Below are 57,671 nucleotides of genomic sequence, written 5' to 3'. Positions count from 1 at the left end.
ATGGGTTCTGACTCTTATTGATAACTTGGTGATTGAAAATGATTTAAAATGCTTGACTGTGTTTGTTCTGTCTGTAGTATTACGTGCAATGTATTTAAAAGTTATTAAAAACTAATTAACAGCTGGAGTTGAACGGAAGATGCCAAGCAAACTAGACGAATATAAACACGTAAATTATAGCTGGGATGACTCTGTTGCAGATGAGTTAACCCCAATTGATAGTTTGGTTTACCGCTCGAATATTTTAGGCGCTGACCAACGCATTACTAATACAGGTGGTGGTAACACTTCTGCAAAATTAATTGAAACCGATCCACTAACCGGTGAAGAAGTCGAAGTGCTGTGGGTTAAAGGCTCAGGCGGAGACTTACGAACAGCTAAAAAAGAAAATTTTTCATCATTATATCAAGGTAAATTAAACGCACTTGATGCTACATACCAAGCGCGTGATGATAAAGGTTATAAACAAGCTGGTGAAGATGCAATGATTGGCATGTACAAGCATTGTAATTTCTGTTTGAACCCACGAGCTTCTTCAATTGACACGCCATTACACTCAATGATTAATGAAAAGCATGTTGACCATTTACACCCAAATGCAGTCATCGCAGTTGCTTCTTGTAAAGATCAGAAAGAGCTTACAGAAGTTATTTGGGGCGGAAAAATGGCTTACGTCCCTTGGATGCGTCCAGGTTGGGAAGCAGCTAAGGTATGTGAAGAAGCATATGCAGAGAAACCTGATAGTGTAGGTATCTTGTTAGGCCAGCACGGCCATACTAACTGGGACAGTGAAAGTAAGAGCTGTTATGAAACATCGTTATGGGTAATAGAAACTGCTGCTCGTTATATTGAAGAGCATGATAAAGGTGAGATGACTTTCGGTGGAGCGAAATACAATAGCTTATCTGAAGAGGACAGAAACGATTTATTAGCTAAGTTTTTGCCTGTTGCACGTGGTCTTTTATCAAATAAAGTGAAGTTTATCTCGACAGTGCAAACTGATGAAACAGCCCTTCGCTTTGTAAATAGTGTTGATGCACCTCGATTAGCAAAACTTGGTACTTCTTGTCCAGATCACTTCTTACGTACAAAAATTCAACCTCTTTATGTTGATTTCAATCCTCAAGAAGATGGTTTTGACACCTTAGTTGAAAAATTAAATGAAGGTATAGAGCAGTACCGTGTAGATTACGCTGAGTATTACAATAATTGTAAACGAGATGACTCTCCTGCAATGCGTGATCCAAGCCCGACAGTTATTTTAATACCGGGTGTAGGTATTATTGGCTGGGGTAAAAACAAGAGTGAGTCTCGGGTTACTACTGAATTTTACAATTGTGCCATTGAGGTTATGCGTGGTGCTGAAGCGATCAGTGAGTACACAGCACTGCCTCAACAAGAAGCATTTGATATTGAGTACTGGGCTTTAGAAGAAGCTAAGTTACAACGTATGCCAAAAGAAGCACCACTAGCACGTGATGTAGTAGTTGTAATTGGCGCTGGTGATGGCATTGGTAAAGAAACAGCATTTAGAGTAGCTAGAGAAGGTGCCCATGTTGTATGCGCTGACTTACGTGAAGAAGCTGCTCAAAAAACAGCTGATGAATTGACAGCTATTTATGGCCAAGGCATTGGTGTAGCCGGTACGGGTATTTCAAGCTGTGGTCCAGCTATTGCTCAAGGTGTTGATATTACTGACCGCGAAAGCGTTAAGAAAATGTTCAAAGAAGTCACGTTGGCTTATGGTGGCATTGATAAAGTAATAGTAACTGCAGGCGTGTTCTTAGCACCTGGCCAACCAGGTATGACGAATGATCAACAATTTGATGTTAGCTTTGCCGTTAATGTTAAAGGTGGTTATATAGTAGGTACTGAGGCCAATGAAATCTGGAAAGCACAAGGCCTTAAAGGCTCTCTTGTTCTTACTACAAGTGTAAATGCTGCGGTATCGAAGAAAGGCTCATTAGCCTATGACACCTCAAAAGCCGCGGCAAATCACTTAGTTCGTGAATTAGCTGTTGAACTATCTCCACTTGTTAATGTGAATGGTTTAGCGCCTGCAACAGTTGTTAAAGGTAGTACTATGTTCCCGCGTGACCGTGTAATAGCATCTTTAACTAAATATAAAGTTGAATTTACAGAGTCGGATTCTGATGATGAACTTCGCGATAAACTCGCTAATTTCTATGCTCAGAGAACGCTCACTAAACAACCTATCACGCCAGAAGATCAAGCAGAAGCTGCTTACTTAATGGTGTCAGGACAGTTGAGCAAAACAACTGGTCAGATTATTAGTGTTGATGGTGGTCTGCACGAAGCCTTCTTACGCTAGAACTGCACTTTTTAGAGCGCTTTTTTAAAAGCGCTCAATTATAGACTGATAAAATACACAAAATAAGAATTAGGAATAAGTTATGACACAACGTATTGATAAATCACTAATATCTGATGGAAACGCTAAGCTATTAAGCGACTTAAATGAAGATTACCAAGCATTAGGTAATAAACTTGCGCGTAATGATATTAATATCGAAGATATTACAGAGAAAGCTCAGGCTTTCCAAATCGCAGTGCCATCTTGGGGTACTGGTACCGGTGGTACTCGTTTTGCACGTTTTCCTGGTGAAGGCGAGCCTCGTAATATCTGGGAAAAATTAGAAGATAGCGCGGTTATTAATGATTTATCTCAGTGTACAGAGCGTGTTTCACCTCACTTCCCTTGGGATAAAGTAGATGATTTTACTGAGTTAAAACAATTCTCAGATGAGTTAAACCTAAGCTGGGATTCGATCAACTCAAATACATTCCAAGATCAACCAGGCCAAGAGCATAGCTTTAAATACGGTTCTTTAAGTAATACAAGTGCTGAATCACGCGACCTTGCAATTGCACACAACCTTGATTGTATTGAATGGGGCAAAGCGCTGGGTTCTAAAACATTAACAGTTTGGGTTGGCGATGGCTCTAACCATCCAGGTCAACAACATTTTCAAAGTGCTTTTGAGCGTTATTTAGAAAGCATGAAAACAATTTATGCTGGTCTTCCAAGTGATTGGGAACTACATATTGAGCACAAAATGTTCGAACCTGCATTTTACTCAACCATAATTCAGGACTGGGGCAGTAATATCCTTGCGGCTATGGAGCTTGGTCCTCAAGCTAAGTCATTAGTTGATTTAGGGCACCACGCACCAAACGTGAATATTGAAATGATTGTATCTCGCCTAATTCAATTTAAAAAATTGGGTGGTTTTCATTTTAATGATAGTAAATATGGTGATGATGATCTTGATAGTGGCAGCTTACACCCTTATCAGCAGTTCTTAATTTTTAATGAGTTAGTTGATGCGCAATATCGAAATCAAGAAGGCTTTAACCCTAACTACATGTTAGATCAATCACATAACGTAACCGATCCAATTGAAAGCTTAATGAACTCTGCTGCAAGTGTTCAGCGCTCTTTTGTATCAGCTTTGTTAGTTGATCGTGAAAAGTTATCGCAATACCAGCAAGATAATGATGCATTGATGGCTAGTAACACACTGAAAAATGCATTTAATACAGATGTTAGCCCTATCTTAGCGATGGCTCGTTTACGTAAAGGTGGTGCAATTGACCCAATAGCGACTTATCGTAAAGCGAACTATCGTTCATCAGTTGCATCTAAACGTCCATCAAGCGGCGGAAATGGTTCTGGCATTGTCTAAGAACTCGCCTCAATAAAAAATATAAACATGCAGAGGTATTTAATCGTCTCTGCATGTTTATTGGTTAACACACACTTACACACATAAGAATAAAGAACGTCGATTCATTTGTCATAATAAGAACAAAAATTGGCGCAATGGAGGCAGTATGTCGACAGCAGAAGAATTTGAAACACAACCCGTTTCCCCTAATAAATTACAATCAGCCAATACGTTTGCGGGCAGTTATGCTGGTGAGCACGTAGCAGGAACTGAATTTGTAATAGGTGCATTATTTGTATCATGGGGGGTAGGGGCCAGTGATATATTATTAGGTTTACTACTGGGTAACCTATTAGCCGTTTTAACTTGGGGTTTGATCACCGCGCCAATAGCCACCGATACGCGATTAACTCTCTACGCCTACCTTGAAAAAATAGCAGGGCCGGGCACTATAAAACTCTACAGTGTGATAAATGGCATATTATTTTGTGTGCTTGCTGGTGCAATGATTACAGTTTCAGCATCAGCTGTTCGTGTTCTTTTTGATATTCCACCGCAAGTAGATTGGTATCCGACAGATTTGAGGTTTGTGCTAGTAGCACTTGGCGTAGGTGCTGTAGTTGTTTTTATGGCCGTAAAAGGTTTTGAAAAATTAGCTGCGTTTGCTGAAATCTGTGCTCCTTGGATGATTCTAATGTTTATTGTAGGCGCCTTAGTACTTTTGCCAACAATTGTATCAGCTACCAACGGTGTTAATTCAATTAGTAGCTTTACCGACTTTTTAAATATTGCTAGTCAATCAATTTGGGTTGATACAGATAGTGGAATAGGCTTTTGGCATGTAGCTGCTTTTGCTTGGGTTGCTAACTTAGCAATGCACGGTGGGATGGGAGATATGACGCTATTACGTTTTGCCCGTTATTCTCGCTATGGTTATTTCTCGGCATTGGGTATGTTTATCGGTCACTATTTAGCGTGGATTTGTGCCGGTATTATGGGTGCAGGCGCAGCTATTTTACTTAATACAACTATTGTTGCGTTAGACCCTGGTTCAGTTGCGTTTCAAGCACTGGGAACTTGCGGGATTATTGCTGTTATCATTGCCGGTTGGACAACCTCAAACCCTACCATTTATCGTGCAGGCCTTGCGTTTAGTTCAGTTAATCATAAATGGGGCCGCACAAAAGTGACCGTTGTTGTGGGTATTGTTACCACTATTATTGCGTGTTTCCCGTTTGTATTTTCTCAATTGTTAGGCTTTGTTGGGATCATGGGTTTAATGATGGCTCCTGTAGGTGCGGTTATTGTAGCTGAGCACTGGCTTTTCCCACGTATTGGTTTCACTCGTTATTGGTCAAAATACAAGGGTAATACTACAAATTACGCTGCTATTATCACGTGGTTAAGTTCTCTAGCGGTGAGTTACTTACTTGAAACATCTGGTACCTTACACCTTTTCTTCATCTTAATTCCTATTTGGATTTTCGCGACGTTATTGTATTGCGGATTAGCTTATGCAATGGGAGCAAAGAAAACATATTCAGAGCAAGCTATTGCAGAAAAAGCAGAAGCTCAACGTAAAGCGATTGAATCTGACTATTTGAAGGATTTTGAAAGTAATAAAGGGTCACAACAAAAGGAATCTTTACCCTTTATTATTCGTACAGCGTCAGTAGTGTCTTACTTATCGTTAATTGTGTGTGCGAGCTTAGGCTTGGTTTCTTATCTCACACAAGATATTGAGCTTGTGAGAACGTGGCTACTATTGCCTACGCTTGTTTACTTTGTAACTGCGACTTATGCATATTTACAAAAAGCAAAAATAGGTGAATCGCTAGAATCGACAGACCATATAGAACAAGATTTGGCTGCTGTTAAATAAAGCCACCAATTTTGATTTCGTAAGGATAACTAAGCTACTCAGGTAATAACACTATGTTCTGAGTAGCTTTTTTACGGCTAAAGATAAATTATATAGTTAATAAATAGGAGTTTTAATGACTGATTTACGTGACCTAATACCTGTAGGTGTTGTTAATGCAAACCAAATGAAGGTCTTATTCGACTATGCTAGAGAGAATAGCTTTGCATACCCTGCAGTTAACGTTGTTAGCACTAACTCAATAAATGCAGCACTTGAATCAGCAAAAGAATGTAGTTCTCCTATTATTATCCAACTTTCTTACAGTGGTTCAGCATTTTTCATAGGTAAAGGGGCGGGTATATCTGGGCATGAAGCATCAATTGCAGGGGCCACTGCTGCTGCTCATTACGTACATGCTGCGGCAAAGGTTTATGGCGTTCCAGTTATTTTACATACCGACCATGCTGCTAAAAAGCTACTTCCGTGGATTGATGGCCTATTAGACGAAGGCGAGTCTTATTATAACGCCACTGGAAAGCCGTTGTTTAGTTCACACATGCTTGATTTATCAGAAGAGAGCCTAGAAGAGAACACCGCAACGTGTAAAGAATACTTAGCACGAATGATTAAGCTCGATATGGGTATTGAAATAGAGCTTGGTTGCACTGGTGGTGAAGAAGATGGCGTTGATAACTCTGGTATTGATAGCTCGCTACTATATACACAACCTGAAGATGTAGCTTATGCATACGAGCAGTTAAGCGAAGTTAGTGATGCCTTCACGATTGCTGCGTCGTTTGGGAATGTGCACGGGGTATATAAGCCAGGAAATGTAAAATTAACACCTCTTATTCTTAAAAATTCACAGGCATATGTTCAAGATAAGTATGAACTTGAACATAATAGCTTAAACTTTGTTTTTCATGGTGGCTCAGGGTCTACAGCAGCAGAAATCAAAGAAGCCATCAGTTACGGCGTCATAAAAATGAATATTGATACCGATACTCAATGGGCATGCTGGCAAGGTGTACATAAGTATTACCAAAACAACAGCGATAATTTACAAACTCAGATTGGCTCTCCAAATGATCCTGATTCACCAAATAAAAAATACTATGACCCTCGAGTATGGCTGCGCCAAATAGAGCTATCTATGGCCAAAAGGCTTTGTTTAACTTTTAAAGAACTCAACTGTATCAATAGATACTGAGCGCAAAAAAGAGCTTGAGTATCCTCGGTATATTCAAGCTTTTCCACACACTGAACTTCATCCCACTTAACACAATATAGAGCTTGATTATGGATAATATAAAAAGTAATTTCAAAGTCTTATTTTATACTTTGTTTTTGTCGTTTGTTATAAGCCCTGCCTACGCAGATGAATCCCCCCCTAATATTGTGCTGATCCTATCAGACGATCATGCTTGGTATGATTATGGATTTATGGGACACCCTGTTGTCAAAACGCCTACACTCGATAAATTAGCCCGGGATGGTCTGACATTTAAGGCTGGATATGTACCGACTGCATTATGCAGACCTTCTTTGGCTACAATAGCCACCGGATATTACGCGTCAACCATTGGTATCACAGGTAACACACCTGCCTTCGATGTGTATGGTAAAAAAGGATCCGCTGAGCATAATACACAACGTGAAAAGCTAATTTCTAAAATTGACAATGTTGATACATTACCTCAGCTTCTAAAACCAAAAGGGTATGTCTCTTTTCAATCCGGTAAATGGTGGGAAGGAAGTTATAAGCGAGGCGGTTTTGATGAGGGGATGACTCGTGGTTTTCCTAAAAAAGGCGGTCGTCATGGTGATGATGGGCTTAAAATTGGCCGTGAAGGTATGGAGCCTGTGACCTCATTCATAGATAGAGCGGTTAAAGACAAAAAACCTTTCTTGGTATGGTATGCACCCTACATGCCGCACTCACCTCATAATCCTGTTGATAGGATTTATAAAAAATACAAGTCGTTAGACTTGCCCGAGTCAGTAAAAAAATACTATGCAATGATAGAGTGGTTTGATGAAACAAATGCAACACTACTCAATCACCTGGAAGAAAAAGGGGTTAAAAATAATACTATTATTGTTTACGTCTCAGATAATGGCTGGATATCAAATCCTGATAGATTAAACAGCTTTTTACCACGCTCAAAACAAAGCCCCAGTGAGGCAGGAGTTCGAACACCTATTATCTTTTCATGGCCCGATAAGCTTAAGCCGCAATTACGATATGACTTAATAAGTAGCATTGATATCGTTCCTACATTACTTGGGGCGGTAGGCGTACCTATTCCAAAAGATATGCCTGGTTTGAATCTGATGGATAATATGCTCTCGGAAACCCCTATTGATCGCGAAGCTATTTTTGGAGAGGGTTTTGCACATGATATTGCTGATTTAGATGACCCTGAAGGTTCACTGATGTACAGGTGGGTTATTGATGGCGATTGGAAGTTAATATTAAGCTACGATGGAAAAACTGATAAATATCGTAAACGTCATACCACATTAACGAGTCCGCAGTTGTTTCATCTTGCGACTGATGAGCATGAGCAACATAACTTAATTACGCAATATCCTGAGGTGGCTGCTAAGCTGGCGAAAAAAATCGAGCAATGGTATCCATTAAAAAAACGTAAAGTAATTCAATAGATTCCTCAAAATTTGTGACATCAAATATGGTTAAATCTACTGTAAGTTTTTAGTCACAAAGCACTTGCCATCAATAAAAGCCTCCAATGAGGCTTTTATTGATGTCGGTAGTATCTATTTAATCGCAATGCCTTATCCGATTTGAATCGATGTTTCAGGAAATTTAAGTGGCTGTAATTTAGGCTTAGTAAAACAATATGCAAAAGTAAGTGGTCCCACTCTTCCTATCAACATAAGTAAAATAATAACCACTTGGCTTGGTGTACTTAAACTACCCGTGAAGTCGCGAGATAAACCGACTGTACTGAGCGCTGAAATTGTTTCAAAAGTGATGTCTAAAAGCGAAGCTTGCTCTATTTTACTGATCACCATGATGCTTAAAAAAGCAGTGAACAAGTATAGTACTAACACGCTAAGTGCTTTTATAACAAGCCTATCACTTAGCTGTCTGTTGAATACGGTGACTTGTGGTTTGTGGCGTAAGTAACTATACATGGCCAGCAGTAAAATAATAAATGTGCCTATTTTTATACCGCTAGCTGTACTTACTGAGCCACCGCCTATTATCATTAACAGTAACGTAAGTAATGTGGAATCGGCGGTGAGATCGCTAATAGCTAAGGTGTTGAATCCTGCTGTACGTGGTGTCACAGCCTGAAACCATGCTGCCAATACTTGGTCATCAAAAGGTAAATAGGCAAGCGTAGCAGGGTTTGAATATTCAAATAAAAAAATAAGTAAAAATGCACAGCTATTTATAATTGCCGTTGCTATGAGTACCAGCCGTGTGTTGGTGGATAATTTAGACCAACGACGCTGTTGATAAATATCGATTAAAACAGTAAACCCTAGCCCTCCTACGATAAATAAACCGCTAATGATAAAATTTGTTGCTGCATCGCCCTTAAAGGTCTCTAGGCTATTACTATGAAGTGCAAAGCCTGCATTATTAAATGCAGAAATAGTATAAAAAAGGCTTTGGTACGCAGCCTGCGTTAAACTGTATTTATCTATCCAATTGATGAATAGCAGTAAAAAAGCAATAGATTCAATGATTAAAGAATATAAGACCACACTCTTTGCTATGTGTATCACGCCATTTAAATCGCTGGTATCAAATGCTTGGCTTGCAAGTAAGCGCTGCTTTAATCCCAAGTTTTTTCCCATAGTTAAGAAAGAAATAACAGCGAGGGTCATAAAACCAATTCCGCCAATTTGAATAAGTACCATAACCACACTTTGGCCAAATGTAGTCAGCACCGTTCCTGTATCAACCACTACCAAGCCTGTTACTGTAACCGCTGAAGAGGCAGTAAAAAATGCCTGCATAAAACTAAGTGACTGAACACTTGCAACGGGTAACAACAATAAACCAGTGCCCAACACAATGAGTACAATAAACCCACATGTTAAGATTAAAGGAGGATTAATTTGTTTTTTTAAAGCCATTTAAACGGTGATTAAATTGCTTAGGGAGTACATTAGCTTGCCAGTTAATCATAGCGCTTTGAACCGTTTAGTGAGCTTTGTTAGATAATGTTTAGAGCCCAATAGCACAAGGCTCTCGCCATGACGTAGTTCAGTATCCAAATTAAGTTCGGTATTAAAACTGTCGTCCCGGCTCAATGTGAGTGGTTTTATATCTGAATTGCGTTCTTTTAAAAGCCAGCCGATTGTGCGGCCCGATAAATGTAAATCGATGGCTTTGCGTTAATGAGTGAGCAAAACTTTGATTTAGTTCTGCTAGATTTAGGACTACTCGATATGGATGGCCAAGCTTGGTTAATTGAGGCACGTCAATGGTGTCAAATTCCAATATTAGTTCTTTCTGCTCCTGATGGTGAAGTTGAAAAAGTAACCGCTCTGGATAATGGGGCTAATGACTATATTACAAAGCCTTTTAGTGCAAATGAGCTGTTAGCTAGAAAGCGAGTACTATTAAGGGCTAATACGCAACCAAGTATGGTATTGCAATGCGGACAAATAACCATCGATCCTCATAAGCATATAGTGATGCGTAACAACGACGAAGTAAAACTGACTAACAAAGAATATAAAATTTTACTCTTGTTGTTTCAAAACAAGGATAAAGTTTTAACACATAACGCTATTTTGAGTGATGTTTGGGGTGAGCAATATATTGAGCGCCCTGAATATGTTCGTGTCCACATAGCACAGCTTAGGCAAAAGCTAGAGGTTAACCCTGCTAACCCGGTACATATTCTAACTGAACCTGCAGTAGGGTATAGATTAGTAGAGTGAAAATTTTTAAATATAAAGCGTATGAAATAACACTGTGGTTGGATAAAAGCTAAGTTATTAGTCGCATTTAAGAAACAGTCTTTTTTATTATTGCCAATATACAGGCAATATTAAGTGGCGTATATTTATCCAATACACAATAACTATATGTTCTATTGGAAGTAAAATGATTATTTCAGCCTCTACAGATTACCGCAAAGCTGCTAAAGCTAAACTACCTCCTTTTCTATTTCATTATATTGATGGAGGCTCATACAAAGAACATACTCTAAATAGAAATGTACAAGATTTATCTGATGTAGCCTTAAGGCAGCGTGTTTTAAAAGATATGTCTGACTTAGATTTAAGTGCAGAGCTATTTGGGGAGAAGTTAAACCTACCTTTAATTTTGGCGCCTGTAGGCTTAACCGGCATGTATGCACGGCGTGGGGAAGTACAAGCTGCTAAGGCTGCTGAAAACAAAGGTATCCCTTTTACAATGTCTACAGTGTCAGTGTGTCCAATAGAAGAAGTTACTCCTAACATTGACCGCGCAATGTGGTTTCAGTTGTATGTGTTGAAAGACCGAGGCTTTATGAAAAATGCGCTAGAAAGAGCAAAGGCTTCTGGCGTGAAAACCCTTGTATTCACAGTAGATATGCCTGTACCAGGTGCGCGATACCGAGATATGCATTCTGGCATGAGTGGCCCATTCGCAGCGTCGAAACGAATATTACAAGCTATGACACATCCTCGCTGGGCTATGGATGTGGGTTTAATGGGTAAACCTCACGATCTTGGAAATATTTCTGCATATCGTAACGAAAAAACGTCTTTAGTCGATTATATTGGTTGGCTTGGTAACAACTTTGACCCATCGATTAGCTGGAAAGATCTTGAATGGATAAGAGATTTTTGGGATGGTCCAATGATCATTAAGGGTATTTTAGATGAAGAAGACGCGAGAGATGCCGTCCGATTCGGTGCTGATGGTATTGTAGTCTCTAATCATGGTGGTAGGCAATTAGATGGAGTTATGTCGTCAGTAAGAGCATTACCTAAGATTGCTGATGCGGTCAAAGGAGATATTAAAATTCTCGTAGACTCAGGTATCAGAAATGGACTTGATGTAGTCAGAATGCTGGCTTTAGGCGCTGATTCAGCAATGCTAGGCCGCTCTTATATATACGCCTTAGCAACGAATGGCCAAAAAGGCGTTGAGCATTTGCTAGACCTGTATGAAAAAGAGATGAGAGTAGCGATGACTTTGACTGGCGCAAAGTCAATAAATGATTTGGGTCCGCAATCTTTGGTTTCATATTAATAGTTGTTCTGAACTACAGGAAAACCTATTTATTAGGAGTCCTAGCAGTTATGTGGAAACAAAACGCTTTAATGACACCATATTTTTATTAAATATGGTGTATTAGACCAAGCATAGATAAGACATATTATTTTTTGTAACTGAAGCTTATTAAATCAATAAATGTTCGCCTATGTGAAAACCCTACAATGAATACATTATTCACTATATCAAATTGCTTTTTACAATATATGCTTTCTTAAAGTCTTTTATTGGAAAGCGAAAAACTCCAGCTAATACATTTTTATATCTATATTTTACTGTAAACACCACTTTTCACATCGACCCCATTTTGGGAATTATTTTTCTTGTTAAATATTTGTTAATTCTGTAATATTCAAAAACAGTCCAGTATAGTCAATATCATTAACTATTGATCATATTTAGTCAGATAATATAAGGTATAAAATGAAAAAAATAAAACTATTGGGGTTCCTTAGTATTGCTCTATCGCTGTCAGCGACATCAGGTTTAGCCCAAGCAGTGCAAAATAGTTGCACCAAAAAGCCATTTAATCCTGCCAGCGGAAATTATTCACAACTTGTTGAGGCGCTGCAAAGAGCTACTAATACCGGTGTTCCAGTTACAATCACTGGTGATTTTACTATATCTAAGCCTATTACTATCGTTGTTAGAAAAGATTTAACGGTAAATGCATCAGGAGCTAGCTTCACTTCGGCAGCAGGGCTTGATGGCGACATGTTTAGTATTGATGCGGTGAAAAGCGCTTCTGATCAATGTCGTTATTCTAATAAGCGAAACGCAAACGTGAGTTGGGAGGGTGGTTATTTTGAATTTTCAAAATCTGATAACTCAGCCGTTGTGCCAATTCAAAGCCTTGTACCATCTTCTAGGCAAGGAGTTCAGAAAACAGGTGATGCATTATCTATAAGAGGTGCATGGACAAATGGGCCGCAGCGAATAGATAACGCACTTGTTGATGGTGTGCTCATGCGCGGAACGTTAGGCTCTGATAAGGTTTTTTCGGACGCGGGCGGTGACAGTGGTGTATTTATGAGCTCCGTAAAACGTGGTGAAGTTAGAAACAGTGAGTTCTATGGTATTCGCGATGCGGGTATTTATGTTTCTGCTAATGGTCAAAATGCGAATATGCGAAGTGAGTACCACTTAATAAATAATGTTATTAAGCGTGCATATGACGGTATATCCTCTAAGCGTGGTGCTGATGGTATAGTGATGCGCGGTAACGAGATTGTAGACACTGCAGTTGGGCTTAGCATTAAGCAAAACTTGCCAGGGCGTGTAGCGTCAAATATCACAATTGAAAATAACGAAATTAATCGCTCTGTAAGAGGGATATTATTAGAAAATACGCGTAATTCAAAAGTAAATGGTAACGCCATTATTAACTTAGGCGGCAAAGTTGCTGGTTCAGAAAGTGCGTTAGGCGGTGGCGGTAAATATAGAGGTGTAACTTTTGAGAACCTTGGTGGTACTTTAAATCAAATGAGAAATAATAATTTCAGTGCTGATGGCTCAACTTCGCAAAGACGTAATAAAACAGTGATTGCATTGTCTAAGCAAGGTAATGCACCTATTAGTATCACCGGAAATACTTATAATAGTTATATTGATATTCGTTCTGTAAACGAATAATGGTGACTTGTTGGTGTTAATAATGACATTACGTAAAGTTACACTTTTGATCGGTGTAACTTTATTTGTATTACTCTGCGTGCAGCAAATACTGCTATTAGAAGATGATACTCCAGATGCTTTGAAAAGGCTGAGTGATGATGACTCAAAAAGCACCTTTCCAAAAAAAGAGGAATTGGTAGAAAAAGACTTTACTATTTCCTCGCCTCTTTCACATAAACAAAATCCCAGAATTAACAGACATACTAAAGATATATATAGCTGGATAGAAAGGTTAGGTCAGCCCATGTCAAATGACGATATTATTTCATCGTCAGAAGCTATGCTAAACCAAGTTGCTCAACTAGCATCATCTGATTCAGTTATTTATTATCAATTGCTTAGTACCTTTGCCGATTTAGCGCATGGTGAGCAACGTATCTATCTGCGAAGAATTTTAGCCCTTGGATCAACATCACAAATAAAAGCGGCAATAAATGAGCTGTTGTATCATCATGACCTCGAAAATCGTATCGATGCGATAAAACTAATATTTTCGCTAAAGGATAAGTCTACACAGGTACAAATTATAGATACTATTTTTAATTTATACCTATCAGAGTATGAATATGCGGTATTACTTAATTTTCTAGCTGATGAAGATCAGTATGAATTAGCCAATTTATATCAGACTCCTATTCATTTGATATACCAGTACTCGTCGGATAAAAATGTTAAAGCATTAGCTTTAGATGTGCTCTTGTCAAATACCACTTATAGAGGTGTTTCGATTTATAAATTGTTAGAGGAAGCCGACGAGGATAATAAAGAAGATATTCTCAAACTATTACGAAATTTAGTAATATCTAAACGGTCAAAATTAGGGAATGTCTCAGCCTTAGTAAGGTTACTCGTTTATATGGAGGAGGATCCAACTGAAACTGTCGAAAACAAAATGATTATCTCGGATATTCTTACTTCATTAGTAGCTGAATAAGTGTCTTATTCCAATGAACTGAGATATCTCAATAGTTTACTACGTACAAGGAAAAGTGCTTCACAATTACTTCAGCTTGCTGAGGATTACTTAGATGCTTGGTGCAACATCTAAGTAATCAACACTCTCGCCTTACGTTTGAATAAGCTCATTAATCTACAAAATTATTACTATTTCATTATTGACTTATTTAACTCTCTAAGTATGCAAAAAATAAGCTGCCTTACTTAGAAAGTGTTTGTATAACAAGAATATATTTAAGCAGCACACTTTTATAAAGCCTCAATATTCCAAGTACCACCTGTTACTTTAAATTTTAAGTATTTTTTATCAGCTTCTATAAATGTTACCCCTTCAATCTTTTTTGGTTTAGACCAAAATGAGGTGTCTTTAAGCCACGCTTTATCGCCATTAAAACTGACGCTTTCTATATTAAAAAACTCTCTAGGAATGCCGACTATTGCGTTGGTATTTTGTGGGGACTTAAGAGATATGTTGATCGAATTATCATTACGATTTATTTCATAATCGATATCGCCTCTGACTGAAGGTACCCTTTGTTTAATATTCTTTAAATGGACCATATTTGGTAGTACGTTGAATGACTCCCATGCAACAGAAGTGGGTTCAATACCTGCTATATACTGGCTTAAGACTGTACTGGGGGCATTCCATGCGTGGTTTTCTGTGCCGCCTCTTGGTAGGTATTCAGCAAGTGTTGAAAGGGCAGGGTTGTTCACTTGTTTGGCATAGCGCTGTTTCATTCTTGCTAGAGCGTCCTCATAGCGGCCAGCTTTAGCCATAGCGTTATACACCATCCATTCAAAGTGAGGGCTTGCGAATTGATTAGGGATCAAAACATTATCTACAATTTGCTGATACTGAGATGGCTTAGCTAAGTTAAACAAGATTGCAATTGCATTAGCGCGATCATCTTTAAACTTGTTGGGATCACTGCTGTAAAAACCATCTTGCCAATAAAGTTTTTGATAAGCATTTTTTATGGATTCTATGCGAGTATCGTAATAATCAAGATGCTGCTTATTGTTAAGTGCAATAGCCATCTTTTTCGCCGCGACTAATGCGCTGTAATATAAAGCACTTTGGATCGCGCCATAATCTATCGTTTCTTGTGGACCCCAATCAGTCCATTTCCATGCACCACTTCTGAATGTGGGCAGTCCATTATCTTTAATTTCCCATAGGGTCAGGTAGCGGTGAACATAAGGGTAAGCATAGTCGAGTGTTTCTTTATCACCGGTATTGTAATAGTAGTGCCAAATTGCTTGATCAATAAATTGAAGGCTTTGTGCGGGTAGCTCACGAAAACGTCCAGGTCCTAAACCTGCAAAGATACCTGACTCGCTATCACTAAAAGCCATTGTTACTTTTATTGCTTTTTTTAGCAGGTCGCGTCCGGGTTTATCCATTGAATAGAACAGGTAGCTCGCTTGGTCAGCAACATCACCAATCCATAACCCTCGCTCGCGGTCTGGGGTATCCATGAAGTTATCTCGTGCGCATATATATAGCGTGTTTTCAGCCATTTGCCATATACGTGTTAGCCATGTATCGTCCGATTCAAAGTGACCGGGGGTACTACCAACACCCGTCCAACGGTATTTTAAGCCGTGTACAATGGCACCTTTGGGTATGGTGTATTCAATAAAGCGGCCATTCGTCCATGAGAATGACTCAAACTGCTGACGACCTTGTTTTGTGGTATAAAACGTTTCGATGGTACTAAGTCGCATATTTGATTTCACATGGACTTGTTGGCCAGCCTCAGTTTCAATATCAAAAAAAGGCGTAAAGTTTTTATTAAAATCTAAATGGCACTTTATTTTTTTGCCGTCGCTAACGAATGGAAAGTCGGACTCATTAAAGTTTGTACAATTTGATAACCCATTGTTTTTTAAGATAGGGATTTCACTTGGATACAACTTATAAAAAGGAGCAGCCGGTGGGCTACGCATACTTTTAGCAGACTGCCAAGATGAGTCATCATAATTGGGCAAATACCACGCATGTTCCCCCCAGTCACCTAAATCCTTGTTGGCATCATAGTTAATATTCCAAGCTGCCACTCTGTAAGGGGAATCTTTAAAGGTTGGTTGGTAGGCTTTATGATCTTTAGCTTTCCACGTGTCGTCTGAAGTAATAACGGTGTCGCCAATATGTGCTTGAAAAATAAAACCGGCCTTTGAGGCTGAAATATGAGTGCCTTTTTTGCCGTTATCTCCGTAGTACCAAGCTAAGGCCGCAATGGTATTATTCCCTTTTTTTAAGTATTTTTTAATATCGACAGTGTCGTAGTACTTATTTGATGCTATTGCAAAGTCATCAACTCTAGGGGCGCTTTTGACCGGTGAAGGCCCCCCAGTGTAGCTGCCCTCAAAAACAACCATCTCACCATTGATCCAAAGCCAGTATTTAGTATCGGCGCTGATATACGCGGTGGCTGATTGGTTAATTTCATCAAGGGTGATTTCTTTGCGCAAGGCGATCCACGTATTTGGGTTACCAGCTCGTTGCTTAGTCCAGATCCACTCTGCTTCCCAATCTATAGCAAATAAATTAAAGGAGCTCGCAGCTATTATTAATGCAATAATTTTAGTGAGGTGTGTTATTTTCATTTTTTTACTCATAATGTTGTCAAGTTATAAGCTTGGTTGAATTATTCGAACAGGGCCTATTAACCCTGAACTCTGTAACGTTCTATTTTTTTCTTTTGCAAAAAAGTTATAACCTGTGAAAGTCACACGCTCACTCTTTGGTGGTGGTTCATTGGCATTAAGCCAAGGAACCGTTTTCCCCGTCATTTTATAACCACTGGTATCTGGGAGGGCTTCGTCTCCAATTAATCGATTAACCCAAGTATTGGTGACTTTTATTTCTAATAGGTTACGACCCGCTTTGAGCGCATTACTGATATCTAATGCGAATGGTGGCTTCCATAAGGTAGCTAAATTCTTACCATTGAGCGTGACTTCTGCGACTTGCTGTACCTCACCTAAATCAAGATAAATAGGGGCTTGTTTTTTGACTTGCTGCTCAGAGATAGAGAACGTTCTAGAGTATTGAGCGGTGCCAGAATAATGCTTAATGCCTTCTTCTGGGCGTGTGCTCCAGTCTTGTAATTTATCAAATGTAACTAATCCTGGGCCTGCCAATTCTTGATCAAACTTAATGTTCCACGGGCCAGCCAGCTCTTTTATTTTCGTTCCTTTTTCAGCGTTTAGGTATACATCCATCACCAGTTGAGAGTAGGCACCGGTATATTGTGGTGCTTTATTATCTCGACGGATCAAAATAAAACGGCTGGCGTAAGGCTCAAGTGCTAAATCAATGATGATTCGATTACCGTCTCTGCGGTAATTTTGGATTGGTTCAATAGTGCCATCCGTATTGTTCCAAATCTCCGGTGAGCCGTTGCCATCACGTATTTCGATGCTGATTTGTTGAAACTCTGGCTTTTCACTGTGAAAAAAGTATAAGTCATTACCGTCAATGCGGCGTTTTGCAAAAACTTTTACGGGCTCGTCGTTTATTAAAAGATCAGGTTGTAATTTAAGTTCCTTAATTGTCTCAGCAAGACTTAAGTTGCTTACAAGGCCTTTTTTATAAGCCTTAATGGTGCTTGCAGTATTTGGCCAAAGTTCATCAGTAATTTGCTGAAATTTGTCTCTATTTGGCCACTCGCTGAACCCGATCACATCTTTCGGTTTGTTACCAATAACGGTTGCACCAGCAGCTACTAACGACTGTATCCGTTTTAACGTTTTTAAGTGGAGATAATCAGTTTTGGTTAAGTATAATGCTTTATATCGAGTACCTTCAGGTAAGACAAGCCAGCCATCTTTTACACTTATACGGTTAAGCAATACATCGGTATTAGTGAAGTCGTGACCAAAACCTGCTGGTATTTCAACACCACTATTTCCTCGTACTGGTGCTACATCGCCTAAATGTACTAAAAAATCAGCGTCCGGCACACCTTGTTGTAATAGGTACGATCCGCGGGCTAAATATTTAAACCAATGCGTCCCCCCGTTATTCCACCATGTTTGAGTGCGATCAATATGAGACCCAATTGAGTCCATTGTCATACCCGGCTTAATATGATTGTTTGGCTGATGTGCAAAGCGGTGGAACATGGTCTCGTTAATGCCTCGAGCCCACATATGATCACCATGATGTTTGTAATAGAATGGGTGGCCTTTCCAGTTAACGGTTGTAGAGGTAAATGACTCCGCGGAGATGATTTTTTTACCGTAGATATGACCTGATGAAATAGCAGCACTGGTTCGCCCATGATAAACCTTGTCTGTACCTGGGAATGATTTCACCCAAAACTCGCCCATTAAACGGTCTGCTTTACCGCCTGAGGCTAATTCATCAAAAGGGCCCCAGCCATAAGGTTCAATGTATGACTCTAAGCCATATTGGTGTGATAAACGAGTAAACTCACCAAAGTAGTTTTCAACCATTAAATCTGATTGATGCTGGCGGAGCTCTTGTAAAATAGCTCCTGTATGTTCTGGTGATTCAATTACGCGGCCAGTTAGTAAAGGTAACCACTTAATTAAGTCGTAACCGAACTTTTCTTGAAAGGTTTTTTCTATCCCTGTGGTCCAGTTTTGTCCACCCACTTCATAGCTATCAATTTCAGTTGTTTTTAGTGAGTTAATGCCTTTTGCTTGCATTTTTTTTACTAATTTTCCTACAAAAGCATCAAAGTGAAACCGTAAGGCTTTTGCATCAAACTTATCAACCTCTAACCCTTCACCTTCAACTGTCGCGGGTACATTATAAGCGCCGGTACTGGTGTAACCAAAACGCAAGACGCGCCATTTACCTTTAGGGAGTTTGATGCCTTTTTTGGGTAACTCGCCACGATTCAACACTAAAACATCTTTTGCTTTAGTAATCGCAGATTGATTAATTTTAGGTGCTAAACTTACTTGGCCTCGTTCCATCGAATTCATTGAAAACCAATCATCAATTCTTGGTACCGACCACAAGTCAAAACGCTTAAGAGTGATTGGTTTGTCAAACACTAAACGGAAAAATTTGGCTTTGTAACCATCAGTTTGTTCACTAACAAGCTGCGGACTAAAGGCCCAAAGTCTTGCTCCGGGTCGAGGCCGCCTTAGCTTTTTAACGACGGTAGTGAAGTTAATACCATCAGCTGATATTTGTAATGCAGCATCACCATGACGGTTAGGGGTTTCAATATGTAAACTACGCAATGTGGTTGGCTTATCAACTTCTACTTGTACCCAGTAGTTATTAGCTTTATTTCCTTTAAAAGTTAATGTGCTATCCCAGTCATTGTCGGTGAGCAGGTCAGCATTTAATGTAGGATCTGAAACAGTCACTTTCGCATTAGCAAACGCGTTACTTTGGTTATATTTATTTGCAGGTAACGCAATAACCGCAACATCACGATAAAATTGCTCATAGAATCCTGGTTGAGGGGGTAAAAATAGTTGATTATCTCGGCTTATTTTCACAGCTTTCTCTGACCAAGTTATCCTTTTCATCGATATTTCAGGTGTAACCCAGGGACCACCACTTGAAGTCCAACCATCGGCGTTATGAATGCCAAACTCAATGTTATTTTTATCGGCCTGTGCGGCTGCATGGACAAGATGGTCATAAAATTCTTCAGTGCCAAATCGAATTGGACCATCTGATGAATAGGGCCTATTACGGCGATGTACATGAAAAAATATAGCCCCTCCAATGCCCGCTTCTTTCATGGCTTTAAAGTCTTGAGTAAACCCCGGTTTACTCAAGTTACCGTTCATTGCATGCATCCACGTTTTAGGTAAATAATTTTGTTGGGGATCATTAAACGAGTCAGGGGATAATTGTTCTGCTAAGGCATTTAGAGAAAATACAGCTATAGCTAATGGCAGAATAGTATGAGTCTTGAATTTCATATTGTTCTCTTTAAAAATTTACGGTACTAATTTAGCGTTTGGCTTAACCCACTTTAGAACGCTCTATTAGTTAGCTTTAGGTGCAACGTCCTGATAGCTAATATCTTCCCCTTCGGCTTGACGAACTTCGTCAAGATACATAATCATGTCTTGGTTACGGTTGACGTATTTACCCCAAAGATACCAACCAAATGAAGGGTAAACTCCCATGTCATCGTTATAGCCAATTTTAATATGTGTACGGTTAACCATTTGCTTACCATCCACCCAAATAGAAATTGCACCGTTATTTTCAAAGGGGTCTGTTTTTACCTTGATAACAAAATCGACCCAGCGGTCTTGGTATTCGGCTAGCTTAGCTGGAACATCAAAGGTTTCATTATCTTCACCATGACTACTTGTACTGGTCTTTTTACTGTCCCATGAATAGCCAATATTAAAGCCATTCTCCACTAAGTTTATTGAAAGTGGTGGGATACGATTTGGTTCTTTATTTTTGTCTCTAGCTCCATGAATTTGAAAAAATAGAGCACCTTGGCCATCCTCTAGTTGTGTTTGTTCGCTAGGAAAATAAGCACTAAAGCCGTACCAAACAGTCGCTAATGTCGTGCTGGCTTTATGCCCATGAAACATCGCTTTACGGTCTGTATTATCGAGCACTTGAGGGTCACCATTGTATTTTTGAGGTTCATCATGCTGCCAATGTAACTTTGCTGAAAAACTGCCGAAACGTGCAATTGAACTTTCTACCGAAAAGGAATGCGGTCCTTGAAATTGAGTGAACAAAAAATTTTTCGGTAGTGCTCGATTGAGTCCCGGCTGGTGTGTACTTATACTAAGGCTGGTATTTTCCGCATTCCATCCTCTTTGTTCAAATGATTCATAGATCACCGAATCAAGACGCTTAACCTCAGAATTACTATTAGTTTTATTGTTGACAGGGTAACTCGGTGTACTGAGTGATTCCTGAGTATCTGCAGTGTAATCATTGCTATTACAACCTGATAAAAGCACTGCCAATGCTGCGAGCTGATAGTATTTATTTCGCATTAATCAAATTCCTACTTAGTCTTATTTTTAGGGCTCTATTACCACTGGATCTGATATTTTTGCACCGCGAAAGAGGGCAGTGTGTTGTCTATTTCTACTAATGAGGTAGAAGCACCCTTACTTTCCTTGGTCACAGATGTGCGCCATTCACTCCAATTGAGCGTGTTGATTTTTCCATATTTGGGTAGGCTTTCTTTATAGATTTTAAGTCCGGCTTCGTTTAATGCGTTAGTCGCTGATGCAGTTGGGTGAGCATCGTCTTTGCGCCAGCCTCCTTGGCTTTGCGGTATCATGGCATTAGGGTGATCTGCAAAAAATAATTGATCAATATTGCTTGCGTTATCAATTTGCGCAACTCTGTATTTAAACTTGGTACCAACTGGCTTACCGACATTTAATGAAAGTGAGATTGGCTCGGGTGCTTGATATTCCATGTTTTCTTTATTAAAGCTAAACATAAGAATATCAATGTTTTGGTTGTTTGAGTTTTGAGAAAATATACCATCAATATAATTTCCACTGATTGATTGAGTAACACCTCGTATATTACGGTAAAAAGTATTGCCAACCATATCGTTGAGTGCAAGTTGCGTCATTGCTTCCGGACTATAGGAGCCATCTCTTGCATTACCCCATTGGTAAACATCTTTTATGTTTTTCTCGAGCATCATTTTTGACAACATGGCAAAAAAAGCAGAGTTGTGCGACGTTGCCACACTGACGAAACCAGCACGTTTCATTTTTACGATAAATTTATACTCATGAATCTCAAAACGGGCATCATCGTTATAATCAGGGTGCTCGAGAATTGGTGCTATTTGCGTTTGATATACTTCATGCATATCCATTTCATGGGGGTGAGTAATATGGGGGTAATAGGAAATGGCTAAAAAGTCATAGGGTACGTTATTTTGTTTTGCCCAGCTGACAAAGTTTGGAGCATAAGCATCCTCAGTGTTGCCTGTATAGTCAATATACTTACTTTTATGGGTCGCTTCTCTAAAGTGAGTACCAACTATGGCATTAGGTAGCACAGACTTTATTGCTAAAACGGTGTTCTGATAATGTTTAAAAAACTCTTCTTGAGTGGCGGCCCAATGCTGTGGCCGAGTATCTATTTCTGAGCCAATTCTGAATCGCCAATTATTTACTTTTTCTTCGCCATAGGTTGAAACTAAGTGCTTTATGAATGCTGAAATATAGTTATGCCAGGCTTTTGCGTCTTTTGGCGGTAAACCGTTACCATAAACGCCGACTCGGTCTTTGGCTAAATAATGTATGCCATCAGGCTCGTTGACAAAGTTATAACCACGCTGGAATGCCCAAGGAGGGTTATCTAACACTATTTGAAATATATCCCAATCACTTTCAAGCCAACTATCAATGCGATCAGTCGCGGCTTTAAAATTGTAGACGTATTTCTCTCCATCCCAAATATAGGTATCACCAGTTAGATCTTGGTTGTACCAACCACCTAGCATACGGACAGTATTAACTTTGGCTTTTCGACCAAAGGTAGCTGGTTTAGATTTAGGGTTACCGCGCTCGGTCCTTACTGCGATATCATAAAAATCATAAATCTCACCTAGCTTTTCTTTATCTGAGGTGAAGTCAGCAGTGAAAGTATGTGTCATTTCATTTTGCTGTGTGGTTGTATTATCTTTAAGTGATGCAGCGTCTGGCGATTGGCAGCCAGAAATACAAATACAGAGTGTAATTAGTGTGTGCTGAAGTAGTTTCATTGTTTTTTCTTAATTGTTTTTTATGTGACGTTTTTCATAAAACGATGGAGCGTCTTGTGGAAATTTTTCATGCAGAAGGGTTTTTAACCCTTGCTCAAGCGTTTGATATTGCCTCTGGCCAGACACATTAGCGGTTGCTACAACGCTGGTTGTGTGATTGTAGAGCTCAGTACTCTTAATCCGTTGCGTTTTAGCATCTCGCCATTCTGTATAGCGCCAAAGGCCGTCCGTCACTGTCACTCCCATGATTTTTCCACGATTAAATAAGCTATAAGCAGCTTTCTTAAATGGCATGTCAGGGTTATCTGCTAAGGCTAATAAGCTTTTACCATCTATGTTAGGGGTGGGGAGTCCGGCTGCTTGAGCTACAGAAGGGAAAATATCAACGTTTTCGACAAGTGCGCTTGATGTTACACCTGCTTGTCGGTTTTCATGTGATAACTCACGGCTGATAATAAGGGGAACCTTTGTATCTAATTCCATATTGGTGTGTTTATTCCACGCACCATACTCACCTAATTTATATCCGTGATCGCTCATAAACACGACCATTGTATTGTCACGTAATCCCATTTCATCTACTGCTTTCATGACTCGGCCAACTTGTGCATCCATGTAACTTACTGATGCGTAGTAAGCATGAATAAGCGTTTTAGTGAGCTCATCATCAACATCCCCTTTTTTCGGAATGCCGCCATACATGCGAAGTTCCCCCCACTTGGTGAGAGCTAGCTTATACATATTCTCTGGTTTATCTCTGCTTGGAACTGTGAACTGCTCTCGATCATAGAGACCCCAATACTTTTTTGGAGCATTAAAGGGCAGGTGAGGCTTACTAAAGCCTACAAACATTAAAAATTTATCATCCTTAAGTTGTTTTAGAGTATTGATTGCATCCGTTGCTACTTTGCCATCTTTATAAAAGTTGTCATCTACGTCGCCAGCTTCATATGCGAATCTAGCTTTTGCGTTTTCAGGATTCGCGTAAAAGTTATCCAGCTTTTTAATATGGGTTGACCAGTTTTCTTGGTCGTCCGTTACACTGTGATAAACCTTGCCTATGCTGACAGTTTTATAGCCGTTTCCTTTAAAGAGTTGTGGCATAGAAACAATATCCGGTTGATTTGGGCGCAGGCGGCCATCCCTGCGAATTGTATAAAGCCCGGTCGTCTCAGGACGTAATCCAGTCATAATACTGACACGAGACGGCCCACAAATCGCTTGTTGTGCATAAGCATTGGTAAATTTTACGCCTTCATTCGCCAGTTTATCTATATTAGGACTTTTTACATCTTTGTGACCATAAACGCCAAGATCATTACGTAAATCATCAACCAAAAAAACGAGTATATTGACGGGTTCTTTAGCCTTTTTGCCATGCATTTCATGCTTTGTTTGGCTTGTACTGCATGCTGTAAGCGCTAGCATTAGTAATGCAGCTATATAATTAAATTTTGCCATTAATCAGGTACTCCCCAGGTGTTAATCTTTTCTTAGGGGTAACAGCTTTGCCTTGCTTTAAAATTGTTACGTTACTTAAATGAGCCAAATCTAGTATAGCTGTGGAGTTCTTTGGTACTGTGAGAGAAATAGATGCTTCATTCCCCTCTAATGTCCAATTGAGTTCAATGGCACCATTTGTTGTTGGTATGGTTCCGCTAACCTGATTTAGATAATGAGAAAATTGTGGTGAAACGTTAAATTCTCTAAATCCTGCTTCTATAGGCTTAACACCCAATATTCCTTCATAGAACCACCTTGATATAGTGCCGTAAGCGTAGTGGTTAAGAGAGTTCATTCCTTGTGGGTTAAAGCCATTCTCTAATGAATAGGAGTTCCAGCGTTCCCATGTTGTCGTTGCGCCATTGTTGATTGAATAAAACCATGAGGGATAACTTTCTTTAAATAATAGTTGATAGACTAAATCGCTTCGGCCAGCTTTTTGCAAAGCTGATGCTAGTAGCGGTGTTCCCAAGAAACCGGTGCGAAGGTGATTGTCAGCTTTATCGATGAGCTTAATAAGTAGGTGCTGTGCTTTTTTAACCTCTGCTTGCTCGAGTAGATTGAACTCCAAAGCAAGCAGATAAGCTGTCTGCGTGGCCTCACCTTTTTTTGGTTTTAGGTTTTGATCAAAGAAAGTGTTTCTAAACGCGGCTTTTATTTGTTGATGCAACGTCGTTAGTTGCTCTATATCAGCCTGCTGGTTAAGTACTTTTGCTGTTTTTAGCGTTAACTCTACAGAACGAGCATAGAATGCCGTACCAATTAAACTGAAATCTGTATCACCTCGGTTTGCTTTTTTCCCCTGCGCTTTCGGGTAAGGTTGTAACCAGTCACCAAACGTTTGCATGTTAGAAATGAGATTATCACTTTGGCTCTCGTGGTACTTTAGCCAATTTTTCATCATACTGTAGTTATCTGATAGAACTGATTTGTCGCCAGTCATCATATACAGTTCCCAAGGAATAATAGTGGCGGCATCACCCCAGCCTGAAGAGGTCCATTTTATCCATTCAACATACGGGATATATAAGGGGATTTTACCGTTATCTGTTTGCTCTTCTCGCATGCTCTCCAGCCAAGCTGACCAAAAGCCATATGAGTCAGCCATGTACATTGAAGGTGTAACAAATGCATTTGCATCGCCGGTCCATCCAAGTCGTTCATCTCGCTGAGGGCAGTCTAAGGGGACATCATAAAAGTTACTTTTAAGACCCCAGTTAATATTACTGAACAATTTATTTAACTTAGTATGAGAGGAATGAAAGTTATCATACAGCTTGATATCAGAATGCTGTACGAGCGCTTTTACCCAGTCTTTAGAGGGGGTTTTTGAGGTATCAAACCCAGATAATTTTATGTACCTATACCCATGAAAAGTGAACGTTGGCTTGTATGTAATTCGTTCAGATTTGGATGGGGTGAAGTAGTTAGTTGATAATGCACTGCGATAGTTATCAGTATAAAATTCGCCCATATGTAGTGCTTCAGCAAATTCAATTTTTATTTTTTGATTGGCCAATGCCGGTATTTTTATTTCAGGTACACCGACCATGTTTTGTCCAAAATCAAATACCACACTATCTTTTGAAATATTCATAATTTTGATAGGTGAAAGTTCATCGATGATTCGTATAGGCTCGTGCCTTTTTGGGCTGAGCTTAATAGTTGGATCTATTTTTTGTGTGTACACGCTTTGCCATTTAGCACTATCAAATTCATTTTTATTCCAATTGGGCTGCTCTAAAGCTTGTGCATAATGTTCACCATCGTAGTTACTAGCAAAACGAATAGGACCATTTTGAGTTACTTTCCAAGATTCATCTGTTTTGATAATTTGTTTGGAGCCATCAGTAAATTGTATTTCAAGCTGAGCAAGTAAAAGAGGGGAGTGAGTATGATCTGTCTCTTTTAAATCGGCTATCCGTGCTGAAAACCAGCCTCCTGCTAATATTGATGCAAGAGTGTTTTCCCCTAGTGTTAATTTATCAGTCAAGTCATACGTAAGGGTTTCTATTCGTTTACTGTATGGTGTCCAACCCGGTGTCATTACGTCGATTTTAGAAACTTCTTCACCATTAATAAAAGGTTTAAATACACCTTTAGAAGTAATATATAAACGCGCTTTGTTTATTTTTTTGTTGATATTGAATGACTTTCTAAAATATTGGGGGGTAGCGATAGTACTCTTTGATGGTTTTTTGGATTGCTTGGTTTCTGGATGGCCGATCCAATGAGCCTGCCAATCTTTATTAGTCAATAGCCCAAGCTCTATACTTTGCGGTTCACTCCATTCGGAGGGTCTGTCTTTTTCATCCCAAACTTTAACACGCCAAAATACGTTTTGTCTTGAAGAGAGAGGCTGCCCTTGGTATTGAATCCAACTAGTGTTAGGTGAGTTTACCTTTTTACTATCCCATAAATCTGGCTGCTCAGAAAGTAAGTCTAAAGTTGTGCTTACCTGGATTTGATAAGATGACTGGAAATTCGAGTGAGTATTTTTTGCTATTTCCCATGAAAAACGAGGTTTACTTTCATAATAACCCACGGGTGATTCAAAACCTTCACCTACTTTTAACTCTATGGGAGCAGCAATTGATTCAAAGGCTTTTTGTGTAGAACTGGGCGTTTCTCTTTCACTACTGCACGCTACGTTTAAGCACATAATTGACATGAGAATCAACGGCTTAACAAATACCTTAAATAAACATTGTTGACTTGATTTATTCATTTTGTGTGTGTGTATGTTAATCAAATATTTCTTTACAGTAACATTAAAACTGTCATTTTCAAGCTAAATAAGTCATCATTGTGATTGGTTTTGATTTTTTACTCCGAGTAGTGATGCAAATTTTTGGATGGATAAAATGAAAATGTATTTAAACACACTGTTTTTAATAACTTTAATTACCATAGGGTTTAACTCTCATGGAGCTGACCGAGAGGGTATTAAAAAAACGACTAATAAACGTCCCAATATTCTTTTTATTCTTGCTGATGATCATCGCTGGGATTTGCTAGGCAAAAATCACCCTATTATAAAAACACCTAATTTAGATGCGTTAGCTAATCAGGGGGTGAGCTTTTCTAATTCATTTGTTACTACTCCTATTTGTGCATCAAGCCGTATTAGTATATTGACCGGGCTAACAGAACGAACTCACGACTTTACTTTTAGTCGACCAGCAACCGGTGCTATTGAATCTGACAATATTTATCCAAAAAAACTAAAAGATAGTGGGTATACGTCTGGATTTGTTGGTAAATATGAAATTAAGCTCTCAGGTGATGATTCAGATAGGTTTGACTTTTTTGAGCCGCTGCTACATTCAAAAACAAACACTTATAAAGGCAGCGAAATTCCTCAAACTCATTATATTACGCAAAGGGCTAAAGACTTTATTGTAAATATGCATGACACTTCTAAGCCTTGGGTGCTCAATGTTAACTTTTGGAACCCTCATGCACTTGATAGTGACAAAGAGAATCAATATCACTACCCAGCAAAATTTGAAAATTTATATAGTGATATCACGATTCCTCCTGCAAAGTTATCTGATGATGAGACATTCGTGGCGTTGCCAGAGTTTTTAAAGAAGTCTATTGGGCGGATGCGTTGGGAGTACAGGTATGCCAATGACGCAATGTACCAAAAAATGATTAAACGTCATTATCGTGCAATCACCGCGGTTGACGAGGGCGTTGGTCAAATTATCGCTCAACTTGAAAAACTTGGGATGTTGCAAAATACGATTGTAATTTACACTGGAGATAACGGATACAGCTTAAATGAACGTCAATTAGCCGGTAAGTGGTTTGGTTGGGAAGAAGACCTTAGAGTGCCTTTAATCATTTATGACCCTCGTAATACTAAGCAAGGAGTTACTATTGATAAGACTGCGCTTAACATTGATATAGCTCCTACAATTTTAGATTATGCAAATGTTGCAATACCTAAAATATATCAAGGAAACAGTCTAGTTGGGTTGATTAAAGGTGAAGAAATGCCTTCCTGGAGAGATGAATTTTTCTTTGAGCATATGTATCAGCCAAAGAGGGTATCGATACCTCCTATGGTTGGTGTGCGAACAGACAATTGGAAGTTTGTCGATTTTTACAAAAATAACTATTTACAACTTTATAATTTAATTGAAGATCCCCAAGAAAAACTTAATTTAGCTACACTTCCTGAGTATAAATCTAAAGTTGAATATTTTCGTAAGCGTACAGGTGAATATATTAAAATGTATGAAGATCAAAGAACCATAGAGGTTAAAGAAAGAACTCACTTTTTAAATAGTACAGAGTAAACATAGATCATCAGCGGCTTCTTTTAACTAAGAGGCCGCTAGATTTTTTTAATACAAATAAGTGCTTTAACTGAAAATATGCTTTAGGGAAAGGTAGGCTTGTTTTATATCATCGATAAGTAATGTAATCTTCTCTGGTTTATGGCGTGTATAAGGGTATACGGCAAAAACACCTAAAGAGCGTGTTTCATAGTTTTTTAAAACTTGTACCAATTTACCGCTTTTTAGCTCTTCATAGACGCTACACTTAGGCACGTATATTAAGCCTACGTTATTAAGAGCTGCTTTTTTTAATGATAATGCATTATTAGATGACATACTGCCATTTACTATTATTGAAGTTAGACCTTCATTTAGAGTAAAGCGCCATTCATTACTCCCGTTAGCTTGTAAGTCATAACATAAGCAATTGTGTTTTTTTAAGCTGTTTATATCGACGATAGCTTCAGCGTCGGCTAAATACTTTGGAGATGCACAAACAACCCAATTTGACTCTAACAAAGGCACTGCTATTAATGATGAGTCTGTTAAAACTGCAGTTCTTATTGCTAAATCAACGCCTTCATCAACTAGGTCGACGAGTTTGTTTTCTAAGCGTAATTCTATAGTGACTTTAGGGTACTTTTTACAAAACTTTGCAACTAAATCGGCCAGTAATAGCTCTCCGGATATAGTCGGTACTGACATCACAATATGCCCCGAAACTTCTAAAGAAAGCTCATTTACTGCATTAAATGCATCATTCGCTTGCTGATTAATTCCTTTTGCATGTTCAAAAAGTAGTTTACCTGCATCTGTTAAGCTCAGCTTCCTTGTTGTTCTGTAGAGTAACTGAGTATTTAGTTTACTTTCCAAAGCAGATACTTTTTTGCTAACAGCTGTTTTTGATAGCCCCATTTTTAATGCGGCTTGACTAAATGAGTTTTCCTCAACAACTATAGCAAAAATAGCTAATTCTGAAGCCCCTACCATAAACCCTCTTTATTATGACATTAATGGAAACAGTTTATAACTTTATTGTGAATATACACATAAAAGGATGGGTAGTATATTGTCATCTTTAATTATCAACAGCTAGTTACATAGAATAGGAAGTAATAAAGCTATTTATGCTTTTGATTTTTATTGTCAGTAACTGGGTAATATTTAAGATATGAAAAGTATTTAAATTTGACAACTAAATTTTTCATAGCTGCTTTAAGTTTAGTAAAATACAAAGGGTGAAAAATTGGAAAGGTTAATACCAGCTCTAAAAAAAGACAACGTTAACATTGAACTAATTATGTTAATTAGAACAATTCTAGCAGCTTCTAAAGAGATCTCCTTTAGAGTTAGTCAAGGTGCGCTTGCTGGTGTACTTGGCTCAACCTTAGATGAGAATATTCAGGGAGAAGTGCAAAAAAAATTGGACGTTATTGCAAACCAGCTACTCAAAGATATGCTGCTAAATGACGACTCTGTTCGCGCCATTGCCTCAGAAGAAGAAGACTTTGTCGTTGCTGCTACACCAAAGGCACCTTATATCGTTGCATTCGACCCATTAGACGGCTCGTCTAATGTTGATATTAATGGGCAAATAGGCACTATTTTTACAATATACAAAGCAAAAGATGATGTACCTGATGATAGCGAGCTACAATTTGCTCAAAAAGGTGAAGAGCAGGTGTGTGCCGGATATGTCCTCTACGGTGCTTCAACTCTACTTGTTATGACGACAGGAGGCCCAACGCGTTGTTACACACTAGACTCTACTCATGGAGGCTACCTGTTAACAGAAAATAACTTCGATATTCCGGGAAAAACTAAAGAATTCGCAGTGAATATTGCAAACTATCGCTACTGGCCAGAAAAGGTTCAGTGTTATTTTGATGAGGTTTTATATCAAAGTGATGCATTTTCAGGTTCTTCCATGAGATGGAATGCGGCTATGGTAGGTGATATTCACCGCATTATTAGCCGTGGTGGATTATTCTTGTACCCACAAGATACTAGAAGCGGGAATAGTAATGGCAAAATCAGGCTGCTATATGAAGCTAACCCACTTGCTTTACTTATAGAAAAAAGTGGGGGCTTAGCAACAAGCTTAGGCCAGTCAATTTTAACTATTGAGCCGACTTCCCTTCATCAGCGAGTGCCCGTAGCTATAGGCTCTAAAGAGCAGGTTGAATATTATAATAAGTCTACTATTTAGCGTTAAATACAAAAATTACTCGTCAAGCTACCTATAAGCCTCAGCTGCAGTAGGTGCCTTTTGCAGGGTTATTTAGGTTAAACGGAAATCGTTGATATACGGTAAATGATTGGAACTTGTTTTGTTTATGAAGTTGAAAAGGCTGAAAATAATGCCGATTTATATATTGTATTTAAACTGGAGTGTATAGAGTTTGCGTACTCACATATTTGATATTGATGGTACTTTAACTAAAAGTGGCAATGATTTATGGTTCTTAGTTATGCAAGAGCTATGTGAACCAGCGGGTTTCAAAGCGATGGTTTTAGCGTGGGAAGCAAAAAGTAAAACGTATGAAAACTCGCATACTCTACTTGTAGGTGCACTTGGTTTACTCCGGGGTGTTGAAAATGCACAAGAGAAGATTTTTAATACAGCTAAAAGGCTAACCCTAGACTTAATAGATAAGGATTTTGTACCAAAACAAGCCATTATTGCACTCAGGCAAAGTATACACATCTGCGATTTGATTGTATTAAGCACAGCCAACTATATTGAGGCAGCAAGAGGTTTTACTGCAGCTTTAGTGGAGCGAAACCTAATTACTCAGTTTGAATATAATAGGCTTGTTATATTAGCAACTAATACTAATTGGGAAAAATTTTCCGTAGAGTGTTTTAATATGGGCGATGTGAAAATACATAGTTTTTACAGATATTTACAACAAAAGAACTATCCTCTCAAGGTACCTGACAAAGTGTTTATCGATGACCCTCAGTTTAATGATGCGTCATTAGCGAATGAATCTTTAGAAGTCGTAGTAGTAGATAACCCTAAGAACAGAGATTACATAAGAAATACAGGATTTGAGCGAGTATACTGGTAATAAACATAGAAGAAGCCCCAGACAAAAGGGCTTCTGTTTCGAGATTACGGTGTGGCGCAGGGTACAATAACTACCTCTATACCCTGACTTTCAAAGTCCTTGATTAGTTTTTTATCTGCATTCGAGTCAGTAATTAGAATGTCGACTTCAGACAGCGGGCAAAAAATAAAATTACTATGCTGACCCAGCTTAGTACTGTCAGCTAAAATAACCAATTTCTCAGTTTGTTTTTTTAATTTTTGTTCTGATCTAATGAGCAAGGGGTCTGACTCCATGACTCCAAATTCCCCTATCCCTGGCGTGCCCATAAACATCATAGTAGCCCGATAATTTTCGGTGGTATCACTTTCATATGAGCTGAGAATAATGCCTTGATCTCTATAAATTTCGCCACCAGGTAACGAAACTTGGTTATCACTATTTTCCGTAATGTAGTTAGCTAATACAAAAGAGTTTGTAAGTATATTTAACTGTAACTTAGCAAGGTATTCGCCCATCATAAAAGTCGAGCTACCACCATTGATTATAATGGAGTCACCATCAGAACATAACTCAACCGCACGTTTTGCAATAAGCTTTTTTGTATTAGCTTGCTTTGTCTTGTCTACAACAAATGAAGAGCTAGAGATATTTTTTTTCTTCTTCTCTCCTGTTATAGATTCTGCACCGCCTCTAATTTTAGTTATTTCACCACGTTTAGACATTTTAGTAATATCACGTCTGATAGTAGCTTCTGAAGCATTTAGCAACTGAGTTAGATTACGCACACTCGCAAACTGGCGTTGCTCTAAAATGTCTATGATTAATTGTTGCCTATGCTTTTCTAGCATAGGTAATGATTGTTCATTGGTGACAATACTTACAGAAGATTTATTCATATTAAATAGAAATTAACCATTAAAAAATTAGTCATATAACTATATCACACCTGACCATAAAAGACATTTTTTGACATTATTTGATTTTTTTATGCAGCCTCTAACTTTTTTTAGTATTAACCATTAGGTGAGTGGGCGTTTTAGCAGATAAAAACACTTAATATAATATTTACGAGTTTGACAAAAATATTACGTTCAGTCATTATCGCTCAATATAATCATTTACAATCACATAACCTGCAGTTAGAATCATTCAGCTAAATACTTCTTGAACAAAAAGAATACTAAAGCAGTGAATTATCGATAGTGGCTTATGTAGATTTAATCTAAGGATGTAATTGTGAAAGTAGCTGTACTAGGTGAATGCATGATTGAATTGAGTCAACAAAGTGATGACCAATTTAAAATGGGCTTCGGCGGAGATACTTTAAACACTGCTATTTATTTATGTCGATGCAATGGCGAAGCCGATTACTTTTCAGTATTAGGTGATGATCCCTACAGCCAAAATATGCTGGACGCTTGGCGCAGTGAAGGTGTGGGTATTAACCATGTAAGAATTAAAAACAGTAAATTGCCTGGCCTATATATTATTAATAATGATGAAAATGGCGAGCGTTACTTTAACTATTGGAGACAAAACTCTCCTGTCCGCACAATGCTTTCTGATTATCCTGTCATATTAGATGAAATCAAATCTTATGAAATGATATTCCTAAGCGGAATAACTCTTTCCCTTTACCCTCAAGATGATTTAGTTGCGCTATTTAATTGCCTATCGCAATACCGTAAAGAAGGCGGAATAGTAATCTTTGATAATAATTACCGGATAAATAATTGGATGAGTACTCATGATGCAATAGAAGTTTTTACGAAGATGATGTCGTTAACTGATATTGCATTACTGAGCTTTGATGATGAAAAAGCTTTATATGGAACCCACTCAATAGAAGATTGTATTACTCGTTGGGTGGATTCAGGCACTTCTGAAGTTGTTGTGAAGAATGGTCACCGCGGTTGTCATTTTTATAAAGATAAAGCATGTACATTTTATCCATTAGAAACAGTACTAACTCCAGTTGATACAACAGCCGCAGGTGATTCATTCAATGGAGCATATATAGCTGCTAAGTTACAAGGTCGAAACGACGAAGCTTGTATTAAGGCTGGGCAGCAATGTGCTAGTACGGTCATCATGTATAAAGGTGCCATCATAAATCGCGATATATGTTTATTAGGTGGTGATTTATGAAATTTTTTAGATTTGCTTCTACTATTTTTGTTCTTTTTCTTTTATCTGCGTGCGGTAGTAAGGATGATAGTCAAACTTCAATTCGCTTAGCCCATCATTTAGATACTAAACATCCAGTCCATAAGTCACTTGTTTATATGAATGAAGTCCTGCAAGAGTTATCAGGGGGCACTATGCGCCTGATTATCTATCCGTCAGCTCAAGTGGGTACTGAGCGTGAGGTTCTTGAGCTCCTCCAAATTGGTAGTATGGGAATGACGAAAGTTTCTGCGAGCTCGCTTGAAGCTTTTGTACCACAAATGAAAGTTTTTAGCCTCCCCTATTTATTTAACGACCATGAACATTATTGGAAAACTTTAGATAGTGAACTTGGCCAAGACTTACTTGATGCCGGTACTCCCTTTTTGATTAAGGGCTTAGGGTACTTTGATGCAGGTAGTCGTAGTTTTTACTCTACAAAGCGTAAAGTAGAGAAGCCTGAAGATCTTCAGGGGCTAAAAATAAGAGTTATGAATAGTAAAACAGCTGTAAGTATGGTTAACACTATGGGCGGTGCGGCAACGACTGTTAGTTGGGGGGAGTTATATACAGCACTTCAACAAGGAATCGTCGGTGGTGCAGAAAATAATCCGCCTAGCTTTTATTTCTCGAAGCACTATGAGGTTAGTAAATACTACTTATTAGACGAGCATACTTCAATTCCTGACGTAATTGTTATCGGTACTAAAGTGTGGAATAAGCTTAAGCCTCAAGAGCAACAATGGTTAAATCAGGCAATGATAGAAGCGACTCAGTATCAAAAATCACTTTGGGCAGATTCGACATTAATGTCACTACAAAAAGTAAAAGAGGCTGGTGTTGAAATAATTATTGCAGATAAAAAGCCTTTTCAGGAAAGCGTGCGCCCAATCTATGATTCACTACAAGGAACTTTACTTGAGCCGTTGGTAGAAAGCATTAAAGAAATCGGAGAGCAAAAATGAAAATTTATGAACAATTTCTGTTAACGATTGACTGCTATTTACGCGTTTTACTCACTATCATGATGGTGCTACTTGTTATTGATGTGACGTGGCAAGTACTCACTAGGTTTATCTTACCTCAACCGAGTTCATTTACTGAAGAAGTTGCTCGATTTTTACTTATTTGGATTAGTTTACTTGGTGGAGCTTATGCCTATCGAGAGCATAGTCACTTAGGTTTCGATTTGATTGTAAGAAATTTATCTGCAGCGAAAGCCAAAATTATTTTTAAGCTATGTTGTTTATTAGTCACTATATTTGCAATCTCTGTATTGATTATCGGTGGGTTTAACTTAGTCCACTTAACTTGGACACTCGGTCAGCACTCTGCTGTTCTAAATGTGCCGATGGCTGGTGTCTATATGGTATTACCCTTCAGCGGATTACTATTTTTATTGTATAGCACTTACTTCTTCTTTAATGCCCAAAATTACTCAATTGAGCAGGAGAAGAATTTATGACAAGCATGATTTTGTTTGGTGTATTCGTATTATTATTGTTAGTTAATTTGCCAATAGCATTAGCTATTATATTTGCAACATTAGTTACTATGTTAGCGACAATAGATACATTACCTGCTCTTACAACAATAGCTCAAAGATTAACAGCTGGTATTGATAGTTTTGCATTACTGGCTATTCCTTACTTTATTTTATCTGGGTACATCATGGGCCAAGGTGGCATTGCATTAAGGTTGATTGAATTTGCAAAAGTATTAGTGGGACGCCTTCCCGGTGGTTTAGCATTCGTAAATGTAATTTCATGTGCACTTTTTGGCTCTATTTCTGGATCTGCAGTGGCCGCGACTTCAGCTATTGGTGGGTTCATGATTCCTGCAATGCAAAAAGAAGGATATGACAAGCCTTTTAGTACTGCTGTAACTGTAACTGCTGCTACAACAGGTATGTTAATACCTCCAAGTAATATATTAATAATCTATTCGCTGGCCAGTGGTGGTGTATCAATAGCTGCATTGTTTATCGCAGGTTACTTACCTGGTTTATTAGTTACGCTTTTGTTGATTGGGGGAGCGGCTCTGTATGTTAAACGTAAAAATATTCAACCTTTATCAAATGAGTCTATAGGGCCTTTCTGGCCATCTCTTTTTGGTGCTGTTCCAAGTCTATTTTTAATTTTTTTGATAATTGGTGGCATTATTGGTGGATTTTTTACACCTACCGAAGCCGGTGCTATTGCCGTTTTATACTCACTAATTGTGTCTTTAGTTTTTTATAAAGAGCTTAGCTATAAAGACCTTTATCCTATTTTATTAAAATCTGTTAATACAACTGCAATTGTAATGCTATTGATTGGTGCCTCTTCGGCAATGTCGTGGTTAATGTCTTATGAGTTAATTCCACAAACAATTAGCCAAACTTTGTTGGCATTATCTGATAACCCATTAATGATTCTTTTAATTATTAATATTACTCTATTACTAATTGGAACGTTTATGGATATGACACCTGCGGTCCTTATTTTTACGCCTATCTTTTTACCCGTCGCTGAGTCGTTAGGTATTTCACCTCTACACTTTGGCATTATGATGATCTTAAATTTATCAATTGGATTATGTACACCACCGGTGGGAAGCGTGTTATTCGTTGGATGTAGTATTGGTAAAGTGTCTATTAGTGACATAGTTAAACCAATACTGCCGTTGTATGTAGCAATGGTGGTTGCGCTTATTTTAGTGACAATCTTCCCGTCGATTAGTGAATTTTTACCTCAACTTTTAGATTTAATTTAAGCTATTTATATAGGAATTTAATAATGAACACATATTTAAAGCAACAGTTCGGCTTAGAGAATAAAGTTGCAGTTATTACTGGCGCAAGCCGTGGGTTAGGCCAAGCAATGGCAATTGCATTAGGTGAAGCTGGTGCAACGGTTGTAGCAATTGGCTCAAAGGTTGAAAATGTTGCAAGTACAATCTCTCTATTAAAAGAAAAAGGTGTTACCTGTTTGGCTCTTGGTTGCGATCAAGGGGACGGTGAGCAAATTAACAAGGCCATTTCCGATACAATCAGTGAGTTTGGCCGAATCGACATTCTGGTTAACAATGCAGGTACTATAAAACGTTCACCTGCACATGAGTTTTCAGATGACGACTGGAATGAGGTTATTAATACCAATTTAAATGGTGTGTTTAAATTTTGCCGTGAAGCGGGTAAGCATATGCTTGAGCAAGGCTCTGGTAAAATCATTAATATCGCTTCGTTGTTAAGTTTTTCTGGTGGTATCACTGTGCCAGCCTATGCCGCAAGCAAAGGTGGCGTTGCGCAGTTAACAAAAGCATTAGCGAATGAATGGGCTGCCAATAATATTCAAGTAAACGCGATAGCACCTGGTTATTTCGAAACTGATAACACATATAACCTTCGTCAAGACAAAGAGCGTCATCAAAGTATAACAGCTCGCATTCCAAGTGGTGTATGGGGTAAGCCAGAAGATTTAGCTGGTGCTACTGTTTTCTTATCAAGTAGTGCAGCGAATTATGTAAACGGTCATGTAATGTTAGTTGATGGCGGTTGGATGGCGCGTTAAGTCATTAACAAATTTAAATTTTAAAATGTATAAATTACTTATACAAAAGGGGTCTTTATGAACTTTATGTTCTCAGCTGATATTAGAAGTTATAAAACAATGCGTAATGATGAATTGCGTGATGCTTTTGTGACCGCACCATTGTTCGAAGCAGGTAAAATCAATTTAACTTACACTGATGTTGATCGCGCAGTGATTGGTGGTATTACACCCGTTGCAGACTCAATTATTCTGCCTACTCATAAAGAGTTAGCAGCTGACTACTTCTGTCAACGTCGTGAAGTGGGGATTATAAATATTGGCGGTGAGGGTGCAATTGTTGTTGATGGTACATTATATCAAATGAATAATCGCGACAGTTTGTATATTGCTAAAGAAAGCAAAACTGTAGAGTTTTCATCTAATGATGCGAATAGCCCTGCTAAATTTTATTTAGCTTCTTATCCCGCACATCGTGTAACTAAAACCGTTCACGTACCAAAAAGTAAGGCGAAGTTTATTGAGCTAGGCTCGCAAGAGACCTCAAACGAGCGCACTATATTTCAATCTATCCGCCCGGGTATTGTTGACAGCTGTCAATTAGTAATGGGTATTACTGAACTCAAAAAGGGGAGTGTTTGGAATACTAAGCCACCACATACCCACTTTAGACGAACAGAGGTTTACATGTATTTTGACTTACCAAAAGATGAAAAAGTATTTCATCTTATGGGAGAGCCGTCTGAAGTACGTACACTACCAATAGAAAGTGAAGTGGCTATAGCATCGCCTAACTGGTCTATTCATAGTGGCGTTGGAACATCAAATTATACATTCATTTGGGCAATGGGTGGAGAGAATCAAGAGTTTGATGACATGGATCATATTGAGGTAAATGCATTACGTTAACTAACTATGCATTTTAATTAAGCGATCGTCTTACCTCTGTGTTGGCGTTCGCCAACCCGATAATACCCAAACAGTTTTTATAAAGTAACCACCTTCGCTTTAGCTGTTTGGGCTTATTCAAATTTATCCACTTAGTGGATATTAAAGTCGTGTCCACCAATATTTTTTGGAGGATTAATTGCACCTTAAATTTAGGAATGAGGAAAATTTATGGCCAAAATAGTTTGTTTAAAAGAAAAGGGTAACCGCGAGCGGCGGTGTGGCTTATTACCCGTAAATGTTAAATCTTATATATTGCTAGGCGCTGATGTAATTGTTGAATCAGGTCTAGGTGAAAGCATTTTTATAACCGATGAAGAATACACTAACGCTGGTGCAACTGTATTGAGCAATCGAGCTGAAATTTTAGCTCAAGCTGATGTTATTTTATCTGTAGATAAACTCCCTGTAGAGGATGTCGCGCATGCAAAGGGGAAAACAGTTATTAGTTTTTTAGACCCTTTTAATAGCCATGATTACGTAGACTTGCTTTGTCAGCACCAAGTAACTAGTTTAAGTGTGGAAATGATACCTCGTAGTACACGCTGTCAAAAAATGGATGCATTAAGTTCGCAGGCAAGCCTGGCAGGCTATGTAATGGTAACCAAAGCAATAGCAGAGCTTTCTAGTATCCTACCCATGATGATGACAGCTGCAGGGACTATCAAACCAGCAAAAGTATTTATTATTGGTGCTGGCGTAGCTGGGCTACAAGCTATTGCTACGGCTAAACGATTAGGAGCTGCTGTGACAGCATTTGATACAAGATCGGTTGTAGCAGAACAAGTACGTTCGTTAGGTGCTAAATTTTTAGATATCGATCTAGGTGAAACAGGCCAAACAGCACAGGGATATGCGCAAGCTCTTAATGAAAGCCAAATTGCTAAGCAGCAAGCAGCTCAGGCTCAATGTATTGCCCAGTCAGACATTGTGATCACAACAGCGCAATTGTTTGGCCGAAAACCACCCGTATTAATTAATCATGACACAATAAAACTAATGAAAGCGGGCTCGGTGATTGTTGATATGGCAGCTGAAAGTGGTGGTAATGTCGCAGGTTCGGTATCGGGTGAAACCACGATCATTGAAGGTGTAAAAGTGATAGGTACTGGTAATTGGCCAAGTGGAGTTGCGCTAAATGCATCACAAATGTATGCCAATAATTTGCTTAATCTTGTTAGTGAATTTTGGGGAAAAGATACTAAGTGCTTTTCTATAGATCTTGATGACGATATTCAAAAAAGTGCTGTAATCACCCATCAAGGCAATATTACAAATAAAACGATTAGCGACTTAAAAACGCAAGCAATGGAGCAAGCATCATGACAGGTATTTATCTTTTATTTATTCTAATGCTGGCTATATTTGTAGGCTTTGAGCTTATACGTAAAGTTCCTGCGACTCTACATACACCACTTATGTCAGGTGCCAATGCAATTTCAGGCATCACGGTTATCGGTGCATTGAGTTTAGCCGGTGGTAAATCTGATCAATTAGCAACATGGCTCGGTGCAGCTGCGGTTATGTTAGCAACTGTTAATGTAGTTGGAGGTTACCTAGTAACTGACCGCATGCTTGCAATGTTTAAAAAGCGCTAGGAGAGAGAGATGTCGGATTATTCAATATTCATAAATGCTGTGTATGTGTTGTGCGCATTACTCTTTATTTTTGGTTTAAAGCTTTTAAGCCATCCCTCTACTGCACGTAAAGGAAACCTACTATCAAGTCTTGCGATGTTAATTGCTGTTGTGGTTACGTTATTAGATAAACAAATTATCTCATTTGAATTTATTGTTATAGCGATAATTCTTGGATCTGCGGTAGGTATATTTGCAGCCAAAAAAATTGAAATGACTTCAATGCCTGAACTTGTTTCGCTATTTAACGGCGTAGGTGGCTTAGCGAGTTTAGCTGTTGCATATGCAGCAATAGTTAGCGATGCTTCTTCTACTGTATTTGTATTAGTAGTAAGTTTTTTAGCGCTGTTAATTGGCGCTGTTACTTTTTCGGGCAGTATAGTTGCGTGGGCTAAACTAAGCGAGCGCATTGTAGGTCGTCCGGTTGTATTTAAAGGTCAGGCTATCGCGAACGTATTGCTAATTTTTGCAATAGCTACATCAGGGTATCTATTAGTGACACAACCAGACGTTAATACATGGCACTATATTGCAATTGGTTTGGCCTTGTTAATGGGTGTAATGTTGGTATTACCTATTGGTGGAGCCGATATGCCAGTAGTAATTTCATTACTGAATAGCTACTCTGGGTTAGCGGCGTGTGCAGCTGGTTTTGCTTTAGAAAATAATTTGCTTATTGTTGCTGGTGCGCTAGTTGGGGCAAGTGGCATAATTTTAACAAACATTATGTGTAAAGCGATGAACCGCTCTTTAGTCAATGTCCTAACGTCAGGTTTTCAAAAAGTTCATACAAGTGAAATGAAGATAGAAGGCGAAATAAAACCATTAAGCCCAGACGATGCGTTTTATGTATTAGAGGCTGCGCAGTCGGTACTCGTAATACCTGGTTATGGTATGGCAGTAGCGCAGGCGCAACATACAATGAAAGAGTTGCAAGCTTTGTTAGAAAACAATGGTTCTGAAGTCGTGTATGCGATCCACCCTGTAGCAGGACGGATGCCTGGACATATGAACGTACTACTTGCCGAAGCTGATGTTTCGTACGAACAATTATTTGAAATGGATGAAATTAATCCGCGTATTGAAGGCTTTGATATTGCTATAGTCATTGGTGCTAATGATGTTGTCAACCCAGCGGCTAGAGAGATGGTTGGTAGTCCGATTTATGGAATGCCAGTAATAAACGCAGACTTAGCAAAGAATGTATTTGTTCTCAAGCGTGGTATGGCCACTGGTTTTGCAGGAGTGGATAATCCACTGTTCTTCAAACCAAATTGTCGGATGATTTTTGGAGACGCAAAAGAAACACTCAATAGTTTAGTACGCCAATTTGCTGATTGAGTAATAAAAAATCAAGAGTGCCCTCATAATGAAGGCACTTCTTATATCATAAACTTAAATTCTTAAGCTATTACTCGGCTTCCACAATGTGGAATTACTATATAGAAATGTACTAATGAAATTTTGAAGATGTCAGGCTTTAGAGTTTATTAATTATTTAAATACGTGAATTAAATAAGTGGTAAACAAAGTTACCCTCCGGTTTAGTCATCTAGTGACTCAACAATAATGACTTCGATATTCTTACTTTTCAAGTACTTAATCATTTCTTTATCCGCTTTTGAATCAGTTATGAGCACATCAACTTCTTCTAAAGGGCAGAAAACAAAATTACTTCGCTTGCCTAGCTTTGTGCTATCGGCGAGTATAATTAATTTATCCGTTTGTTTTTTTAGTTTTTGTTCTGAGAGTATTAGTAATGGATCTGACTCCATTACACCGAATGTACCTACCCCTGGCGTGCCCATAAACATCATCGAACTTCGATAATGTTCAGTATTATCTTTTTCGTAAGAGCTTAGTATAATCCCTTGCTCACGATAAATCTCTCCTCCAGGCAGTGATACTAAATTGTCACTGCTTTCGGAAAGGTAGTGAGCCAAAACAAAAGAATTTGTTAGGATGTTCAATTTCTTGTCGGTTAAGTACTCTCCCATCATATATGTAGAGCTGCCACCGTTAATAATAATAGAATCATTATCTTCACATAACTCTACAGCTTTCTTTGCTATTAATTTTTTTGTATCTGTTCGCTTAGTCTTATCAATCTCAAATGTTGAACTTTGAATGTTCTTTTTCTTATTAGAATTTGATTGAGCCCCTCCCCTAATCTTAACAATCTCTCCTCGTTCAGACATTTTCGTTAAGTCTCGGCGAATAGTTGCTTCAGATGAAGATAATTTATCAGTTAAAATTTTTACACTAACAAAACTTTCGCGATCTACAATTTCTTTAATCAGCTGCTGTCTATGTTTTTCTAACATTTATAACTATTCCATTTACCAAAAAGGGCTATATGTATTTCATAATACATATACAGTATTAAAAGTTTATCACTATATAAGTTAAAAAGGAAAAAAATAGGTTTTACGGATAGTTATATGCTTAAACTTCCAATGTAGTAAATGAATTACATTATTTAGCGCAACGGCTATTTTTAAAATACATTCTTTCAAAAAATCAATTTACTCAAATTCAATCTTAACTAATCATTTGCAATCACTTTCTTTATGTGTAAACTAAGATACATATAATACCTTGTCTTAGTTATGCTAACGCGTTTTGGACTAAAATTAGTTGATAAAAGCATTGGTAAAGATGGGTTGTGTTTCTATTTACATTAATAATAAGTAATAAAAATGACTGAAATGACGATGTATTCTTTGGTAATAGATATAGGTAAAACACATGTAAAACTGCATGTGTTAGATAATAAATATAATTCTGTATTTTCCAAACAAATGAAAAATACAGTAGTAAAGGAAGGACATTTCCCTAGTATTAATACAAGCGAGATTTGGGGTTGGCTGATTGCAGGTATTAAAGAGATCACACCAATATACAGGATCAATGCGATTAATATAACAACGCATGGAGCTACGGCGGCGTTGATTGATCGTAAAGCGATAGGTACCGATGGACTTGTACTCCCTATTCTAGATTATGAATACCCAGGTGTTTATGAGCAAAGCCCTGAATATGAAAGTATTAGGCCTTCGTTCAATGATACTTTTTCACCGTCATTGCCAGCTGGATTAAATTTAGGTCGTCAATTATATTGGCTTAAAGCAAAATTCCCTAATGACTTTGAAAAGGTCACGGATATACTTATGTATCCTCAATATTGGGTGTGGCGCTTTACCGGACAAAGAGTAAATGAAATAACATCCTTGGGTTGCCATACAGATCTATGGTCAATTAAGACTAATACCTACTCCTCTTTGGTTGATCATTTAGGGTGTGAGAAATTACTACCTGATATCAAACCCGCTTGGTTTAATTGTGGCAAAGTATCATCTTCACTTATAGCTGAGCTTGGACTTGACCCACAATGCCACTTTTTTAACGGTATTCATGATAGTAATGCGAGTTTTTTAAGATATAAACTGACCCAAAATAAAGCACCTTTCACCGTAATATCGACTGGAACTTGGACTATTTTGATGTCATCTCAGGTCCCACTCAGTAACCTTGATGCTGATAAAGATATGCTTGCTAATATTGATGCTATGCAGGAGGCGATTGCTTGTGCTCGCTTCATGGGCGGCAGAGAATTTGAAGCTATTTGTGAGCAAGCAGGCTCCTGGCTTGGCGAGCAATTTAATGTTGACGACATTCAAAATGTTATTGATCAACAAGTGTTTGCATTGCCTGACTTCAGTAATGGAAGTGGCCCATTTGGAGGTGCTATGTGTGGTTTTACTACCAATACAGATAAAGTAAGTGGTATTGCATTAGCAACGATATATAGTGCTTTAATGATAGATTACCAACTGGATATGTTGGGCGCCAAAGGTGACATTTTTATCGAAGGAGCTTTTTTGAAGAATCCTTTATTATGCGCTGTTTTGAATCAGTTAAGAGACAATAATAAGGTGATTTTATCAAAAGACTCTACAGGGACAGTACAAGGTGCTGGTTATTTATCTGATTGGGGCAATGTTCAGTGTGAAATTGAATGTGAACCCTCGTCAACTACTGAGCTTAGTAACCTTTCAGGGTATAAGAAACAGTGGCGAGAATATGCTGAATCTAGATCTACTGTATTGTAGGGATCAGTTTTTAATCTACTGAGGCCCATTTATTATTATTTATAGGCTTAATTTAGGCGGGTAAATGCTCTTAATGGTTTATAATGTGTATCAACATCAAAATGTAAGCAATTATTAAGATAAGTTAGTAAAATTCTGCTTTGTAATTACTCGACTTCTCAGCTTTGCTCTCTACTTTTATAAGTAGAGTTTTTATACAGTTTAATGTTTTTAAGTTAATTTGATAGCAAGGTGTCTACCACTAGTTTAAAAGGTTAGTAAAATATCGAAATAAAAAAATATTAGGTTTAAGCAGTTTGACTGAGGCTTTTTTAAGCGAGCCAACTTTTTTCGTGTAACCCCTATTCTTGGGTAATTCATACCCCATGCAACTCCAATTAACTTAGTAAAAATTTGTAATGGCAAAGATCGCTTTTCTTTTTATATTTTATTTATTCTGTGACTGAGTTATTCAGTTACTTTGAGAGAGGCGGTAATTGCTTTTATTTATTAACATAATATACCTCCGTGCCCTACTTTGATTATTTAAAGGCGTTTTTTGAATTAAAATACATTAGGAATTGTAAGTAAAAAAATATATAACATCCAATTTAACATAATGCATTAAATAGTGTAAATGGACGTTTACACAAGTAATGTTTAAGTGTATAAATATGTAGATTAATATGTTGAAGGAAATTGGGTGCATTATGAAAAGTAGGTTAAAAAAAATTATGGACCATGATGTAAAGCAATTACCAGCAACAAAACAGAATTTAATTCATACTGTACGTGTTGATAATAAATGTCCGATATTTAACTATATACATTCATTGAATGCTGATACCTCAAAACAAACAGCGATACGTTGCTTACAAGCAATAGCAAAACACAATAACTATTCATCTTTTTACGATATTAATTGGCGTGAAATAACATCTGTAGATATAAATAGTTTAATTCATACACTAAAAGATAAAGGCCTTTCACCAAAATCCATTTCACTTTACGTCTCTATAGCCAAAAGCGTATGCGAACACGCATATTTACTTGGCCAAGTATCTCGCCTACAGCTAGATGGGGTTTTAAAAGTTAAAGGTTCTACCGGTTCACGTATAAAAAAGCATAAAGTAATTGACCGAAATGAATTTCAAGCTTTACTTCTACGCATTGAAATTAGCAACCCATTTAATAAAGTAAAACTGATAAGAGATAAAGCCATCTTTCACTTATTGATAGGTACTGGGCTCAGAAGAAATGAACTGGCAAATATTCAGCTCTCCTCCTTAGATATAGAAATAAGCAAGCGACGTACTATTTTTATTAGCTCTCAATACATTAAGATAGTTGGTAAAGGTAACAAAGAAAGGTATGTAGCGCTTCATCCTGTGACTAAAGCTGCTTTAGAGGACTGGATAAATACAAGAGGCATACTTAGCGGCCCGATTTTCATAAAAGTATCCAAGAACGGTAGTTTTTCTATAAGAGAAAATAACTTTTTAACAGGAAATGCAATTTATGAGCTATGCAGAAAGTACAACACAGTTGCCCCTCATTCGTTAAGGCGGTCTTACGCGACCTGGCTTGATGATAAAGGAGTCAAAATTAGTCGTATCAGTAAGCTTTTAGGCCATGCGAAAGAAGTTACAACGGCTTTGTATATTGTTAATGATGAAGAGAAAGCTTACGAGGATGTTTTAAATAGCTTGTTTTAATATTGATATATACTTATTATTGCTACCGTAATAAAATTTACTGTAATATTAATTACAGTGCATTTAAGGGGCTAGTGTATGCAAAAGTTTTATAATAGAGAAGTCCAGCTTAATAAGTTACGAACGATCTCTGATGATATAGGACAATCTAAAGGTCGGTTAAGTGTCGTTGTTGGTCGTAGGCGTGTTGGAAAAACACGCTTACTTAATGAGGCTTTTCAAGGTATTGCGCAGAAACACCTTTATTTATTTGTAAGTCGAAAATCTGAGAGTGCGTTAGTCAGCGAATTCTCAGCTATATTGCAAAATGAATTGAATACAAAGTTCTTTAAGCCCGAGTCTTTGAAAGATATATATGAATACTTACTCGATTACTCCACACATACACCTATTACTGTCGTTATTGATGAATTTCAGGATATTGAACGAGTAAATAATAGCCTATTTTCAGATTTACAAAACCTATGGGACGAATACAAAAATAAATCGATGATGCATTTGGTTTGTTGCGGGTCTATGTACAATTTAATGACAAGAATCTTTAAGGATGAAAAGCAGCCATTACTTAACCGTGATGATTACTTTTTTAAAGTTAATCCTTTGGCGCCGAATTATATAAAAGCAATTATGAAGGATAATGATAAATATACGCCAAACGATATGCTTATTTGGTGGTGTTTATCTGGAGGTATACCTAAATACCTTGAGTGGCTAACTAATGCAGGTAGTTCACCTTTTGACACACTAATTTCAAATGGTTCGCCCTTAATAAAAGAGGGGATGCATCGACTTGTGGAAGATTTTGGCTCTGAGCACCGTGCATATTTTGATATTTTAGGTGCTATAGCCAGTGGCTACAATAGCCGGCCCCGAATAGAGAGTTATTTAGATACGAGTGTCGGCGTACACTTAGATAAGTTAGAAAAAGATTTTGATATCATTACTAAGCTCAGACCGATTACTGCAAAAGAAAACTCTAGAGACATTCGCTATAAGATTGCAGATGAATTTCTAAGCTTTTGGTTTCGTTTTATATATAGTAACCGAAGTGCGGTTGAAATAGAGAACTACGACTTCATAAGACGCATAGTATATAGGGACTTTGATACGTATTCGGGTACCCAGCTAGAGGAATTATTTAAAGCTATTATTATAGAATCAAAGCAATTTAACAATATTGGTAGTTATTGGAATAGTAAAGGTGAAGATGAAATCGATATTGTTGCTATTAACGATTTAGATAAAGAAATTTTAATTGCTGAAGTTAAGCGCCAATACAAAAAGTATAGTGAGTCTAAACTGATACTGAAGTCTAAGAGTTTACTGCAGAACTTAAATAAAAAGGGCTATAGAGTTTCATATAGAGGGTTTTCACTAGACAATTTAGATGATATTCAGAATGAGTTTAAAAAGGGGGCATGATCTTTTCCCCTAACAATTAAAAACTTAACTAATTTAGCAAAGGTAACTAGAACTATCACTATATCATCATACTAAAATCTATTTTAATCTTCTTTCCTAAACGGTTACTATATAAATTATTGACTATACATCGGGGCAGAAGTCTGACATATTGTTAATACTTAGTATGATGGTATAGCTTTATGTCTTTATATATGGAAATAGCTTGTGCGTATAATCAGCTAGTAAAATTTACAGATTTACTAAACCAATCTTTATTAGAAACAGAGGTAATTCATGCGCAGTGCTATAAGTTACCCGCTGTAGCAGGTGATGTGTCAGATTCAAGTGGGTGGGAATTCATTGAGCCAGAGTCTTTTACCGGTTTCACAGCTCTTAGTATGGCTACGGGGGCATTCTCTAGATTCACGCCAAATTACCAACACTCTGCGAAATACCCATTTCGTTTACCAGGAATTATTCAATTAAACCCAGTGCATCGAGAGCGTATTTCAGAGCTAGTCTATCAATGTAATTACCTAAAATTAAAAATTAAAAGTTTAATTAACTCAAGCACACTAAATCATACAAAAAAACGTGAATTAATACAGAGCGTATGCCCAAACGCAATTACTTTACAGATTTATCGCTTAATTAAAACCACAACCTCACCAGTAAGGCGCGTTGGGTTTACGTGGTGTAATAAGAACAGTATGCGTAGAATAAAAAAAAGTGAGTTTTTAGACTACCTACAAAGAAGTAAAAACAATCCTCCGGCAGGGAAAACTAAATCTGAATGGGCTCCCTGGGTAGATAAAGAAGTTGATTTAATTAGAAATAATACTAGCGACTTCGTTAAAGTGAAGCGACCTCTCCCCATCGTACCTAAGCTAAACATTTCATTTACTGATGATACGAAAACTATTATGTTTTATGGCCATCTACCTGCTATTATCTTTACCGCTGAACCTATAAAAATAACTCCACTGAGAAGTTACATCGATAAGAAGAATAAAAAGCAATTTCAAAATTATCTTATTAAACGACTGTATGTTGTTAGTGAATTTATTGATCAATCTTAGCTATTTAATCTAGCATCGTGGTATATTTTAAGTGCGGGTTAATTACTATATCAGCGCCTCCCAACTCACTTTAAATATATACCTTTTTAAAGTCACCCTCTGATGAGCAATAACTAAGGTCTCTCGTACTTCTATCAACTAAGCTACTTTAAATTAGTTCTACTTGGGATAGACATAAAATTTTTACAGAGGAAGCAGAAAGCATAACTCTAATCTTAGACGAAATCTTCGTAAAAGTGTCGAGTTAGCTTTTCCGTAATCCTCTGAGTGAGGTTGTATCATTTATTATTTTTAGCGTAGATGACTATTAACTCTAATGATCTACTTCAGACTTTAAACGCTGAATAGGACCATTATCACCTAGTAAGTAAACTTTTCTATTGGCTTTACCTTTTTGCTTTTCAGCCACCACCATCCTTGCATCTGGATGCCCATCATTGATGATTGAAGTAATCGCCCAATTAGAATTTGTGCGTCTAATTAATTCATCACCTTTGTTAAAAGTAGTGCCTCCATCTTTGCTATCCCAATAAGAAATTACACCATCACTACCCTCTTTTGATTCAAGAATAAAACTTACTTCTTGTGGGGCTTTAATAATAAAATCCCCTCGTGTATCTTGATTGCTAGTAACAGCACTTGAATCAACTGCGCTATTTGAGATCCATTTTGAGCCATTCCAACGAATATGCGTCGTTTGCTTGGGCCCGCCTGTTTTCATACCTATATCTTTGCCGATATTAGTTGCTAAATGCGGGTAGCCGCTAGAGTCTAGGTGAACAGTACCATTAAAGGTCCATTTATCACCCGTATTCAAAGCAAGCGTCTTTTCATCTGCTACTTCACGAGTGATTGGAAGTGGAAGCTGCTCACCTTTTATGTTGTGCCATTCGTCGTTTTTAGTATCAAATGTCATGTAGTATGCATTATGTCGTTCAGTGGTATGACCTCGTCCATTAATACCTGCTTTTCCATCCCAGCAAACATGGTAATCGTAGCCAATTATAATTTCATCATTCTCCCCTTTTTCAACCCACGCATACCAGCTATCAACAGCTTCAATATCATCTCGTCTTTTATGCTTCAAAAATGAAACTGGTGCTTCAAATGTACGGCCGTGGTCGGTAGATTTTTGATATACCCAATCGCTACGATGTGCGCCATGCCTATAAAATAGATAAATATCACCATTATCCATTTTTACCGCTTGATTATAAGTACCAAAGACAGGAATTGTATCAAGCTCTTCCCAGCTACTGATATCATAAGGATTTTTAGTAACAGCATGAATATTTCTGCCATAATGAGTATTACCTAAAGGGTTTTTACCGTGTTTAGGCATCCCTCCATGACCACCAAAAAATACATGAATATAGCCTAAATCATCCATCAAAATAGTTGGTTTACCGTGATTATCTATTTTACTTCTTGATGGATCTTTACCCATGTCACTTATGCCAGCTTTATATGGCCCTTTCCACTCCTTGGTTTCATGATTATAAGAAACGACATAGGGGTCTTCTAAAGGCCCTTGGTACGAAACATACGTTACCCCGTCATGGTAAATACCTGCAGGGTGTTGAACTATGGCCAAAGGATTACCGGTTGCATCATTGGCAAAGTAATCTACATACTCATCATTACTGGATTTAAAATGGCTACATCCAGTGAGAAGAAGTGCTACACATGTAGAAATAACACTGTGTGGTTTTATTATTTTTTTCATTGTTGTCACCTGTGGTTTACCGATTATGAGTCAGAATCATTTAATGAACTGCTATTTTGATAAATATTGATTTAATATGACTGAAAATGCAAGTTAATAAGGTGGGAAGAGCCAGAATAGGTCAGCCATCATATAAGCTTATGATGGCTGAAGCGAAAAACTATAAATATAGAATTAGTCAGTTGCTATCGTTAATTCCACTCAGAGTTAATACACTCGGTTGAGATATATAACTATGAGCACTATCTCTATTACCAGGCTGTGTAAGCCAAGATAAGTAAAACTTTTTACCAAAAGCTGATGAATCTCCTTTACCCTTAAAGACATGGTTTTCTAATTTAATCAGTCCACTACCTTTTGACAGGTGGGAATTAGCAACCTCAGTAGCTGCATTAATAATAGGAGGGTAAATATCAGCTTCTTCAACTTTAATCGTTTTTAGGCTATCACTATCTAGTATAAAACGCATGACATCATCATTTCTTCGAACTAATATTGTTAGTTTATTATTTCCTAGTAGCTCGGGTGAGTAAGGTTTGACCTTAAACCGACCTAGCGACCCGTGCCCATCAAAGTCCCAACGAAACCCTTTCCAATCACTAATTTGTACTGCTCCCCAACCCTTGCCTTCTTTTCGTGCAACGTATATTTGAGTATCGCCATTTGCATCATATTTATGATATGAAATGATAGGTTGCTTATTGTGGTCAAACCCGATCTTTACATTTCCATTAATCATTCCAGCAAAGGGTGGAACAGGGTCAACGACTTCAGCACTTTTCGCAGTTATAGGTAATGAAATATCTTCACCGTTTGAATTTTGCCAATTAATCAGGTCTTCGCTTTTTGCATAAGACAAACTGTGATTAGACGCCGCATTTGGTGTATTGCGCCAAACCCAAATTAAATGGAACATTCCATCAGGGCCTAGCGTAGGTCCTTCGAAATAACCACTCATTTTACCTTCTCCATCTAAGAAAGTATTAGCGTGTAACCTGCTCCATGACTTAGATTGAGTATTATAAATGTTGTAAATTTCGCTACCATTCCCACTGCCGCCATCGCGATACTTTACAATAAGTTGCTCTTGTTTGTTGCGAAGAAAAACCGGGTAAGTCATTCTTTTTTCGAGTGACTTTTCAGCCATAACAGAAACACGCTTCAATGAACGTACATTCAAAGGCTCTGACATACGAAAATACTCAAGTGGATCTGCATGCATGTTACCCATGACATGTAAGTAACCTTCAGAATCTAGCTCCATAGTGACATAGTTATGGCTATCCCATCCTAACCAGCTATCTACTTTGTAGTATCTCCACTTACCACCTAGCTGTCGGTGTGCCACCGTCATTTGGCGATTTGCATCATAATAAGCTACAAATTGTTGCTCGCCTCGAGTTAATAAATAAGGCTTAATTCTGTGCCCAGACCATACATTATCGATTGCTATGCTCGTGATCTCCGGCTCTTTGGCATACACTATTGAACTGAAAAACATCGGTAAAAAAACCAAGCAATAAATTATTTTCTTCATATATTTCATATTGATTAAAAACATAGTATTCACTTTTAAATTTATAATTCGCTCTTAAAGTGAGTTACATATGCTAATTTAAACGCGCTACATAATGCTTAAAAATTACAAAGAAACTCACTGCATATTAAATACAAATTTAACCCTGCATATCCTCTAGCTCTTTACCTTTTGTTTCATGCAAGAACATAAAGACAAATACCACCGAAACGAGCGCACAAATTGCATAAAAGCCATATGCCCCAGCGAGACCAACACCAGTTAGCATAATAGGGAATGACCAGGTGATTAAAAAGTTAGCTATCCACTGTACGAAACCTGATACCGCTAAGCCTGATCCTCGAATTTGATTAGGGAACATCTCGCCAAGCATTACCCACATAACAGGCCCCCAAGACAAGTTAAAGAAAAACACATAAGCGTTTGCTGCAACTAATGCGACGATACCTTGATCACCTAATTCTAAATTACCTGAAGCACCGGTTTGAGCTTTAACAAAGGCATAAACCATCGTGAACAATGTCACAGTCATACCCACAGAGCCCACTAATAAAAATGGTTTTCTCCCAATTTTGTCAATAAAGTACATTGTAATAAATACAGCGATAATACTTACTAGCCCACTGATAATATTAATTAGCAATGCATCAGATTCATTAAAGCCCGCAGCTTGCCAAAGCACGGCACCGTAATAAAAGACGACGTTTATACCAACTAATTGTTGAAATGTAGCCAGGCCGATACCGACCCAAACGATAGGACGCAATTTATTTTTAGACTTATCTATTAAGTCTGATAGTTTTGGTTGGTGCTTATCTGTAGCTAATGATGCTTCTATTTCATCTCTTTTGATTAGAGCCGTTTCTTGGCCATATAAATTTGATAGCACACGGACCGCTGACTCTTTTTTCCCAACCATCATTAAATAACGAGGGCTTTCTGGAATAAACAACAAAGCTATAAGAAATAAACTTGCAGGAAGTAACTCTACCCAAAACATCCAACGCCACGTTTCATAACCAAGCCAAAATAATTTAGTTGATCCTCCGGCAGTATCCGCTAAAAAGTAGTTACTTACAAAAGCACAAAACAAACCAAAAATAATAGCAACCTGCTGTAATGTGGAGAGTGTCCCACGATATCTGGCTGGTGCAATCTCACTGATATAGGCAGGAGTCATCACAGAAGCAGCACCAACTGCCAGGCCACCTAATACCCTATAGATGACAAACTCAATAGAAGCATCTGCAATACCAGATCCCCAGGCGCTGATAATAAAAAATACAGCTGCAAAAAGTAAAATGCGACGACGGCCGAATTTATCCGCCAACCGTCCTGCTGTAAACGCACCGATAGCACAACCTATAAGCATACTCGATACATTAAAACCTGTGCCTACGCTGCTTGATCCAAACGCAGTTTGTAAGCCATCGACAGTGCCATTTATTACACCACTGTCAAATCCAAACAAAAACCCGCCAATCGTTGCAGCAAAGCAAACCATGACAATTAAAAGTACATTCTCTTTATTGTTCATAAGTATCCATATTGTGTGTGTTGTTGTTCTTATACAAATTTTGAATAAAAGCTGGCTGCAACTTTATTTGATAGAGCTCGACTCTCTCTCTATCAATTCAAAATCTAAAATATGTCTTAATTCCAAACTTTTTAAATTGCTCATATTGTCATATTGGCCAGAGGCGAGTAACGAAACTGACAATTCGGCCATTTCATTTATCGGCTGTTTAACGGTTGAAATACGCGGCCACACCGATCGAGCAAGTTGAGTATCATCAAAGCCAACCACTGAGAGATCGCCTGGGATATTGATACCTTGTTGTTGTGCAATTGATATAACAGCTGCAGCCATATCATCATTTGCTGCGAATATCGCTGTAGGCTTGTCATCTAATGCAAGTAACTTAACTGCAGCTTCCATTCCCGATTGATAAGTAAAACTTCCTTGCTCTATGTATTCTGGGGGGGTAGTAATTTTATTAGAACGCAACGCATCTAAATATCCCTGGTAGCGCAAACGACTTACACCCTGTTTATTATTACCAATAATATGAGCAATTTTTTTATGACCCTGATTTATAAGCCTCTCTGTAACATCAAACGCAGCTTGGTAATCGTCCATACAAATATAGGGAGAGCTATTTAATTTAGTATCTGGCGTTATTCTCACAAATGGTACATTTGCTTTGGTAAGAACTTCTAGCACATCTTCGTTGTCACACATCGGTGGTAATAAAATCATCCCATCAACCTGCGTAACGTCTATCAGTTGTTTAACTGATTCTATCGTTTTATTAATATCTAAGTGGGCTTCATCTACAACCAGGTGATAACCCAAAGCACGACATTTTTTTAGTGAAGCTAAGAGAAACTGGCTGATATACGAGTCACTAGGGTTATCGTATAACAAGCCAATAAAAAAGGATTTACTGCTCGCTAAACGTCTCGCAGACACATTGGGCCGGTAATTTAGCTTCTCAACAACCGCCATTACTTTTTCACGAGTTTTATTGCTTACTTTTTTGTCTTGGTTGAGTACTCGTGAAACCGTCATCATGGATACACCAGCTTGCTCAGCTACATCTTGAATTCTTGTTCTTCTAGGCTCAGCCATGTTTTTAATTACCTATTAATAATCTTTTTATTGATATATAGCGCTTGCATTTCGATAGCTTTCATGACGCACGCTTAAAACGGCTGTTTCCATACCGATTGTTGAACATCTTATTATTATTTTTTATACATGGAAATGTTAGCGGTAACAATAAAACACAAAAAATATAACAGCGCAACAAATAAACCTAATGAAAAGTTCAAAAAACACTCCATTACTGACTATTCAAGCACAGCTATTGACTTAATATTAAGCGATCGATTATGTTAGCGCTAACACAAACAGATAATGAATTTTGATTATGTTCCTTGGTATCGATTTAGGCACTTCAGGTGTAAAAGTAATTATTTTAGACGAGAAAGACCAATTGCTTGCTCAAGCAAGTGGATCTTTAAGCGTTTCACGCCCAGCACCACTTTTTTCTGAGCAAAACCCTACAGACTGGTGGCTTGCTACATGTAGTGCAATCGAGGATCTTAAAAATACTCACCCTGCATTACTAAAATCGGTAAAGGCTGTGGGCCTTTCTGGGCAAATGCATGGCGCTACGCTGCTTGATAAAAACAATAATATTATTCGCCCAGCCATTTTATGGAACGACGGGCGTAGTGCTGCACAATGTGTAGAGCTTGAAAAACGCGAACCAAATTCTCGTAATATTACCGGCAACATAGTAATGCCTGGTTTTACTGCGCCTAAATTGGTGTGGTTAAAAGAGTTTGAGCCAGAAAATTTTGCAAAAGTAGCCAAAGTATTATTACCAAAAGACTACCTACGCTTTTTAATGACCGGCGATTTTGCATCAGATATGTCTGACTCTGCAGGCACATTATGGCTAGACGTAGAAAAAAGAGCATGGTCGCAAAAAATGCTTAGTGCTTGCGACTTAAAAGAGCAACACATGCCTACTCTTTTTGAAGGCACACAAATTACAGGCAAACTAACAGCCCAAGTTGCTGCTAAATGGGGAATGGAGCAAGTACCTGTTGTTGCAGGCGGTGGCGATAATGCCGCAGGCGCTGCCGGTGTAGGCGTAGTAAAGCCAAAACAAGCGTTTTTATCATTAGGTACTTCGGGCGTTTACTTTGTTGCCAACGAAAAATACCTGCCTAACCCAGAAGGTGCTGTACATACTTTTTGTCATTGCATTGAAAACACCTGGCACCAAATGTCAGTGGTGTTAAGCGCAGCAAGCTGTTTAACCTGGGTCACTAAATTAACTGGTTTTGAAAACGAAGGTGCATTGCTTGAACAAGTAAGTAAATGCGACTTTAGCAAACCAAGCTCAGTGATATTTTTGCCTTATTTAACTGGCGAACGTACGCCGCATAATAACCCCGATGCCAAAGGCGTGTTTTTTGGTTTAGACAGTGATACCGATGCAGCAGCCCTTGGCCGCGCAGTACTCGAGGGCGTTGCTTTTGCCTTTGCCGATGGCCAGCAAGTACTGCTTGATGCCGGCGCACAAATTGACGATGTAACCGTTATTGGTGGTGGCGCTAAAAGCCCACTGTGGGGAAAAATCATCGCAAGCGTACTTAACCGTCCCCTAATTTACCGAGAAGGCTCAGAAGTTGGTCCCGCATTTGGCGCTGCAAGGCTTGCCCGAATAGCAGTAACACAACTCTCTGCACAACAAGTGTGTGTTAACGGCAAAGTAACGCAAACCATTGAGCCAGACCCAATCATGCAAGACTTTTACGCACAGCAATACACAACATACAAAGCACTTTATCAAAGTGTAAAAACATACTTTTAATACACTATTATAAAATTAATGGAGCACAATATGAGCGAGCAATTTTTTACAAACGTTGAAAAAATTAAATTTGAGGGTGAAAACTCTAAAAACCCATTTGCATTTCGTTACTACGACGAAAACCAAGTAGTGCTTGGCAAAACAATGAAAGAGCACCTTCGTTTTGCAGCTTGTTACTGGCATAACTTTTGTTCTACAGGGTTTGATATTTTTGGTGAAGGTACGTTTGACCGTCCTTGGATCCAACCTGTAGGCAATCAATTAGAACTTGCTGAACAAAAAGTAAAAGTAGCCTTTGAATTTTATGAAAAATTAGGCGTTCCTTACTTTTGTTTTCATGATGTTGATATTGCCCCTGAAGGCAAAACACTACAAGAAAGCCACGATAACGTAACGCATATCGCTAACATTATCGAAAAAGAAATGCAGCGCACAGGTGTAAAACTACTGTGGGGTACTGCTAACTTATTCTCAAATCAGCGTTTTTGTGCCGGTGGTGCAACAAACCCTAATCCTAATACGTATGCATATGCAGCAGCACAAGTTAAACATGCAATGGAAATTACGCATCGTTTAGGCGGCGAAAATTACGTACTTTGGGGTGGTCGTGAAGGTTACGACACGCTACTAAATACAGACCTTGCACAAGAAAGCGAACAGTACGCACGCTTTTTGAAAATGGTTGTAGAGCACAAGAAAAAAATTGGTTTTAAAGGCACATTATTAATTGAGCCAAAACCACAAGAGCCAACTAAGCACCAGTACGATTACGATACAGCAACAGTTGCAGGCTTTTTATACAAGCACGGCTTACAAGACGAAATTAAAGTAAACATTGAAGCAAACCACGCAACACTTGCGGGTCATAGTTTCCATCACGAAATTGCAGTTGCTTGCGCAGAAGGCATTATGGGTAGTATTGATGCTAACCGTGGCGACATGCAAAACGGTTGGGATACAGACCAATTTCCTAACGATGTAGCTGAGTGCACACTTGTTGTTTACGAAATTTTAAAAATGGGTGGCTTTACAACGGGCGGCTTTAACTTTGACACTAAACTTCGTCGTCAATCGTGTGAACGCGATGACTTATTCATTGGTCACATTGGCGGTATGGATACGATGGCTAAAGCATTACTCAATGCAGCAGCAATGATTGAAGGTGGCGAGCTGTCTGACTTTGTTGAAAAACGTTACGCAGGCTGGAAAGAAGACCTAGGTCAAAGCATTCTAAATGGTGAGCAATCACTTGAGAGCCTTTCAGCCTTAGTACACGAGAACAACATCGATCCTAAGCAAGTTTCTGGTCGCCAAGAACTGCTTGAGAATATTGTTAACCGCTACGTATAAGGACATCGCCTCGGTTTTAAAGCCGAGGCGTACATCATTATGAACTTGTTAGAACAACTCAAAAAAGTAACCACGGTCGTTGCCGACAGTGG

41 protein-coding genes are annotated in these 57,671 nt (G+C 38.2%); 27 read left to right on the top strand and 14 right to left on the bottom strand.

Going from position 1 to position 57,671, the window contains the following annotated elements; all coding sequences use genetic code 11:
* The first annotated feature begins 139 nt into the window (after positions 1-139).
* The 5 genes from H5161_RS11380 to H5161_RS11360 all read left to right on the top strand — a co-directional run bounded on the left by H5161_RS11380 (position 140) and on the right by H5161_RS11360 (position 8,220).
* On the top strand, positions 140-2,332 hold the full coding sequence (locus tag H5161_RS11380) for a bifunctional rhamnulose-1-phosphate aldolase/short-chain dehydrogenase (protein WP_182675156.1): 2,193 nt from the start codon (positions 140-142) through the stop codon (positions 2,330-2,332).
* Positions 2,333-2,414: 82 nt separating this feature from the next.
* A complete protein-coding gene (gene rhaI, locus H5161_RS11375; protein ID WP_182769321.1) occupies positions 2,415-3,707 on the top strand; it encodes an L-rhamnose catabolism isomerase in 1,293 nt (430 codons plus the stop codon).
* A 148-nt stretch (positions 3,708-3,855) separates the two neighbouring features.
* Positions 3,856-5,571, top strand: coding sequence for a nucleoside transporter (locus H5161_RS11370; protein WP_182675160.1), 1,716 nt, complete (start codon positions 3,856-3,858; stop codon positions 5,569-5,571).
* Positions 5,572-5,686: 115 nt separating this feature from the next.
* On the top strand, positions 5,687-6,763 hold the full coding sequence (fbaA, locus tag H5161_RS11365) for a class II fructose-bisphosphate aldolase (RefSeq protein WP_182769320.1): 1,077 nt from the start codon (positions 5,687-5,689) through the stop codon (positions 6,761-6,763).
* Positions 6,764-6,852: 89 nt separating this feature from the next.
* The gene (locus tag H5161_RS11360) at positions 6,853-8,220 is read left to right on the top strand and encodes a sulfatase (protein ID WP_182769319.1); all 1,368 of its coding nucleotides are present in this window, start codon (positions 6,853-6,855) and stop codon (positions 8,218-8,220) included.
* 132 nt (positions 8,221-8,352) lie between these two features.
* Here the strand turns inward: H5161_RS11360 and H5161_RS11355 are convergent, their stop codons facing one another.
* On the bottom strand, positions 8,353-9,669 hold the full coding sequence (locus H5161_RS11355) for a TrkH family potassium uptake protein (RefSeq protein WP_182769318.1): 1,317 nt from the start codon (positions 9,667-9,669) through the stop codon (positions 8,353-8,355).
* 264 nt (positions 9,670-9,933) lie between these two features.
* On the opposite strand from H5161_RS11355, the gene H5161_RS11350 reads away from it, so the two are divergent.
* From H5161_RS11350 to H5161_RS11335, 4 genes are all read left to right on the top strand, one after another.
* Positions 9,934-10,482, top strand: a complete 549-nt coding sequence (locus H5161_RS11350) for a winged helix-turn-helix domain-containing protein (protein WP_182769317.1) — start codon at positions 9,934-9,936, stop codon at positions 10,480-10,482.
* A gap of 166 nt (positions 10,483-10,648) precedes the next feature.
* Positions 10,649-11,785 (top strand): FMN-dependent L-lactate dehydrogenase LldD, encoded by a 1,137-nt coding sequence (lldD, locus tag H5161_RS11345; RefSeq protein WP_182769316.1) that lies wholly within the window; start codon positions 10,649-10,651, stop codon positions 11,783-11,785.
* Positions 11,786-12,232: 447 nt separating this feature from the next.
* Positions 12,233-13,441, top strand: a complete 1,209-nt coding sequence (locus tag H5161_RS11340) for a right-handed parallel beta-helix repeat-containing protein (RefSeq protein ID WP_182769315.1) — start codon at positions 12,233-12,235, stop codon at positions 13,439-13,441.
* A 22-nt stretch (positions 13,442-13,463) separates the two neighbouring features.
* Complete coding sequence (locus H5161_RS11335; RefSeq protein ID WP_182769314.1) at positions 13,464-14,417, top strand: hypothetical protein; 954 nt, start codon at positions 13,464-13,466, stop codon at positions 14,415-14,417.
* A gap of 272 nt (positions 14,418-14,689) precedes the next feature.
* Here H5161_RS11335 and H5161_RS11330 read toward each other — a convergent pair whose 3' ends face one another.
* From H5161_RS11330 to H5161_RS11305, 6 genes are all read right to left on the bottom strand, one after another.
* On the bottom strand, positions 14,690-17,053 hold the full coding sequence (locus H5161_RS11330; RefSeq protein WP_182769313.1) for an alpha-L-rhamnosidase N-terminal domain-containing protein: 2,364 nt from the start codon (positions 17,051-17,053) through the stop codon (positions 14,690-14,692).
* A 24-nt stretch (positions 17,054-17,077) separates the two neighbouring features.
* Positions 17,078-20,365 carry a glycosyl hydrolase gene (locus tag H5161_RS11325; RefSeq protein WP_182769312.1) on the bottom strand — a complete coding sequence of 1,096 codons (3,288 nt, stop codon included), beginning with the start codon at positions 20,363-20,365 and terminating at the stop codon, positions 17,078-17,080.
* A 66-nt stretch (positions 20,366-20,431) separates the two neighbouring features.
* The gene (locus H5161_RS11320) at positions 20,432-21,151 is read right to left on the bottom strand and encodes a polysaccharide lyase (RefSeq protein WP_259398692.1); all 720 of its coding nucleotides are present in this window, start codon (positions 21,149-21,151) and stop codon (positions 20,432-20,434) included.
* Between the two features lie 302 nt (positions 21,152-21,453).
* Positions 21,454-23,157, bottom strand: a complete 1,704-nt coding sequence (locus H5161_RS11315; RefSeq protein ID WP_182769310.1) for a GH39 family glycosyl hydrolase — start codon at positions 23,155-23,157, stop codon at positions 21,454-21,456.
* Positions 23,158-23,166: 9 nt separating this feature from the next.
* On the bottom strand, positions 23,167-24,618 hold the full coding sequence (locus H5161_RS11310) for a sulfatase (protein ID WP_182769309.1): 1,452 nt from the start codon (positions 24,616-24,618) through the stop codon (positions 23,167-23,169).
* On the bottom strand, positions 24,605-27,388 hold the full coding sequence (locus H5161_RS11305) for an alpha-L-rhamnosidase (RefSeq protein WP_182769308.1): 2,784 nt from the start codon (positions 27,386-27,388) through the stop codon (positions 24,605-24,607). Before H5161_RS11305 ends, H5161_RS11310 begins: the two co-directional genes overlap by 14 nt.
* Positions 27,389-27,524: 136 nt before the next feature.
* Between H5161_RS11305 and H5161_RS11300 the strand changes: the two genes are divergently transcribed.
* Positions 27,525-28,967, top strand: a complete 1,443-nt coding sequence (locus tag H5161_RS11300; RefSeq protein ID WP_182769307.1) for a sulfatase-like hydrolase/transferase — start codon at positions 27,525-27,527, stop codon at positions 28,965-28,967.
* Positions 28,968-29,033: 66 nt separating this feature from the next.
* On the opposite strand, the gene H5161_RS11295 is transcribed toward H5161_RS11300, so the two are convergent.
* Positions 29,034-29,939, bottom strand: a complete 906-nt coding sequence (locus H5161_RS11295; protein WP_182675184.1) for a LysR family transcriptional regulator — start codon at positions 29,937-29,939, stop codon at positions 29,034-29,036.
* Between the two features lie 256 nt (positions 29,940-30,195).
* Between H5161_RS11295 and H5161_RS11290 the strand changes: the two genes are divergently transcribed.
* Both H5161_RS11290 and H5161_RS11285 read left to right on the top strand, forming a co-directional pair.
* The gene (locus tag H5161_RS11290) at positions 30,196-31,158 is read left to right on the top strand and encodes a class 1 fructose-bisphosphatase (RefSeq protein WP_182769306.1); all 963 of its coding nucleotides are present in this window, start codon (positions 30,196-30,198) and stop codon (positions 31,156-31,158) included.
* A 193-nt stretch (positions 31,159-31,351) separates the two neighbouring features.
* Positions 31,352-32,023 (top strand): hypothetical protein, encoded by a 672-nt coding sequence (locus H5161_RS11285; RefSeq protein WP_182769305.1) that lies wholly within the window; start codon positions 31,352-31,354, stop codon positions 32,021-32,023.
* A gap of 44 nt (positions 32,024-32,067) precedes the next feature.
* On the opposite strand, the gene H5161_RS11280 is transcribed toward H5161_RS11285, so the two are convergent.
* A complete protein-coding gene (locus H5161_RS11280; protein ID WP_259397841.1) occupies positions 32,068-32,901 on the bottom strand; it encodes a DeoR/GlpR family DNA-binding transcription regulator in 834 nt (277 codons plus the stop codon).
* 340 nt (positions 32,902-33,241) lie between these two features.
* On the opposite strand from H5161_RS11280, the gene H5161_RS11275 reads away from it, so the two are divergent.
* The 9 genes from H5161_RS11275 (at position 33,242) to H5161_RS11235 (ending at position 41,627) form a co-directional block, all read left to right on the top strand.
* Positions 33,242-34,153 (top strand): sugar kinase, encoded by a 912-nt coding sequence (locus tag H5161_RS11275; RefSeq protein WP_182675190.1) that lies wholly within the window; start codon positions 33,242-33,244, stop codon positions 34,151-34,153.
* On the top strand, positions 34,150-35,136 hold the full coding sequence (locus H5161_RS11270) for a TRAP transporter substrate-binding protein (RefSeq protein WP_182769304.1): 987 nt from the start codon (positions 34,150-34,152) through the stop codon (positions 35,134-35,136). The genes H5161_RS11275 and H5161_RS11270 overlap by 4 nt, the downstream gene beginning before the upstream one ends.
* On the top strand, positions 35,133-35,636 hold the full coding sequence (locus H5161_RS11265) for a TRAP transporter small permease (protein ID WP_182769303.1): 504 nt from the start codon (positions 35,133-35,135) through the stop codon (positions 35,634-35,636). Before H5161_RS11270 ends, H5161_RS11265 begins: the two co-directional genes overlap by 4 nt.
* The gene (locus H5161_RS11260) at positions 35,633-36,925 is read left to right on the top strand and encodes a TRAP transporter large permease (RefSeq protein ID WP_182769302.1); all 1,293 of its coding nucleotides are present in this window, start codon (positions 35,633-35,635) and stop codon (positions 36,923-36,925) included. The genes H5161_RS11265 and H5161_RS11260 overlap by 4 nt, the downstream gene beginning before the upstream one ends.
* 23 nt (positions 36,926-36,948) lie before the next feature.
* Entirely contained in the window at positions 36,949-37,722 is a 774-nt protein-coding gene (locus tag H5161_RS11255) for a glucose 1-dehydrogenase (RefSeq protein WP_182769301.1), read from the top strand.
* A 57-nt stretch (positions 37,723-37,779) separates the two neighbouring features.
* On the top strand, positions 37,780-38,610 hold the full coding sequence (kduI, locus tag H5161_RS11250) for a 5-dehydro-4-deoxy-D-glucuronate isomerase (protein ID WP_182769300.1): 831 nt from the start codon (positions 37,780-37,782) through the stop codon (positions 38,608-38,610).
* A 210-nt stretch (positions 38,611-38,820) separates the two neighbouring features.
* Positions 38,821-39,975 (top strand): NAD(P) transhydrogenase subunit alpha, encoded by a 1,155-nt coding sequence (locus H5161_RS11245; RefSeq protein WP_182769299.1) that lies wholly within the window; start codon positions 38,821-38,823, stop codon positions 39,973-39,975.
* On the top strand, positions 39,972-40,247 hold the full coding sequence (locus H5161_RS11240; protein ID WP_182769298.1) for an NAD(P) transhydrogenase subunit alpha: 276 nt from the start codon (positions 39,972-39,974) through the stop codon (positions 40,245-40,247). Before H5161_RS11245 ends, H5161_RS11240 begins: the two co-directional genes overlap by 4 nt.
* Positions 40,248-40,256: 9 nt before the next feature.
* Positions 40,257-41,627 (top strand): NAD(P)(+) transhydrogenase (Re/Si-specific) subunit beta, encoded by a 1,371-nt coding sequence (locus H5161_RS11235; protein WP_182769297.1) that lies wholly within the window; start codon positions 40,257-40,259, stop codon positions 41,625-41,627.
* Positions 41,628-41,830: 203 nt separating this feature from the next.
* On the opposite strand, the gene H5161_RS11230 is transcribed toward H5161_RS11235, so the two are convergent.
* The gene (locus H5161_RS11230; RefSeq protein ID WP_182675207.1) at positions 41,831-42,610 is read right to left on the bottom strand and encodes a DeoR/GlpR family DNA-binding transcription regulator; all 780 of its coding nucleotides are present in this window, start codon (positions 42,608-42,610) and stop codon (positions 41,831-41,833) included.
* Positions 42,611-42,985: 375 nt separating this feature from the next.
* Between H5161_RS11230 and H5161_RS11225 the strand changes: the two genes are divergently transcribed.
* The 4 genes from H5161_RS11225 (at position 42,986) to H5161_RS11210 (ending at position 48,575) form a co-directional block, all read left to right on the top strand.
* Entirely contained in the window at positions 42,986-44,398 is a 1,413-nt protein-coding gene (locus tag H5161_RS11225; RefSeq protein ID WP_182769296.1) for an FGGY-family carbohydrate kinase, read from the top strand.
* Between the two features lie 689 nt (positions 44,399-45,087).
* The gene (locus H5161_RS11220) at positions 45,088-46,092 is read left to right on the top strand and encodes a site-specific integrase (RefSeq protein ID WP_182769295.1); all 1,005 of its coding nucleotides are present in this window, start codon (positions 45,088-45,090) and stop codon (positions 46,090-46,092) included.
* Between the two features lie 78 nt (positions 46,093-46,170).
* Positions 46,171-47,514 carry an ATP-binding protein gene (locus H5161_RS11215; RefSeq protein ID WP_182769294.1) on the top strand — a complete coding sequence of 448 codons (1,344 nt, stop codon included), beginning with the start codon at positions 46,171-46,173 and terminating at the stop codon, positions 47,512-47,514.
* A 182-nt stretch (positions 47,515-47,696) separates the two neighbouring features.
* Positions 47,697-48,575 (top strand): DNA replication terminus site-binding protein, encoded by an 879-nt coding sequence (locus H5161_RS11210; RefSeq protein ID WP_182769293.1) that lies wholly within the window; start codon positions 47,697-47,699, stop codon positions 48,573-48,575.
* A gap of 313 nt (positions 48,576-48,888) precedes the next feature.
* Here the strand turns inward: H5161_RS11210 and H5161_RS11205 are convergent, their stop codons facing one another.
* The 4 genes from H5161_RS11205 to H5161_RS11190 all read right to left on the bottom strand — a co-directional run bounded on the left by H5161_RS11205 (position 48,889) and on the right by H5161_RS11190 (position 54,470).
* Positions 48,889-50,301: a BNR-4 repeat-containing protein gene (locus tag H5161_RS11205; protein ID WP_182769292.1), complete on the bottom strand. Its 1,413-nt coding sequence runs from the start codon at positions 50,299-50,301 to the stop codon at positions 48,889-48,891.
* Positions 50,302-50,479: 178 nt separating this feature from the next.
* On the bottom strand, positions 50,480-51,862 hold the full coding sequence (locus H5161_RS11200) for a BNR repeat-containing protein (RefSeq protein ID WP_182769291.1): 1,383 nt from the start codon (positions 51,860-51,862) through the stop codon (positions 50,480-50,482).
* A gap of 115 nt (positions 51,863-51,977) precedes the next feature.
* Positions 51,978-53,408, bottom strand: coding sequence for a sugar porter family MFS transporter (locus tag H5161_RS11195; RefSeq protein ID WP_310737010.1), 1,431 nt, complete (start codon positions 53,406-53,408; stop codon positions 51,978-51,980).
* A 30-nt stretch (positions 53,409-53,438) separates the two neighbouring features.
* Positions 53,439-54,470, bottom strand: coding sequence for a LacI family DNA-binding transcriptional regulator (locus H5161_RS11190; RefSeq protein ID WP_182769289.1), 1,032 nt, complete (start codon positions 54,468-54,470; stop codon positions 53,439-53,441).
* Between the two features lie 301 nt (positions 54,471-54,771).
* On the opposite strand from H5161_RS11190, the gene xylB reads away from it, so the two are divergent.
* On the top strand, positions 54,772-56,229 hold the full coding sequence (xylB, locus tag H5161_RS11185; RefSeq protein WP_182769288.1) for a xylulokinase: 1,458 nt from the start codon (positions 54,772-54,774) through the stop codon (positions 56,227-56,229).
* A gap of 30 nt (positions 56,230-56,259) precedes the next feature.
* Complete coding sequence (gene xylA, locus H5161_RS11180) at positions 56,260-57,579, top strand: xylose isomerase (RefSeq protein WP_024599023.1); 1,320 nt, start codon at positions 56,260-56,262, stop codon at positions 57,577-57,579.
* The last annotated feature ends 92 nt before the right edge of the window (positions 57,580-57,671 follow it).

The organism is Pseudoalteromonas sp. SG43-5 (assembly GCF_014164345.1).
Lineage (GTDB): Bacteria > Pseudomonadota > Gammaproteobacteria > Enterobacterales > Alteromonadaceae > Pseudoalteromonas > Pseudoalteromonas distincta.
This window is presented reverse-complemented; position numbering and strand designations above follow the sequence as displayed.

What these genes read in the sequence shown, in the direction of transcription:
- H5161_RS11380 (WP_182675156.1), top strand. Translation starts at nt 140, where the DNA reads ATGCCAAGCAAACTAGACGAATATAAACACGTAAATTATAGCTGGGAT.
- rhaI (WP_182769321.1), top strand. Translation starts at nt 2,415, where the DNA reads ATGACACAACGTATTGATAAATCACTAATATCTGATGGAAACGCTAAG.
- H5161_RS11370 (WP_182675160.1), top strand. Translation starts at nt 3,856, where the DNA reads ATGTCGACAGCAGAAGAATTTGAAACACAACCCGTTTCCCCTAATAAA.
- fbaA (WP_182769320.1), top strand. Translation starts at nt 5,687, where the DNA reads ATGACTGATTTACGTGACCTAATACCTGTAGGTGTTGTTAATGCAAAC.
- H5161_RS11360 (WP_182769319.1), top strand. Translation starts at nt 6,853, where the DNA reads ATGGATAATATAAAAAGTAATTTCAAAGTCTTATTTTATACTTTGTTT.
- H5161_RS11355 (WP_182769318.1), bottom strand. Translation starts at nt 9,669, where the DNA reads ATGGCTTTAAAAAAACAAATTAATCCTCCTTTAATCTTAACATGTGGG.
- H5161_RS11350 (WP_182769317.1), top strand. Translation starts at nt 9,934, where the DNA reads ATGAGTGAGCAAAACTTTGATTTAGTTCTGCTAGATTTAGGACTACTC.
- lldD (WP_182769316.1), top strand. Translation starts at nt 10,649, where the DNA reads ATGATTATTTCAGCCTCTACAGATTACCGCAAAGCTGCTAAAGCTAAA.
- H5161_RS11340 (WP_182769315.1), top strand. Translation starts at nt 12,233, where the DNA reads ATGAAAAAAATAAAACTATTGGGGTTCCTTAGTATTGCTCTATCGCTG.
- H5161_RS11335 (WP_182769314.1), top strand. Translation starts at nt 13,464, where the DNA reads ATGACATTACGTAAAGTTACACTTTTGATCGGTGTAACTTTATTTGTA.
- H5161_RS11330 (WP_182769313.1), bottom strand. Translation starts at nt 17,053, where the DNA reads ATGAAAATAACACACCTCACTAAAATTATTGCATTAATAATAGCTGCG.
- H5161_RS11325 (WP_182769312.1), bottom strand. Translation starts at nt 20,365, where the DNA reads ATGAAATTCAAGACTCATACTATTCTGCCATTAGCTATAGCTGTATTT.
- H5161_RS11315 (WP_182769310.1), bottom strand. Translation starts at nt 23,157, where the DNA reads ATGAAACTACTTCAGCACACACTAATTACACTCTGTATTTGTATTTCT.
- H5161_RS11310 (WP_182769309.1), bottom strand. Translation starts at nt 24,618, where the DNA reads ATGGCAAAATTTAATTATATAGCTGCATTACTAATGCTAGCGCTTACA.
- H5161_RS11305 (WP_182769308.1), bottom strand. Translation starts at nt 27,388, where the DNA reads ATGAATAAATCAAGTCAACAATGTTTATTTAAGGTATTTGTTAAGCCG.
- H5161_RS11300 (WP_182769307.1), top strand. Translation starts at nt 27,525, where the DNA reads ATGAAAATGTATTTAAACACACTGTTTTTAATAACTTTAATTACCATA.
- H5161_RS11295 (WP_182675184.1), bottom strand. Translation starts at nt 29,939, where the DNA reads ATGGTAGGGGCTTCAGAATTAGCTATTTTTGCTATAGTTGTTGAGGAA.
- H5161_RS11280 (WP_259397841.1), bottom strand. Translation starts at nt 32,901, where the DNA reads ATGAATAAATCTTCTGTAAGTATTGTCACCAATGAACAATCATTACCT.
- H5161_RS11270 (WP_182769304.1), top strand. Translation starts at nt 34,150, where the DNA reads ATGAAATTTTTTAGATTTGCTTCTACTATTTTTGTTCTTTTTCTTTTA.
- H5161_RS11265 (WP_182769303.1), top strand. Translation starts at nt 35,133, where the DNA reads ATGAAAATTTATGAACAATTTCTGTTAACGATTGACTGCTATTTACGC.
- H5161_RS11260 (WP_182769302.1), top strand. Translation starts at nt 35,633, where the DNA reads ATGACAAGCATGATTTTGTTTGGTGTATTCGTATTATTATTGTTAGTT.
- H5161_RS11255 (WP_182769301.1), top strand. Translation starts at nt 36,949, where the DNA reads ATGAACACATATTTAAAGCAACAGTTCGGCTTAGAGAATAAAGTTGCA.
- kduI (WP_182769300.1), top strand. Translation starts at nt 37,780, where the DNA reads ATGAACTTTATGTTCTCAGCTGATATTAGAAGTTATAAAACAATGCGT.
- H5161_RS11245 (WP_182769299.1), top strand. Translation starts at nt 38,821, where the DNA reads ATGGCCAAAATAGTTTGTTTAAAAGAAAAGGGTAACCGCGAGCGGCGG.
- H5161_RS11240 (WP_182769298.1), top strand. Translation starts at nt 39,972, where the DNA reads ATGACAGGTATTTATCTTTTATTTATTCTAATGCTGGCTATATTTGTA.
- H5161_RS11235 (WP_182769297.1), top strand. Translation starts at nt 40,257, where the DNA reads ATGTCGGATTATTCAATATTCATAAATGCTGTGTATGTGTTGTGCGCA.
- H5161_RS11230 (WP_182675207.1), bottom strand. Translation starts at nt 42,610, where the DNA reads ATGTTAGAAAAACATAGACAGCAGCTGATTAAAGAAATTGTAGATCGC.
- H5161_RS11225 (WP_182769296.1), top strand. Translation starts at nt 42,986, where the DNA reads ATGACTGAAATGACGATGTATTCTTTGGTAATAGATATAGGTAAAACA.
- H5161_RS11220 (WP_182769295.1), top strand. Translation starts at nt 45,088, where the DNA reads ATGAAAAGTAGGTTAAAAAAAATTATGGACCATGATGTAAAGCAATTA.
- H5161_RS11215 (WP_182769294.1), top strand. Translation starts at nt 46,171, where the DNA reads ATGCAAAAGTTTTATAATAGAGAAGTCCAGCTTAATAAGTTACGAACG.
- H5161_RS11210 (WP_182769293.1), top strand. Translation starts at nt 47,697, where the DNA reads ATGTCTTTATATATGGAAATAGCTTGTGCGTATAATCAGCTAGTAAAA.
- H5161_RS11205 (WP_182769292.1), bottom strand. Translation starts at nt 50,301, where the DNA reads ATGAAAAAAATAATAAAACCACACAGTGTTATTTCTACATGTGTAGCA.
- H5161_RS11200 (WP_182769291.1), bottom strand. Translation starts at nt 51,862, where the DNA reads ATGTTTTTAATCAATATGAAATATATGAAGAAAATAATTTATTGCTTG.
- H5161_RS11190 (WP_182769289.1), bottom strand. Translation starts at nt 54,470, where the DNA reads ATGGCTGAGCCTAGAAGAACAAGAATTCAAGATGTAGCTGAGCAAGCT.
- xylB (WP_182769288.1), top strand. Translation starts at nt 54,772, where the DNA reads ATGTTCCTTGGTATCGATTTAGGCACTTCAGGTGTAAAAGTAATTATT.
- xylA (WP_024599023.1), top strand. Translation starts at nt 56,260, where the DNA reads ATGAGCGAGCAATTTTTTACAAACGTTGAAAAAATTAAATTTGAGGGT.